Source organism: Thioalkalivibrio versutus, from assembly GCF_001020955.1.
Lineage (GTDB): Bacteria > Pseudomonadota > Gammaproteobacteria > Ectothiorhodospirales > Ectothiorhodospiraceae > Thioalkalivibrio > Thioalkalivibrio versutus.
The window spans coordinates 341,646-398,798 of record NZ_CP011367.1 but is presented as its reverse complement, the minus strand read 5'-3'; the positions used below and the strand labels follow the sequence as shown (position 1 = coordinate 398,798).

General features: G+C 66.2%; 53 protein-coding genes, 1 tRNA gene and 1 pseudogene (2 of these 55 running past the window's edge). 36 read left to right on the top strand and 19 right to left on the bottom strand.

The genetic code is table 11. The annotated features are described in order from the left end of the window. The 5 genes in view from TVD_RS01870 to TVD_RS01850 are tightly spaced (at most 51 nt apart) and all read left to right on the top strand, a layout consistent with a single transcriptional unit that may run on beyond the window. Positions 1–126 carry the 3' portion of a PTS sugar transporter subunit IIA gene (locus TVD_RS01870; RefSeq protein ID WP_018168278.1) on the top strand. Its footprint begins 342 nt before the window's first position, so only the last 126 of its 468 coding nucleotides appear in the window; its start codon lies beyond the left edge, outside the window; the stop codon is at positions 124–126. Between the two features lie 48 nt (positions 127–174). Continuing rightward, positions 175–1,206, top strand: a complete 1,032-nt coding sequence (gene hprK, locus TVD_RS01865; protein ID WP_018144532.1) for an HPr(Ser) kinase/phosphatase — start codon at positions 175–177, stop codon at positions 1,204–1,206. A gap of 7 nt (positions 1,207–1,213) precedes the next feature. Beyond that, entirely contained in the window at positions 1,214–2,086 is an 873-nt protein-coding gene (gene rapZ, locus TVD_RS01860; protein WP_047250669.1) for an RNase adapter RapZ, read from the top strand. A gap of 51 nt (positions 2,087–2,137) precedes the next feature. Continuing rightward, positions 2,138–2,563: a PTS sugar transporter subunit IIA gene (locus TVD_RS01855; protein WP_018168280.1), complete on the top strand. Its 426-nt coding sequence runs from the start codon at positions 2,138–2,140 to the stop codon at positions 2,561–2,563. Then, positions 2,535–2,804 (top strand): HPr family phosphocarrier protein, encoded by a 270-nt coding sequence (locus TVD_RS01850; RefSeq protein ID WP_047250668.1) that lies wholly within the window; start codon positions 2,535–2,537, stop codon positions 2,802–2,804. Before TVD_RS01855 ends, TVD_RS01850 begins: the two co-directional genes overlap by 29 nt. 51 nt (positions 2,805–2,855) lie before the next feature. On the opposite strand, the gene TVD_RS01845 is transcribed toward TVD_RS01850, so the two are convergent. Then, positions 2,856–3,746: a PfkB family carbohydrate kinase gene (locus tag TVD_RS01845; RefSeq protein WP_047250667.1), complete on the bottom strand. Its 891-nt coding sequence runs from the start codon at positions 3,744–3,746 to the stop codon at positions 2,856–2,858. 124 nt (positions 3,747–3,870) lie between these two features. Between TVD_RS01845 and TVD_RS01840 the strand changes: the two genes are divergently transcribed. Both TVD_RS01840 and TVD_RS01835 read left to right on the top strand, forming a co-directional pair. Then, entirely contained in the window at positions 3,871–4,281 is a 411-nt protein-coding gene (locus TVD_RS01840; RefSeq protein WP_019571647.1) for a YybH family protein, read from the top strand. Further along, positions 4,257–4,718, top strand: a complete 462-nt coding sequence (locus TVD_RS01835; protein ID WP_018168283.1) for a nuclear transport factor 2 family protein — start codon at positions 4,257–4,259, stop codon at positions 4,716–4,718. Before TVD_RS01840 ends, TVD_RS01835 begins: the two co-directional genes overlap by 25 nt. A gap of 364 nt (positions 4,719–5,082) precedes the next feature. Here TVD_RS01835 and TVD_RS01830 read toward each other — a convergent pair whose 3' ends face one another. The 6 genes from TVD_RS01830 to TVD_RS01805 form a co-directional block, all read right to left on the bottom strand. Then, positions 5,083–5,625, bottom strand: coding sequence for a shikimate kinase (locus TVD_RS01830; RefSeq protein WP_047250666.1), 543 nt, complete (start codon positions 5,623–5,625; stop codon positions 5,083–5,085). Positions 5,626–5,729: 104 nt separating this feature from the next. After that, positions 5,730–7,862 (bottom strand): type IV pilus secretin PilQ, encoded by a 2,133-nt coding sequence (locus TVD_RS01825; RefSeq protein WP_082119058.1) that lies wholly within the window; start codon positions 7,860–7,862, stop codon positions 5,730–5,732. A gap of 18 nt (positions 7,863–7,880) precedes the next feature. Next, complete coding sequence (locus tag TVD_RS01820) at positions 7,881–8,408, bottom strand: pilus assembly protein PilP (protein ID WP_018650534.1); 528 nt, start codon at positions 8,406–8,408, stop codon at positions 7,881–7,883. Between the two features lie 14 nt (positions 8,409–8,422). Continuing rightward, positions 8,423–9,004: a type IV pilus inner membrane component PilO gene (locus TVD_RS01815; RefSeq protein ID WP_018650535.1), complete on the bottom strand. Its 582-nt coding sequence runs from the start codon at positions 9,002–9,004 to the stop codon at positions 8,423–8,425. Further along, positions 9,004–9,567, bottom strand: coding sequence for a PilN domain-containing protein (locus tag TVD_RS01810; RefSeq protein WP_018650536.1), 564 nt, complete (start codon positions 9,565–9,567; stop codon positions 9,004–9,006). The genes TVD_RS01815 and TVD_RS01810 overlap by 1 nt, the downstream gene beginning before the upstream one ends. Next, the gene (locus tag TVD_RS01805; RefSeq protein WP_026313095.1) at positions 9,564–10,631 is read right to left on the bottom strand and encodes a pilus assembly protein PilM; all 1,068 of its coding nucleotides are present in this window, start codon (positions 10,629–10,631) and stop codon (positions 9,564–9,566) included. The genes TVD_RS01810 and TVD_RS01805 overlap by 4 nt, the downstream gene beginning before the upstream one ends. Before the next feature lie 143 nt (positions 10,632–10,774). Between TVD_RS01805 and TVD_RS01800 the strand changes: the two genes are divergently transcribed. Both TVD_RS01800 and TVD_RS01795 read left to right on the top strand, forming a co-directional pair. Further along, positions 10,775–13,153 (top strand): penicillin-binding protein 1A, encoded by a 2,379-nt coding sequence (locus TVD_RS01800; protein ID WP_047250665.1) that lies wholly within the window; start codon positions 10,775–10,777, stop codon positions 13,151–13,153. Further along, positions 13,154–13,783 (top strand): hypothetical protein, encoded by a 630-nt coding sequence (locus TVD_RS01795; RefSeq protein ID WP_047250664.1) that lies wholly within the window; start codon positions 13,154–13,156, stop codon positions 13,781–13,783. Positions 13,784–13,814: 31 nt separating this feature from the next. Here TVD_RS01795 and hemE read toward each other — a convergent pair whose 3' ends face one another. From hemE to rpsU, 4 genes are all read right to left on the bottom strand, one after another. Beyond that, complete coding sequence (gene hemE, locus TVD_RS01790) at positions 13,815–14,870, bottom strand: uroporphyrinogen decarboxylase (protein ID WP_018144547.1); 1,056 nt, start codon at positions 14,868–14,870, stop codon at positions 13,815–13,817. Positions 14,871–14,878: 8 nt separating this feature from the next. After that, entirely contained in the window at positions 14,879–16,285 is a 1,407-nt protein-coding gene (locus tag TVD_RS01785) for an FAD-dependent oxidoreductase (protein ID WP_018176190.1), read from the bottom strand. A gap of 75 nt (positions 16,286–16,360) precedes the next feature. Continuing rightward, positions 16,361–16,807 carry a GatB/YqeY domain-containing protein gene (locus tag TVD_RS01780; RefSeq protein ID WP_018176191.1) on the bottom strand — a complete coding sequence of 149 codons (447 nt, stop codon included), beginning with the start codon at positions 16,805–16,807 and terminating at the stop codon, positions 16,361–16,363. A gap of 39 nt (positions 16,808–16,846) precedes the next feature. Then, complete coding sequence (gene rpsU / locus TVD_RS01775) at positions 16,847–17,062, bottom strand: 30S ribosomal protein S21 (protein ID WP_018144550.1); 216 nt, start codon at positions 17,060–17,062, stop codon at positions 16,847–16,849. A 180-nt stretch (positions 17,063–17,242) separates the two neighbouring features. Here rpsU and aroB point away from each other — a divergent pair, with 180 nt between their 5' ends. From aroB to TVD_RS01740, 7 genes are all read left to right on the top strand, one after another. Beyond that, entirely contained in the window at positions 17,243–18,352 is a 1,110-nt protein-coding gene (gene aroB, locus TVD_RS01770; RefSeq protein ID WP_047250663.1) for a 3-dehydroquinate synthase, read from the top strand. 4 nt (positions 18,353–18,356) lie between these two features. Beyond that, positions 18,357–19,526, top strand: coding sequence for a deoxyguanosinetriphosphate triphosphohydrolase (locus tag TVD_RS01765; RefSeq protein WP_047250662.1), 1,170 nt, complete (start codon positions 18,357–18,359; stop codon positions 19,524–19,526). Between the two features lie 11 nt (positions 19,527–19,537). Beyond that, positions 19,538–21,418, top strand: coding sequence for an SPOR domain-containing protein (locus TVD_RS01760; protein WP_047250661.1), 1,881 nt, complete (start codon positions 19,538–19,540; stop codon positions 21,416–21,418). 191 nt (positions 21,419–21,609) lie between these two features. Further along, positions 21,610–26,073: a glutamate synthase large subunit gene (gene gltB / locus TVD_RS01755; protein ID WP_047250660.1), complete on the top strand. Its 4,464-nt coding sequence runs from the start codon at positions 21,610–21,612 to the stop codon at positions 26,071–26,073. Positions 26,074–26,464: 391 nt separating this feature from the next. Beyond that, a complete protein-coding gene (dnaG, locus tag TVD_RS01750) occupies positions 26,465–28,246 on the top strand; it encodes a DNA primase (RefSeq protein WP_047250659.1) in 1,782 nt (593 codons plus the stop codon). Positions 28,247–28,461: 215 nt separating this feature from the next. Then, positions 28,462–30,372 (top strand): RNA polymerase sigma factor RpoD, encoded by a 1,911-nt coding sequence (gene rpoD / locus TVD_RS01745; protein WP_018144555.1) that lies wholly within the window; start codon positions 28,462–28,464, stop codon positions 30,370–30,372. A 103-nt stretch (positions 30,373–30,475) separates the two neighbouring features. Next, positions 30,476–30,552, top strand: a tRNA-Ile gene (locus tag TVD_RS01740). A gap of 117 nt (positions 30,553–30,669) precedes the next feature. Here the strand turns inward: TVD_RS01740 and TVD_RS01735 are convergent. Further along, positions 30,670–31,842 carry an endonuclease/exonuclease/phosphatase family protein gene (locus tag TVD_RS01735; RefSeq protein WP_047250658.1) on the bottom strand — a complete coding sequence of 391 codons (1,173 nt, stop codon included), beginning with the start codon at positions 31,840–31,842 and terminating at the stop codon, positions 30,670–30,672. Positions 31,843–32,090: 248 nt separating this feature from the next. Between TVD_RS01735 and TVD_RS13900 the strand changes: the two genes are divergently transcribed. Both TVD_RS13900 and TVD_RS01725 read left to right on the top strand, forming a co-directional pair. Beyond that, positions 32,091–32,264 (top strand): YqaE/Pmp3 family membrane protein, encoded by a 174-nt coding sequence (locus tag TVD_RS13900; RefSeq protein WP_047250657.1) that lies wholly within the window; start codon positions 32,091–32,093, stop codon positions 32,262–32,264. Between the two features lie 31 nt (positions 32,265–32,295). Further along, positions 32,296–32,781, top strand: coding sequence for a DUF4112 domain-containing protein (locus TVD_RS01725; protein WP_047250656.1), 486 nt, complete (start codon positions 32,296–32,298; stop codon positions 32,779–32,781). Positions 32,782–32,850: 69 nt separating this feature from the next. On the opposite strand, the gene TVD_RS14505 is transcribed toward TVD_RS01725, so the two are convergent. Both TVD_RS14505 and TVD_RS01715 read right to left on the bottom strand, forming a co-directional pair. After that, positions 32,851–33,243 (bottom strand): hypothetical protein, encoded by a 393-nt coding sequence (locus TVD_RS14505; RefSeq protein ID WP_156167486.1) that lies wholly within the window; start codon positions 33,241–33,243, stop codon positions 32,851–32,853. Positions 33,244–33,633: 390 nt separating this feature from the next. Further along, positions 33,634–34,062 carry a hypothetical protein gene (locus TVD_RS01715; RefSeq protein WP_047250654.1) on the bottom strand — a complete coding sequence of 143 codons (429 nt, stop codon included), beginning with the start codon at positions 34,060–34,062 and terminating at the stop codon, positions 33,634–33,636. A gap of 886 nt (positions 34,063–34,948) precedes the next feature. Between TVD_RS01715 and TVD_RS01710 the strand changes: the two genes are divergently transcribed. The 14 genes from TVD_RS01710 (at position 34,949) to TVD_RS01640 (ending at position 48,717) form a co-directional block, all read left to right on the top strand. Then, on the top strand, positions 34,949–36,304 hold the full coding sequence (locus tag TVD_RS01710; protein WP_047250653.1) for a VWA domain-containing protein: 1,356 nt from the start codon (positions 34,949–34,951) through the stop codon (positions 36,302–36,304). A 564-nt stretch (positions 36,305–36,868) separates the two neighbouring features. Next, positions 36,869–37,753, top strand: coding sequence for a type II secretion system protein GspC (gene gspC, locus TVD_RS01700; RefSeq protein ID WP_047250651.1), 885 nt, complete (start codon positions 36,869–36,871; stop codon positions 37,751–37,753). Continuing rightward, entirely contained in the window at positions 37,750–39,669 is a 1,920-nt protein-coding gene (gene gspD / locus TVD_RS01695) for a type II secretion system secretin GspD (protein ID WP_047250650.1), read from the top strand. The genes gspC and gspD overlap by 4 nt, the downstream gene beginning before the upstream one ends. Next, complete coding sequence (gene gspE, locus TVD_RS01690) at positions 39,670–41,226, top strand: type II secretion system ATPase GspE (protein ID WP_047250649.1); 1,557 nt, start codon at positions 39,670–39,672, stop codon at positions 41,224–41,226. A 4-nt stretch (positions 41,227–41,230) separates the two neighbouring features. Further along, a complete protein-coding gene (gspF, locus tag TVD_RS01685) occupies positions 41,231–42,460 on the top strand; it encodes a type II secretion system inner membrane protein GspF (protein WP_047250648.1) in 1,230 nt (409 codons plus the stop codon). Between the two features lie 2 nt (positions 42,461–42,462). Continuing rightward, positions 42,463–42,933 (top strand): type II secretion system major pseudopilin GspG, encoded by a 471-nt coding sequence (gspG, locus tag TVD_RS01680; RefSeq protein WP_047250647.1) that lies wholly within the window; start codon positions 42,463–42,465, stop codon positions 42,931–42,933. Positions 42,934–42,941: 8 nt separating this feature from the next. Further along, positions 42,942–43,514 (top strand): pilus assembly FimT family protein, encoded by a 573-nt coding sequence (locus TVD_RS01675; protein WP_047250646.1) that lies wholly within the window; start codon positions 42,942–42,944, stop codon positions 43,512–43,514. A 2-nt stretch (positions 43,515–43,516) separates the two neighbouring features. Further along, positions 43,517–43,909, top strand: a complete 393-nt coding sequence (gspI, locus tag TVD_RS01670) for a type II secretion system minor pseudopilin GspI (RefSeq protein WP_047250645.1) — start codon at positions 43,517–43,519, stop codon at positions 43,907–43,909. After that, positions 43,896–44,582, top strand: a complete 687-nt coding sequence (gene gspJ / locus TVD_RS01665) for a type II secretion system minor pseudopilin GspJ (RefSeq protein WP_082119056.1) — start codon at positions 43,896–43,898, stop codon at positions 44,580–44,582. The genes gspI and gspJ overlap by 14 nt, the downstream gene beginning before the upstream one ends. Further along, positions 44,579–45,379 carry a type II secretion system minor pseudopilin gene (locus tag TVD_RS01660; protein ID WP_047250644.1) on the top strand — a complete coding sequence of 267 codons (801 nt, stop codon included), beginning with the start codon at positions 44,579–44,581 and terminating at the stop codon, positions 45,377–45,379. The genes gspJ and TVD_RS01660 overlap by 4 nt, the downstream gene beginning before the upstream one ends. Before the next feature lie 48 nt (positions 45,380–45,427). After that, positions 45,428–46,726 carry a type II secretion system protein GspL gene (gene gspL, locus TVD_RS01655; protein ID WP_047250643.1) on the top strand — a complete coding sequence of 433 codons (1,299 nt, stop codon included), beginning with the start codon at positions 45,428–45,430 and terminating at the stop codon, positions 46,724–46,726. After that, on the top strand, positions 46,723–47,217 hold the full coding sequence (gspM, locus tag TVD_RS01650) for a type II secretion system protein GspM (protein ID WP_047250642.1): 495 nt from the start codon (positions 46,723–46,725) through the stop codon (positions 47,215–47,217). Before gspL ends, gspM begins: the two co-directional genes overlap by 4 nt. Before the next feature lies 1 nt (position 47,218). Continuing rightward, complete coding sequence (gspN, locus tag TVD_RS01645; RefSeq protein WP_047250641.1) at positions 47,219–48,037, top strand: type II secretion system protein N; 819 nt, start codon at positions 47,219–47,221, stop codon at positions 48,035–48,037. Next, positions 48,034–48,717 carry an outer membrane protein assembly factor BamD gene (locus TVD_RS01640; protein ID WP_156167484.1) on the top strand — a complete coding sequence of 228 codons (684 nt, stop codon included), beginning with the start codon at positions 48,034–48,036 and terminating at the stop codon, positions 48,715–48,717. The genes gspN and TVD_RS01640 overlap by 4 nt, the downstream gene beginning before the upstream one ends. A 186-nt stretch (positions 48,718–48,903) precedes the next feature. Here the strand turns inward: TVD_RS01640 and TVD_RS15025 are convergent. From TVD_RS15025 to TVD_RS01620, 5 genes and pseudogenes are all read right to left on the bottom strand, one after another. Next, positions 48,904–49,103: pseudogene (locus tag TVD_RS15025) on the bottom strand (DUF4382 domain-containing protein); the annotation flags it as partial. A 143-nt stretch (positions 49,104–49,246) separates the two neighbouring features. After that, positions 49,247–49,966, bottom strand: coding sequence for a 2OG-Fe(II) oxygenase (locus TVD_RS01635; RefSeq protein ID WP_019627507.1), 720 nt, complete (start codon positions 49,964–49,966; stop codon positions 49,247–49,249). Between the two features lie 156 nt (positions 49,967–50,122). Continuing rightward, positions 50,123–50,881 carry a competence/damage-inducible protein A gene (locus TVD_RS01630; RefSeq protein WP_047250639.1) on the bottom strand — a complete coding sequence of 253 codons (759 nt, stop codon included), beginning with the start codon at positions 50,879–50,881 and terminating at the stop codon, positions 50,123–50,125. A 22-nt stretch (positions 50,882–50,903) separates the two neighbouring features. After that, on the bottom strand, positions 50,904–51,998 hold the full coding sequence (hemH, locus tag TVD_RS01625) for a ferrochelatase (RefSeq protein WP_018144579.1): 1,095 nt from the start codon (positions 51,996–51,998) through the stop codon (positions 50,904–50,906). 114 nt (positions 51,999–52,112) lie between these two features. Further along, positions 52,113–52,694, bottom strand: a complete 582-nt coding sequence (locus TVD_RS01620; RefSeq protein ID WP_018168316.1) for an HNH endonuclease — start codon at positions 52,692–52,694, stop codon at positions 52,113–52,115. A gap of 334 nt (positions 52,695–53,028) precedes the next feature. Between TVD_RS01620 and TVD_RS01615 the strand changes: the two genes are divergently transcribed. The 4 genes from TVD_RS01615 to TVD_RS01600 form a co-directional block, all read left to right on the top strand. Then, positions 53,029–54,162, top strand: a complete 1,134-nt coding sequence (locus tag TVD_RS01615; RefSeq protein WP_038037866.1) for an NAD(P) transhydrogenase subunit alpha — start codon at positions 53,029–53,031, stop codon at positions 54,160–54,162. Beyond that, a complete protein-coding gene (locus tag TVD_RS01610; protein ID WP_017942675.1) occupies positions 54,159–54,470 on the top strand; it encodes an NAD(P) transhydrogenase subunit alpha part 2 in 312 nt (103 codons plus the stop codon). The genes TVD_RS01615 and TVD_RS01610 overlap by 4 nt, the downstream gene beginning before the upstream one ends. After that, positions 54,467–55,855, top strand: a complete 1,389-nt coding sequence (locus TVD_RS01605) for an NAD(P)(+) transhydrogenase (Re/Si-specific) subunit beta (protein WP_018938248.1) — start codon at positions 54,467–54,469, stop codon at positions 55,853–55,855. The genes TVD_RS01610 and TVD_RS01605 overlap by 4 nt, the downstream gene beginning before the upstream one ends. Positions 55,856–56,026: 171 nt before the next feature. Continuing rightward, positions 56,027–57,153: the 5' portion of an ISL3 family transposase gene (locus TVD_RS01600; RefSeq protein WP_047250638.1), read on the top strand. It continues 94 nt past the right edge of the window; 1,127 of the gene's 1,221 nt are visible here — the first part of the coding sequence; it begins with the start codon at positions 56,027–56,029; its stop codon lies off the right edge, out of view.

Genomic DNA, 57,153 nt, shown 5'->3' with positions numbered 1-57,153 from the left:
CACCTCGACCTGCTGGCCCAGCTCGCCCGCGGCCTGTCGCAGCCAGACACCATCGGGGCGCTGCGCCGGGCCGGGGACGCGGCGGCCCTGGAACAGGAACTCGTGCGCCGCTTCAGCGAGGACTAAGCCCGTGGAACCCGCCTCCAGCCGCGATTCCGACGCGCAGCGTCTGCCATGAACGAGGCGCTGGGAGAAGGCGGGATCGCCCGCGACATCAACGTGGAGAGCCTGATCCAGGCCATGGGAAACCGCCTGGATCTTCGCTTCGTACACGGCGAACATGCAGCACCCGACCGCAAGCTGGTCGGCGACGACGGGGACGACCTGCCGCTGGCCGGCCATCTCAACCTGATCCGGCCCAACCGCATCCAGATCATCGGCGACTTCGAGGCCCGCTACATCTCCAGCCTCAGCGCCACCCAGTGCAACGACCTGATCCTGGAGATGGCCCGCACCGGGACCACCGCGGTGATCTTCGCCGAGGACACCTGTCCGTTCTCGGAGATGCCCGACGCCCCGCAGGAGGCGCTGCCGCTGATCCTGTGCTCCAGCACCAGCAGCCACGAGATTATCTCGCTGCTGCGCTATTTCCTGCAGCAGCGCCTGGCCCATTTCGAGGTACGCCACGGCGTGTTCATGGAGATCCTCGGGATCGGGGTGCTGATCAGCGGCGCCTCCAGCGTCGGCAAGAGCGAGGTCGCACTGGAACTGATCTCGCGCGGGCATCGCCTGATCGCCGACGATGCGCCCGAATTCGCGCGCATTGCGCCCGACATCGTGCGCGGCCACTGTCCGGCTCTGCTCCAGGACCTGCTCGAGGTGCGCGGTCTTGGGGTGCTTAACATCCGCGCCATGTACGGCGATTCCGCGATCAAGGGCGGCAAGTACCTGCGCCTGATCATCGACCTGCGTGATCATGGCGAACCCTCGCCGGTCCCCGATGACCGGCTGAACGGGCGCCGCGGCGAGATCGATATCCTCGGCCTGCGCGTCCCCTTGATCAGCCTGCCGATCGCGCCGGGGCGCAACATCGCAGTGATGATCGAGGCGGCCGTGCGCAACCACATGCTGCACATGCAGGGCTATATCGCTGGCGACGACCTGCGCGCACGCCAGCGCCGCCAGATGAGCGGCGAGACGGAGGAGCCGCCCTACCATCGCGCGGTGCCCGCCACTACGGTCCCCAACCCGGACCCGGAGGGCTGAATCGGCCATGCGCCTGCTAATCGTCAGTGGCCTGTCCGGGTCCGGCAAGACCGTGGCCCTGCACACCCTGGAGGATGCCGGCTACTTCTGCGTCGACAACCTCCCGCTGCCGCTGCTGCCGGACCTGATCGATCAGGTCCGGCAGGGCCACTACGACACCGAGACCGACCGCCATCTGGCCGTGGGCGTGGATGTGCGCAGCGGCCTGGAGGCCCTGGAAGGGTTCTCCGTTCTCCTGGCGCAACTACGGGCGGACGGGGTGCAGGTGGAGGTCCTGTTTCTGCAGGCGGCCAGCGAGGTGCTGCTGCGGCGCTACCATCTGACCCGCCGACGCCACCCGCTGGCGCGCGACGGCGTGCCACTGGTCGAGGCCATCGACCGCGAACGCGAGTGGCTGGGCCATGTAGCGGCGGAGGCCGATCTGACGGTCGACACCTCGCGCCTGTCGATGCACGATCTGGCCCGCACCCTGCGCGACCGCATCGGCGAGCGCGGAGAACACGAGCTATCCCTGCAGTTCCAGTCCTTCGGCTTCAAACACGGCGCACCGCTGGATTCCGACTTCGTGTTCGACGTGCGCTGCTTGCCCAATCCGCACTACGAAAGCGATCTGGCCGCCCTGACCGGTCGCGACCCGCCCGTGTGCGAGTTCCTTGAGCGGCACGCGGAGGTCGCGGCCATGTTCGACAGCATCCAGGGCTTCCTGTCGCAGTGGCTGCCGCGCCTGCTGGACGATCACCGCAGCTACGTAACCGTCTCCATCGGTTGTACCGGCGGGCAACATCGCTCGGTGTATCTGGTGGAGCGGCTTGCGGAGGCGTGGCGGGATCGGGAACATGTTACTGTTAGCACCCGTCACCGCGAGCTGGGGAAACAGTAACCACTGGACGCGGGACGAGGGCCTTCTGGAACCCGCAATCGGAGCAGATCCATGGGCGTTGGTCTCATTCTGATCACGCATCAAAACCTGGGCGATACCCTGCTGCAGACCGCGCAGAGCATGCTCGGGGGCCTGCCCGAGGACTGCGAGTCCATGGCGATGTCCCAGAACGACGACCCCGACGAGGTCCTGGCCCGCGCCCGCGAGCGCCTGGCGACCCTCGACAGCGGCTCGGGGGTGCTCGTTCTAACCGACATGTTTGGCTCCACGCCTTCCAACGTGGCGATTCGTGTCGCCCGGGGTGCAAATGCCCGCGTGATCGCCGGCGCCAACCTGCCGATGCTCATCCGCGTGCTCAACTATCAACACCTCCCCCTGACCGAACTGGTCAACAAGGCCCTTTCGGGCGGCCATGACGGGATTCTCCTCTGCGATCAGGAGTGCAGCGATGCCGCAGCGCGTAGTCCCCATCGTTAATCGCCTGGGGATGCACGCGCGCGCCGCGGCCAAGTTCGTCAGCCTGGCCAGCAAGTTCGCCGCGGACGTCTCCGTCTCCCGCAACCAGCAGGAGGTGAATGGCAAGAGCATCATGGGCGTGATGATGCTGGCCGCCGCCCAGGGCAGCAAGATCACCATCGAGGCCGAAGGCAAGGATGCGCCGGAGGCGCTGGATGCACTCGCAGAGTTGGTGGCCGATCGTTTCGGCGAAGAGGCCTGAACCTCCGAGTCCCGCCCGCACCGGTCAACAACCACCACCCCCCTGCGGGGGCTATCCGGGCCACGCTCCCGGGTCGGAGGCCGCGTTACCCAGCCCGTCCAGGCCGACCTGCTCGAGCTTGCGCTCCGCCAGGCGCACAGCGGCCGTCAAAGCCTGCTCCGGGGGCTCCCCGGAGACCAGCGCGTGGATCAACCCGGCATTGAAGGTATCCCCTGCCCCCACGCTGTCGACCACCCGCAGTCCGGGCGTCGCTTCACAATGGTGGATCGCGCCCCGCACGGCCATCCAGGCCCCTTCGCCCCCGGCGGTCACGGTCAGGATGCGATCAGGAAAGCGCTCGGAAAGCTGCTGCAGCGCAGCCTCGGGAGTGCCCGCCACGCTCGCGGCCCAGTCGCGCGAGAGCATCAGGACATCGGCATAGTCCAGGCATGCGTCGAGCCCTGGCCGGGGCTTCTCCAGCTCCAGCGACACCGGCTGGTCAAAGATGCTCTCGCGCACCGCGCGCAGGATGGACGCAAGGGCCTCCGGGTTACGCCCCTCGAAGTGCAGCCAGTCATATTCCGGCCAGGGTACGCCCGCGAGATCCTCCACCCCGAGTTCGGGCAGGTCGCGGTGATGAACGATGGTGCGACTGCCCGTCTCCCTGGAACGAAGAATATGGGAGGTCGGCGTCGCTCCGGGCCGGCGTACGCAGTGACGAACATCCAGTCCGTGGCCCTCCAGGGACGCGCTCAGGGCATCCCCGGCCGCACCCTCGGCGATGACCGCGGCCAGGCCCGGGCGGTGGCCGAACTGCGCCAGGATCGTTGCGGTGTTGGTCGCGTTGCCTCCGGGCTGGGTGGTGCTGGCGAGCGCCCGGACCTCGTCGTCCTCGGCCGGGAAGGCTGCAACATCGAGGGTGTGGTCGAGCGTGACAATGCCAGTCGCGAGGATACGTGCCATACGGGCTCCCGTGATGAATGAGCGCCATTCTGGCGGGTCGCGCCCATTACGTCATCTCGCATATTCGTCATCCGCGGATGCTCCTGCGACAATAACTCCTCTGTCTCAGGAGGCCCCGACCGGTATGGCCACGTTCCCTTCTCCCGAATCCGCCGAAGCCGCCTTTTACGCGGCCTTTCAGGCAGGCGATGCACAAGGCATGCGCGAAATCTGGCACGACAGTGCCGAGTGTGTCTGCATCCACCCAGGCGGCGAGCGCCTGCAGGGAACGGACATCATCCTGGAAAGCTGGGACGACATCCTGCCGGGGATGCGCGGGGTGATCGTACACCGAACCCAGGTGACCGCCATCCCGGGCGAAGACCTCGTCCTCCACGTATTGCGCGAAAACCTGTATGTCCAGGGTGAACGGCGCGGCGTCATGCTGGCGACCAATGGCTACCGCCATGATGGGGAAAGCTGGCGCATGGTGCTCCACCACGCCAGCCCGGACCCGGAACCCACGCCGGAATGGCCCACCGGGGGCGTGCACTGATGGCGACGGATGCCGATCGCTGCGTCGAGGCGTATTACGCCGCCTTTCGTGCCGCCGATATCGAACAGATGATGCGCCTGTGGGGCGAGCGTCCCGACATCGTCTGCATCCACCCGGGCAGCCCGCGCGCCCACCGGGGCGTGGCAGAGGTGATGGAGAGCTGGCTACTGGTCTTCGCGCGTGAACTGAATATCGGGATCGAACCGAAGATCGTGGGGCGCCACGAGACCGGGGAGATCATCAGCCTGGTCATCGAGGAGGCGATCACGCGACCGGGCGACGTCGCGCCCACCGGGACGATCCTGATCAGCCAGACCTGGCGCTGGCTGGACACGGGCTGGCGCCTGTTGTTTCACCATGCGTCGCACGGGCGCCGCTCACCGCCATCGCAGGACGGCATGTTTGTCCCCGATGGCGGCGGCAACACCCGCCACTGACGAGCAGTGGGATCGACCACGAAGCGCATGAACGCACGAAGAAGGTCCAAAGCGAGTTCACCACGGAGCACCTAGAGAAGGGCGTTCGGGGCAGGTGTGTTCCGAGGCAAAAGGATCCGCGAACGGTATGGATGCGGGTCGTGAAGCGCCTGAACAACCGGAAACTGCCTCGCTGTGCTCCGCCGTCCTCGGGGGGTTCAAAAAATCACGTGACCACCGCCACCAGGCGTCCGGCAGATCGATGGAGCCCAGGGCCTTCCACTGCCCGTTGACCCCATTAGAATCACGCATGGGGCCGCAACCAGCCACTGTGGATGACTCGCGCCCTTGCTTGGTGTCTTTTCGTGCGCTTAATGGTTACCAACTAGCCTTCGGAGCGCGGCTGGCAAAGATCCGGGCGCTGCACCTGCAGCGCCGCGCATACCCCCTTGACCGCATCGCGCACCCGCCGCCCCTTGCCCTCCAGCGTAAGGTCCGCGACCTCCTGATAAAGCGGATCGCGGACCGCGAACAACTCCTGAAGGCGGGCCTTCGGGTCCGCCGCCTCCGCGATCAGCGGGCGCTTGCGGTTGCGGCGGGTACGCCGGAACTGCTCCTCCACCGGCACTCGCAGGTAGATCACGAACTGGTTCCGCAGGAGCTCGCGGTTTTCCGGGCGTTCGACGATCCCGCCCCCGGTGGCAATCACCGCCCCCTCCTGTTCAAGAAGCGACTCCAGCATCGCCGTCTCGCGCTTGCGAAATCCGCCCTCGCCCTCGAACTCGAAGATGGTCGGGATATCCACACCCGTACGCCGCTGGATCTCCTGATCGGTATCGAAGAACGGCCGACGTAGCAGCCCCGCGAGGCCGCGCCCGATTGTGCTCTTGCCGGCCCCCATCGGGCCTACCAGTACGATGTTCTGCATGGGCGCCAAGGCTACTGGCTGGGCCCCCCAAAGAAAAGCCGGGGACAAGCCCCGGCTTTCGAGATCGAACCCATCGGGGCAATCCGCGACGCTACACCTTGCGCTCAGTCGAGTACGCGCGGCGTCACAAAGATCAACAATTCCGCTTTCGTATTCTCCGTGGAGCGATTGCGGAACAGGTTTCCGAGGAACGGAATATCCCCGAAGAACGGCACCTTCTCGAGGTTAGTGCGGCTGTCGATCTCGTACACACCGCCCAGGACCACGGTCTCGCCGTTGCCCACGAAGACCTGGGTCTCCACCTCGCGCTTGTTGATCCCCGGCACCCCAAGGATCACACGCTGGCTGGGCTCGTCCTTTGTCACCTTGATGTCGAGGATCACGTTGCCGTTCGGCGTGATCTGCGGCGTCACTTCCGTCGACAGTACGGCCTCGATGAACTGGGTCGAAGTCGCGCCGGATGCAGTGGCTTCCTGGAACGGGATCTCTTCACCCTGCTTGATCGTCGCCGTCTGGCCATTGGCGGTGATCACACGCGGGCTGGAGATGATCTCGCCGCGACCTTCCACCTGCAGCGCGGACAGTTCCAGGTCGAGCAACACGCCACTGCGCAGGATGCTCAGCCCTGCCTGCCCGGCATTGCCACCGGCCGGCAGCGAGCTGTTCAGCCGATCGCCAATGGCAAGGCCACCCATATCTCCGGGGCTGGTACCCAGTGCACTGTCGGAGCCCTCCAGCGATCCGGACAGGCCCGCTGAGGTACGTCGATCGCTCCCCCGGGTCGCACTAATGCCAAAACGCGCACCCAGCTCACGGTTGAAGGTATCTTCAGCGATCACAATGCGGGTCTCGATCAGGACCTGCTGCACCGGGACATCCAGTGTGGAGACCAGGCGACGGACGTCCTCGATCCGGCTCTGGGTATCCTGCACCAGGAGGGTGTTGGTGCGCGTGTCGATGGTGATGCTGCCACGCTCCGAGAGGAATTCCCCTCCATCACCGCCCCGAATCAGGGACGCGATCTGCTCGGCCTGGGCGAAATTGATCTGCACGAACTCCGTGCGCAGGGGCTCCAGCTCCTGGCGGTCACGCTCGGCTTCCATCTCCAGGCGTTCACGCGCCGCGATCTCCTCGCTGGGGGCGACGTACAGGACATTGCCGTCCATTCGCTTGTCGAGCCCGCGGGCACGCAGGATGATATCCAGCGCCTGGTCCCAGGGGACGTTGTTCAGGCGCAGGGTGATGTTGCCACCCACCGTGTCACTCACCACGATGTTCAGATCGGTGAAATCCGCCAGCAACTGCAGAACGGAGCGCACCTCGATGTCCTGGAAATTCAGGGACAGGCGCTCGCCGGCGTACTCCTCTTCCTCCCGTGCGCGGGCCTGGCGTTCGGCCTCGGAAATCGGGGCGACCTCGAGGACGAACTGGCGATCACTCTGGTAGGAAATGATCTCGTACTCGCCGCGCGCCTCGATCTCCATGCGGACTCGATTGCGCTCGGCGATGGTGTCAATCGTGTGCACCGGGGTGGCGAAATCGACCACGTCGAGGCGACGTTCCAGCGACTCGTCGACCATCGCGCGCGGGAAGGTCATCTCGATGCGGCCGGCCTGCTCGCGAACGTTGATCTCGGCGCCAGAGCGGGAGAGATCCACCTCGACGCGACCTTCGCCCTCGCTGCCTCGCCGGAAATCGATACCCGTGATCTCCATGGGTCGGGCGCTGCGGGTCGTGGCAGCGGGTTCACCCGCACGATCCACGACCTGCTGGGTGCGTGCATCCGCCTCGGAAACCCCGCGGCCCAGCGTAAGGATGAGATTATTGCCCTCGACTCGAGTCTGGTACTCGGAGGCCTGAGTCAGGTTCAGCACCACGCGGGTGCGGTTGCCCGCCTCGACCGTGCTCGCCCGGAGCACCGGGCCCACATTCAGGTCCGTCTCGCGCCGCGGCAATGCATTGCCGACATTGGGCAGATCCAACGCGATGCGCGGCGGTGAATCAATCGCAAAGGCGCGAATATCGGAGGGCGGCGTCTCCGAGAAGCGCAGGTTCACCTGCACCCGGTCACCGCTCAGACTGCCGGCCCGGATCTCTTCCAGTTCGGTGGCAGCCACCCCCTGGGACACCATGAACAGCAGGCCCGCAACGACCGTGCCTGCGAAAGCGCGCATGGAAGAACCCATGTTGAATCCCCTGTTGGTTGTGCCGACCTTGCGGCGAATGCTCGTCATCATCTTCTTCCCCCCCAACCGCTAGTCGGTCAGCGCCACCGAGTTTTCACGTTCCACGTGACCGCCGAAGGCATCCGGCACGATCTCGACCAGCCGGATCTGGGTCGGCGTGATCTCGATGATCTCCCCGTGGTTCTGGCCCATATAGTTGCCCGCAGTGACGCGCTGAACCCCTCGATCCGGGGTCCGGACCAGGGCGTAGCGCACGCCATGCTGCTCCAGCGACCCGACCATCCGCAGCGAATCCAGCGGAAAGCCCTCGAGGAACTCGCGCGGGCGGTCAGGATCAATCTCGGCGTCTCCTGGCTGCCCCTCGGCCGCGGCGAGCTCCGGCTGGGCGATCACCGACGAGTCGAAAGGCGACCGGGTATGCCCCGGATAGAGATAGGGCTCGTGCGGCTCCAGGGTGGGGATCGGCTCGATCCCGCTCCCCGGGCGCTCCTTGACCTCGGCGATGTACTGCTCGAGGTCACGGTTGTCCTGAGTACAGCCCGACAGCAGGATCCCGCCCGTCAGGACCATGGCCAGTCCCGGCCATACCGCTCGCATGGAAGAATGCCTCATCAGTTCTCCTCCAGGTAGCGATAGGTTCGGGCGACCGCATCCATCAGCAGGTCGTTGTCGGAAGCGCCCGGACGGATATGCATGTTGTGCATGGTGACCACGCGCGGCAGGGCCGAGACACCGCTGACGAACTCCGCGAGATCCTCGTAATCGCCCCGGACGCGCAGACGGATCGGGACCTCGGCGTAGAAGTCGCGGCGGTTCTCGCCGCGCGGCTCGAACAGCTCGATCTCGAGACCCGCCTGCAACCCTGTCTGCGAGACATCGACCAGCAGGCTGGGGATCTCGGCGCTGCTGGGCAACAACTCGAGCAGCGAGGCGAACATGCGCTCCATCTCCTCCAGCTGGTCCTCATAGGCCTGGAGGTTGGCAGCCCGCTGCTGCTTGTCCTCGAACTCGTCGCGCAGCTGCAGTTCGCGGCTCTCCGCGCGCTCCAGCTCTGTCCGCTGATCGCCGATGAAGAGGTAATAGGACAGGCCGAGGATGGCCAGGACAATCACGACCAGGATCAAGCCCTTGACGCCCCAGGAGGCTTCCCCGATGTTGTTGAAGTCGACCTGCTTGAGTTCATTGAGATCCATCAGGAATCCCCCTCTTCGGCATCCGGCCGGGTCTGCGTGGCATCCAGACGGAAGTCACGCACCTGGAGGCGCCCCTCCTCGCGGGTCTCGATAATCTGCAGGTTGGAGCTACCCAGCCAGGGCGACCCATCGATCCGGCGCATCAGCGCGGAGATCCGGGTGTTGGACTCGGAGCGCCCGACCAGGCGCACATTCTCGCCTTCCTGGCGGACCTCGTTGAGGTAGGTACCATCGGGCAGGGTCTCGACCAGCTGATCGAAGAGATGCACGGCCTCGGGCCGCTGCGCCTGCAGAGTCTGGATGACTTCCATTCGGGCGATCAGGGCCTCGCGCTGTTCGTCGAGATCGCGAATCCGGGCGATCTGACGATCCAGTTCGCGGATCTCGCTTTCCAGCATCTGGTTGCGCGACTGCTGGTGGTCGATCAACGCGCCGATAAAACTGTAGCCAACGAAGGCAAGCAGGACGCCGACCACCGCGGCGCCACCAACCGCGGCGAAGAACTGCTTGCGCCGCTGTTCGCGTGCCTTCTCGCGCCAGGGAAGGAGGTTGATATAAATCATGACGCATACCCCCGCACGGCCAGGCCACAGGCCGTCATCAGCGCCGGGGCATCATTGGCAAAACGTTCCTGGTTGACCCTTTTGGCCAACGCCATCCCGCGGAACGGGTTCGCGATCGATACCGGCGTGCCGGCGGCCTCCTCGAGCAGTTCGTCCACGCCCGGGATGGCCGCACAGCCGCCCCCCAGGAGGATGTGATCGATGGTGTCCTGCGGGCGGGTCACGTAGAAGTACTGCAGCAGCCGCTGGATCTGGTCGACCATGGTCTGCTTGAAGGGCTCGAGGATGGAGCTTGCGTAGTCGGTCGGCAGGTCGCCACTCATCTTGGCGGAGCCGGCCTCCTGATAGTTCATGCTGTAGCGCCGCATGATCTCCTCGGTGAGCATGCGGCCGCCGAAATTCTGCTCGCGGGTGTACACCACGCCCTCGTCCTGACTGACGACATACACGGCGGTCACCGAAGAGCCGACATCCACGACCGCCACGATCGGCTTGCTCTCGCGGTCGGGGACCTGCTCCATCAGGCGCTCGGCGGTATGCTCGATCGCGTATGCCTCGACGTCGATCAGCTCGGGGGTCAACTTGGCCGCCTCGGCAATGGCCACGCGCGAGTCCACGTTCTCGCGGCGCGAAGCGACCACGAGCACATCGACCATCTCGGGGTTCTTCTCGTTCTTGCCGAGGACCTGGAAATCCAGGTTGACCTCTTCAAGCGTGTAGGGGATGTACTGATCCGCCTCCACGAAGACCTGGCCCTCGAGCTCCGCATCGCCCAGCGCGGCCGACATCTGGATGGTCTTGGTGATCACGGCGGAGGACGGCACAGCCATCGCGCAGTGCTTGAGGCGGGTGCCGGAGCGCTTGACCGCCCGGGCGAGGGCATTACCCACGGCCTCGGTGTCCTGACAGACCTTGTCGACCATCACCCCATCGGGCAGCGGTTCGACCGCGAAGGCCTCGACCCGAAAGCCCTTACCCTGTCGCGTCAGCTCCAGCACCTTGACGGCTGCCGAGCTGATATCCACGCCCAGGACCCCTTGTTTGGATTTTCCGAGACTCAGCACACATCCCCCTGTATACCCCGACGAAAGTAACTGGTAGCGTTACAATCACGTATGCTAGCTGGTTCACAATATACACCGCGACTTCAGGGTTGCAAGTCGCTTTGAAAGCGACTTCTCATCTTGGCCTCACTTTTCTTGCTGTCATGAATCCGCTCCTTAAGATTATTACGGCGCTGTTGGCCTTGATGCTGGCAGCCGGAATCGGCCTGTCCATCGCGGCGGCCGCTCTCTATGTTTACTACGCGCCGAGCCTCCCGGAGGCCGACGCCGTGCGCGATGTGCGTCTGCAGACTCCACTGCAGGTCCGCAGTGCGGATGGCCGCCTTATGGGTGAGTTCGCGGAAGAACGGCGCATTCCCGTGCCAATTGACGCGATCCCGCAGCAAGTCCGCGATGCCTTTATTGCAGCGGAAGACGAGCGCTTCTATGACCATCCGGGTGTGGATGTCATGGGCCTTGCCCGCGCCGGACTGAATGTGATCTCCACCGGCGGCGAGCGCAGCCAGGGCGGCAGCACCATCACCATGCAGCTCGCGCGCAATATCTTCCTGACGCGCGAGCGGACCTACGAACGCAAGCTGCGCGAGATCTTCCTGGCCATCCGCCTGGAACAGGAACTCGAGAAGGACGAAATCCTCGAGCTATATTTGAACAAGATCTATCTGGGACAGCGCGCCTACGGGATCGAGGCGGCCTCGCGGGTATATTTCGGCCGCTCGCTGGATGCGCTGGAACTGGACGAGATTGCCACGCTCGCCGCCCTGCCCAAGGCGCCATCGACCACCAACCCGGTAAGCAACCCGCAACGGGCCGAGATCCGCCGCAACTACGTACTGCGGCGGATGCTGGAGACCGGGGTGATCGACGAGGATGCCTATGCCTCCGCCATCGAGCGCCCGGTGCTGTCCGAACGCCACACCACAGCCACCGAGATTGATGCCCACTGGGTCGCCGAAATGGCGCGCCAGATGGTCGTGAACCTGTGGGGTGACGACGCCTACCGTCGCGGCCTGCAGGTGCACACGACGATCGACTCCCGCCAGCAGGAAGCGGCCAACCAGGCGCTGCGCGAAGGATTGCTGGAATATGACGAGCGTCACGGTTTTCGCGGTCCCGAAATGCGGCTTCCCGACAATACCCTGGAGGACGCCGAGGCACGCGAGCGCGCGCTGATGGCCATTGGGGTGCACGGAAGGCTGCTGTTCCCGGCCGTCGTCCTGGGGCAGGGCGAAGCCGGGGTACTGCGCGTCGACGGCGGCCGCATTGGCGAACTGGAAGTCCTGCCGGAAGACCGCGAATGGGCCGGATCCCCGGCGCTCGAACGCGGCGACGTGATCCGTATACGTCCCTATACCGACGGCCGCTGGCGCCTGGCGCAAAAGCCGGAAGTCACCGGCGCCGTGATCGCCCAGGCCCCTGAGGACGGCGCCATCCTGGCACTGGCGGGCGGGTTCGACTTCTTTGAAAACCGCTACGACCGCACGACCCAGGCACAACGCCAGCCCGGATCGGCGTTCAAGCCGCTGGTCTATGCCCTGGCCCTGCGCGAGGGCCACCGGCCCGAAGGGACCGTGATCGACGCGCCGATGGTCTTCAACGACCCCGCCCTGGGGGCCGAATGGCGCCCGCAGAACTACTCGCGGCGCTTCCACGGCGAGACCACCCTGCGCGAGGCACTCGCGAATTCCCGCAACCTGGCCTCCATTCGCCTGCTCGACCGCCTGGGCACCGGAAACGTGCACCAGGAACTGACGCGCTTCGGGCTGGACCTCGAAAGGCAGCCGAACAATCTGTCCATGGTCCTGGGTACCGGCTCCCTCACCCCGCTGCAGCTGAACAATGCCTATGGCGTGTTCGCCAGCGGCGGCCGCCTGAACAGCCCCTGGATCATCGCGCGCATCGAGACGGCGGATGGCGAGACCCTGTACGAGGCACCGACCGAACGAGCCTGCCCGGCGCCCTGCACAAACCCGAAGGGCCAGGATCTGCCGCTGGTCGCCAGCAGTGGCCCGTTGCAGTACACCGATCCGGTACCGGTCCTGGATCCCGGTGTCGCCTGGCAGACGAGCGACATGCTGCGCAGCGTCATTACATCCGGCACCGGCCGGCGGGCCATGGAACTGGGCCGGTCCGACCTGGCCGGCAAGACCGGGACCACCAATGACTACCGCGATGCCTGGTTCGCCGGGTTCAACGCGGAGCTGGTCGCAACCGCCTGGATCGGCTTCGACGACAACCGCGAGCTGGGCCGACGCGAAAGTGGCGGTCGCGCGGCCCTGCCAATCTGGACCCGCTTCATGGGCAGCGTGCTGGCCGACCAGCCGGAACGGCCGGTGGAGCGCCCCAACGACCTGGTGCGGGTCGCCATCCTGCCGAACGGCCAGCGCGCCCCCAGCGACGACGCCCCGGGCGCGCGCAACCAGTGGCTGCTACCCCACCAGGTCCCGGAACGCGGACACGTCATTCCGGGGAACGGCGAGAACGGCAGCAGCGGAAACCAGCAACCCGAACTGGTCTTTTAAATGGCCAGCCCCTCGCGCGCGCGCCAGGAGCTGGCCCAGGAAGCCGCTCGCATCATGCTCGACGACGGCATCCGGGACTTCGGCCTGGCCAAGCGGAAAGCCGCGGAACACCTGGGCGTGGACGCCCGACACAACATGCCCGGTAACCTGGAGATCCAGGACGCCGCCGTCGAACGCAGCCGGCTGTTTGCCAGCCCCGCCAGCCGCGCCGCCTACCGCGGCCGCCTGGAAGCGGCGCTGGTCGTGATGGAACGCCTGGAGCACCTGGAACCGCGGCTGGTCGGCCCGCTCCTTCAAGGGCTAGTGGAATCGCAACCGCTGATCAATCTGCATGCCTTCGCCGAGACAGTGGAAGAGGTCATCCTGGAGATGGGGGATCGGGGGATTCACTGCGAGACCGGCGAGCGCCGTTACCGCAGCCGACAGGGGCGCGAACAGCGCATCCCCTTCCTCGCCTTCCGCGGACCGGACGACACCGATGTTGAGCTCACGGTCTTCCCGCTGGACGGCCTGCGCCAGGCGCCACCGTCGCCGGTGGACGGGCGCCCGATGCAACGCGCAACCCGCGCGGACGTGGAGAGGATGCTGGCGGAGGCCGGCGCCGAAGAGGCGGCGGCCACGGCGGAATAGTAACCGGGCCGTACGCTCGCGCCGGGCGCGACTAGCGTCGGTAGTTGGTGACGGTGTCCACCATCGCGGCCACCCGCTCCGGATCGATCCCCGGATGAATGCCGTGGCCAAGATTGAAGACATGACCGGTTTCGCGGTCGAAACCATCCAGCACCCGCTGGGTCTCTTCGCGGACTACCGCCTCGGGTGCGTAGAGCACCGACGGATCGAGGTTGCCCTGCAGCGCAACGCGATCGCCGACCCGCCGGCTGGCCTCGGCGATCTCGATGGTCCAGTCCAGCCCCAGGGCATCCGCCCCGGTATCCGCCATCATTTCCAGCCAGGCCCCGCCACCCTTGGTGAACAGCGTCACCGGGACGCGGCGGCCATCGTTTTCACGGATCAGCCCGTCGACGATGCGCTGCATGTAGGCCAGCGAGAACTCGCGATAGGCGCGCGGAGTAAGCGAACCACCCCAGGTGTCGAAGATCATCACCGACTGGGCGCCGGCGCGGATCTGCGCGTTCAGATAATCGGTCACCGCGGTGGCGACCTTTTGCAGCAGGGCATGCATCGCCTGCGGCTCGCCGTACATCAGACGCTTGGTCTCGGCGAAGTCGCGCGAGCCCTGGCCCTCAACCATGTAGGTCGCCAGGGTCCATGGGCTGCCGGCAAAACCAATCAGCGGGACCTGGCCGTCCAGCTCGCGGCGGATCAGGCGCACCGCGTCCATCACGTAGCGTAGCTCCTGCTCCGGGTCCGGCACCGGCAGGTTCTCGATCGCCTCCAGCGTACGCACCGGCTCGCGGAAACGTGGGCCCTCGCCCGTCTCAAAATACAGACCCAGCCCCATCGCGTCGGGGATGGTGAGGATGTCGGAGAACAGGATCGCCGCATCGAGAGGAAACCGGCGCAGTGGCTGCATGGTGACTTCGCAGGCCAGCTCCGGGTTCTGGCACAGGCTCATGAAGCTGCCGGCCTGGGCGCGGGTCTCGCGATACTCCGGCAGGTAGCGCCCGGCCTGGCGCATGATCCAGATCGGCGGACGCTCCACCGGTTCGCGCAGCTGGGCTCGCAGCAGGAGGTCGTTCTTCAGGTTCTGGGACATCGAAAGGCTCAAACGCCGAGGTATTCAAGGATGCCTTCGGCGGCCTCGCGGCCCTCGAAGACGGCGGTGACCACCAGATCGGAGCCGCGCACCATGTCGCCGCCCGCAAAGACCTTCGGGTTGCCGGTCTGGAAGGCATGCTCGCCCGCGGTCTGCACGCGGCCGCCCTCGTCGATGCCGATCTTGTAGTCGGCAAACCAGTCGGAGGGAGACGGACGGAAGCCAAAGGCGATCAGCACCCGGTCGGCCGGGATTACGTGTTCGGAGCCGGGGACCGGCTCGGGACGGCGGCGGCCCCGTTCGTCCGGGGCGCCCATCTGGGTACGCACGACCTTCACGCCCTCGACCTTGCCGTCGCCGACGATCTCCACCGGCTGCACGTTGAACTCGAAATGCACGCCCTCTTCGCGCGCATGCACCACTTCCTTGCGCGATCCGGGCATGTTGTCTTCGTCGCGGCGGTAGGCGCAGGTCACCGATGCCGCGCCCTGGCGGATCGAGGTGCGGTTGCAGTCCATCGCGGTGTCGCCGCCACCCAGCACGACCACCCGCTGGTCGGCCATGTCGATGAACTCGTGGCCTTCTTCCTGCGGCCAGTTCATCACCTGGCGGATATTGGAGATCAAAAACGGCAGGGCGGGATAAACGCCCGGCAGGTCCTCGCCGGGGAAGCCGCCCTGCATCGCGGTGTAGGTGCCCATGCCGAGGAACACGGCGTCGTATTCTTCCAGCAGCGCATCCATCGCGATGTCGCGGCCGATCTCGATATTCAGACGGAATTCGACGCCCATGCCCTCGAGGATCTCGCGGCGAGTGCGGATCACGTGCTTTTCCAGCTTGAACGGCGGGATGCCGAAGGTCAGCAGGCCGCCGATCTCCGGATAGCGGTCATACACCACCGCCTGCACGCCATTGCGCGCCAGGATGTCCGCGCAGCCCAATCCCGCGGGCCCGGCGCCGATCACTGCGACACGCTTGCCGGTCGGGGTGACATCCGACAGATCCGGGCGCCAGCCGGCCTTCAGGGCCTCGTCGGTGATGTACTTCTCGACCGAGCCGATGGTGACCGCGCCGAAGCCGTCGTTCAGGGTGCAGGCCCCCTCGCACAGACGATCCTGCGGACATACGCGGCCACACACTTCGGGCAACGAGTTGGTCTTGTGCGAGAGCTCGGCGGCCGCGAACAGATTGCCTTCCTCCACCAGCTTCAACCAGTTGGGGATGAAGTTGTGGACCGGGCACTTCCATTCGCAATAGGGATTGCCACAGGCAAGGCAACGGCCGGCCTGCTGACCGGCGGTCGCCGGATCGAACTGACCAATGATCTCGCCGAATTCGTGGATCCGGATCTCGGCGGGAGTCTTCTGGGGGTCCTGGCGCGGGAGGTCCAGGAACTGCATCGGATTGGAAGCCATGGAACACTCGCTCCGACGAAATCGGGATAGGGGCCGCGATGGGCCCGGGGAGTTCGGCCGGGATCCGGCCCGTAGTCAGCCCTGCAGGGCGGCGCGGACCTTCTGGCTCACCTGGCCCATGTCCGCACGCCCGAAGACCCGGGGTTTCAGCACCCCCATGACGCGGCCCATGTCACCCGGGGCACTGGCTCCGGTCTCGGCAATCGCCTCGCTCACCAACTGGTCCAGCGCGGCGGCGTCCAGCGGCTCGGGCATGTATTCCTCGATGATGACGACCTCGGCGGCCTCGCGCTCGGCGAGGTCTTCGCGACCGCCCTTCTGATACTGATCGATGGAATCACGCCGCTGCTTGAGCATGCGATTGAGGATCGCCAGCACGGTGTCGTCGTCGGCCTCGCGCCGCTCGTCCACCTCGAACTGCGATACCTCGGCCTGAATCATGCGCAATGCAGCCAGGCGGTCCTTGGCCCGGGCCCGCATGGCCTGCTTGACGTCATCCTGCAACCGGGCCTTGAGCGACATCTTTGGGTCCTCGGGTCCGGGCAGCCACCCGGACGGGGTTCAGTACAAACGCACCCGACGAGTCATGTCGCGGGAATTCTTCTTCAGCTGACGCTTCACCGCGGCAGCGGCCTTGCGCTTGCGCTCGGTGGTCGGCTTCTCGTAGTACTCACGGCGGCGGACTTCCGCGACCACGCCGGCTTTCTCGCAGGTGCGCTTGAAACGGCGCAGGGCGACCTCGAAGGGCTCGTTCTCACGAATTCGTACGTGCGGCATACAATCTCCGAAACGGATGCAGGATCATCTCGATCAAAAATAACAAAACCGGCCGCCAAACACTCCGGGCGACCATGCAGAACTCCCTATGGTAATCCAACCGGCGCCAATTGCAAAAGTCCGTGAAGCGATCCGCACCATGCGGAATGCCCGGCTTACGCCGCCGTCGGCCCGCACGCTATGATGACGGGCATGGAAAGTCTCAACGTAGAACTGGGCGAACGCGGCTACCCGATCCACATCGGGCCGGGCATGCTGGGCGAACCGGAGCGGCTCCGGCCGGCGCTGCACGGCCGGCGCGTCGCCGTGGTGACCAACACCACGGTCGGGCCGCTGTATGGCGACGCCCTGCGCCGGAACCTCGCCGCCTGCGACATCAGCAGCGACCCGCTATGGATCGAACTGCCCGACGGCGAACAGCACAAGACCCTCGCGACGGTAGAGACCATCCTATCCCGGCTGCTGGAGGCGCGCCTGGATCGCGGCAGCCGCATCGTCGCCCTGGGCGGCGGGGTGGTCGGTGATATCGCCGGGTTTGCCGCCGCGATCTACCAGCGCGGTATCGACTTCGTTCAGGTCCCAACCACCCTGCTCGCCCAGGTCGACTCCTCGGTTGGCGGCAAGACCGGTGTCAATCACCCGCTGGGCAAGAACATGATCGGCGCCTTTCATCAACCCCGCGCCGTCGTCATCGACACCGACACGCTGAAGACCCTGCCCCAGCGCGAGCTCCAGGCGGGCCTGGCCGAGGTGATCAAGTACGGCCTGATCCGCGACGCCGAATTCTTCGCCTGGCTGGAGGAACACATCGAAGCCCTGCGCGCACTGGAACCCGAACCGCTGGCCTACGCCATCCGTCGCTCCTGCGCCTGCAAGGCCGAGATCGTCGCCGCCGACGAGCGCGAGGGCGGCATTCGCGCCCTGCTCAACCTGGGCCACACCTTCGGCCACGCGATCGAGGCCGGCATGGGCTACGGCGCCTGGCTGCACGGCGAGGCCGTGGGCACCGGGATGGCCATGGCCGCACGCATGTCCGAACGCATGGGCTGGCTGGATACCGCTGGTCGCGAACGCGCCGAGGCCCTGATCCAGCGCGCCGGCCTGGCCCTGGAACCGCCGGGGGCGGTGACCCCGGACCGCTTCCGCGAGCTGATGGCGATCGACAAGAAGGTGGCCAGCGGCCGCCTGCGCCTGGTACTGCTGCGCGGCATTGGCGAAGCCGTCCTCACCGACGCGTTCGAGCAGGACGCCCTGGACGACACCCTGCACGAGCATGCCCGTGTCGCCTGAAACCATGGCCACCCCCAGCGCGGCCGCACCGGGCCTGGCGCCCTACGCCTGCGACCCCGCACGTTCGCGCGGCCGCGCCCAGGCCGAGGCCGCGCCGCGTCACCGCAGCGATTTCCAGCGCGACCGCGATCGCATCGTGCATTCCAGCGCCTTTCGCCGGCTGGAGTACAAGACCCAGGTCTTCATCAGCCACGAGGGCGATCTGTTCCGCAACCGCCTGACCCATTCGCTGGAGGTCGCGCAGATCGGGCGCTCCATCGCGCGCGCCCTGCAACTGAACGAGGACCTGACCGAGGCCGTCGCGCTGGCGCACGATCTCGGCCACACCCCCTTCGGGCATGCCGGACAGCACGCGCTGAATGCCTGCATGCGCGAGCACGGCGGCTTCGAGCACAATCTGCAGTCGCTGCGCATCGTCGACCTGCTGGAGCGCCACTACGCCGACTTCGACGGCCTCAACCTCACCTACGAGACCCGCGAGGGCATCCTCAAGCACTGCGCACCCGAGAAGGCCCGCCAGCTGGGCGAGATCGGGGTGCGCTTCCTGCAGAAGGAACAGCCGAGCCTCGAGGCTCAGCTCGCGAACGTCGCCGACGAGATCGCCTACAACAATCACGACGTCGATGACGGCCTGCGCTCCGGGCTGCTCACCATGGACCGCCTCGCCGAGGTCACCCTGTTCCGCGACTGCCGCGAGACGGTCCAGGCCCGGTACCCGAACCTGGACCCGCGTCGCATCCAGCACGAGACCGTCCGGCGCATGATCGACGCCCTGGTCGGCGACCTGATCGAGACCAGCCAGTACGCGATCGACCACCAGCGCCCGCAAACCCCCGACGACGTACGCCGCGCCGGCGAGGCACTGATCCGCTTCAGCCCGCAGATGGCGGAACAGGCGCGCGAGCTCAAGGGCTTCCTGCGCGAGAACCTCTACCATCACCACCAGGTCCACGGGGTAATGCACAAGGCCCGCCAGCTGATCCACGATCTGTTTGCCGCGTTCGAGTCGGAGCCACGCCTGATGCCCGAGCACTACCAGCGGCATGCCGACGAGATGGCCACCCACGACGCGCACGGGCCGCAACGCGCCATCGCCGACTACATCGCCGGCATGACCGACCGCCACGCCATCCGTGAACACCACCGCCTGTTCGACCTGGGCACGCTGACCTGAAAAGGAATTCGATGGCGCTTTCCGAACAATGCCTGGAACACCTCGGCCTGCACGCGCCGCCGTTTGACGACGCGCCCGACGAGACCTTCATCTACAGCGACCCGCTGCTGGATGGCCTGCTCGAGTCCGCGCGGGCTGCCCTGAACGGCCCCGGCGCAGTCGTGCTGATGACCGGCGAGAACGGTTCCGGCCGCAGCCTCCAGCTGATGCGACTGCTGGCGATGCTGCCCGACCCGTTCGAGCTGATCGCCTTCCGTGCGCGCATCAACACCCAGTTCGAGTCGGTGGACAACACCATCCGCAATTACCTGCGCTCGCAGAACGCGGACGATCCCGACCGCCCACTGACCGAACTCCTCGGCGACCGCGTCGCCGAAGGCGTCGACCCGGTTATCGCGATGGATGACGCGCACCTGGTCGGCACCGACATCGTCAACAACCTGATGCGCATGCGCAGCGAGATCCTTGCCAGGCAGGGCCGCGCCCCGCGCATCATCCTGGTCGGTTCCAGTGGGCTACTGCGCCGCCGCCTTTACCTGCCCGACCCCTCCGACGAGGACCAGGTCACTCGCGTCAGCCTGCGCGCGTTCAACCTGGAGCAGACCGCGGCCTACCTGCGCCACCGCCTGCAGGCCGCGGGCCTGGCCGACCCCGATCGCCTGCTGGATGCAGACGCCATCCATCACCTGCAGACCACCAGTCAGGGCCTGCCCGGCAATCTCAACCGCGAAGCCAACAGCTTCCTCGAACGCCAGTGCCGCAGCGAGCGCCGGACCGGCGCCGCAGCCACAGCCGCCGGCAGCACTGCCCCGGGGGTGGCCGCGGGCGAGGCGGCCGAGACAGACACCGACATCGAACCGCAAGACGGGGAGCCCGCGCTCACCCCCTCCACCCGCGAGGCCGAGCCGGCGAGCGAAACGCCCCCGGAGACGACCATCCGCGCCAGCCGCGACCCGGACGACGACCGCTTCACCCCGGCGGCCGAGGCTCTTGCCGCGTCCACTCCGCGACCCGACCCGCCCCGCGAGACAGCCCCCGAGGCGCCGCCGGGCGAACCGGGCGGCATCGACGCCGATCACCGCATCCCGGAGCCGCCGGCGGCGGAGAACGTCGCCTTCTGGAACCAGCGCTGGTTCGTCCCGGCGGTAGCCATCACCGTGGCCCTGGGCATCGCCGCCCCGGTCGCCTGGCAACTGCTGGAGACGGAATCCGCGCCGACCGATAGCGAGATCATCGAACTACCCCTGCCCGAGCCGCGCATCACCGAGGCCGAGCCGGAACCCGCGCCCGAGGGGCCGGCAGCCACCACCGACGACGAGGTCGTCGTGGCCGACCCACTGGACCTGCCCCCTCCGGCCGAAGCCGAACCGACCGAGCGGGAGACCGCCACCCAGGACCCGGCCGCGGACGAGCCCGAACCCGAGACGGCGGCGGAACCCACGGAGACGGCGCCCGCATCCGAACCGCCGGCCGAGCCAGAAAGCACTCCGGAACCGGAGCCTGAACCGGCACCCGAACCCACGCCCACGCCCGAGCCCACGCCCGAGCCGGAACCCGCCACCGAAGAGCCGGCCGCAGAGGATGCCGACGCCGAGCGCCTGCGCAACGACCGCGCCTGGCTGAACGACCAGGACGGAGGCGCCACGACCATCCAGCTGCTGGCCGCGCCGAACATGGGGGCCGCACGGGCCTATGCCGATCAGCACGACCTGGGCGGGATCCGCTATATCCCAACGCGCGTCAACAACCGCGAATTCGTGGTCATCCTGGCCGGGGTCTTCCCCGACCGGGCCGCCGCCCAGCGCGCCGCGGAGGACCTGCCCGCCGCCGTGCACCGCGACGAACCCTGGATCCGCTCCATCGGCTCGGTCCAGAACGCCGTGCGCGACTGATCCCCGCGCTGCTTGGTCACCACGACTTAACCTGCGTCGATGTCGTGTCTTCTTGACCGGCCCCGGTTTGCCGGGAGAATGACGGTTCGGCTATATTCCTGCGCCTTTTTCCGTGTTCTTTTTCCAGGGACGGCCCTGACCAACGTACCGCGCCCGCGTACGGCCCCGCGCGCTGCGACCGGAGTTGACCAATGCGACAGAACCAACTGAACGGCACCCTCTACCGCCCCGAATTCGAGCGCGACAACTGCGGCTTCGGCCTCATTGCGCACATGGACGGCGTAGCCAGCCACTGGGTGGTCGACACCGCGATCAAGGCCCTGGAACGCATGACCCACCGCGGCGCGATCGCCGCCGACGGCAAGACCGGCGACGGCTGCGGGCTCCTGATGAAGACCCCCGAGGCCTTCCTGCGCACCCTCGCCTCCGAGTCGAAGATTGAACTGGCCGAGCGCTTCGCCGCCGGCATCGTGTTCATCAACCCGGCCAAGATCGCCGAAACCCGCGCCGCCGTGGAGAGCGCCATCGAGCGCGGCCCGCTCCGGCTTGCCGGCTGGCGCGAGGTGCCGGTCAACCCGGAAGACGCCTGCGGCGCCGAGGCAATGAAGACCCAGCCGCACATCCTGCAGGTGTTTATCAATGCCCCGGCGGACATGGACGCGGCCGACTTCGAGCGCGCACTGTTCGTGGTGCGCCGCCGCGCCGAGATCGCGATGGGCGACGACCCGGTGTTCTACGTGCCCAGCCTGTCGGCGCACGTGCTCTCCTACAAGGGTCTGGTGATGCCGGCCAACCTGCCGGTGTTCTACCCGGACCTGAAGCGCCCGGAACTGGAGACGGCAATCTGCGTGTTCCACCAACGCTTCTCCACCAACACCTTCCCGCAGTGGGGCCTGGCGCAGCCGTTCCGCTTCCTCGCCCACAACGGCGAGATCAACACCGTGCAGGGCAACCGCAACTGGGCGGTCGCGCGCCAGCACAAGTTCGCCACCGAGAAACTGCCGGAGCTGGCCGAGCTGGAGCCGCTGGTCAACCTCGAAGGCTCCGACTCGCAGAGCCTGGACAACATGCTGGAAGTGCTGCTGGCCGGCGGCATGGACCTGTTCCGCGCGATGCGCCTGCTGGTCCCGCCGGCGTGGCAGAACGTCGCGCACATGGACTCGGACCTGCGCGCGTTTTACGAATACAACTCCATGCACATGGAGCCCTGGGATGGTCCGGCCGGCATCGTGCTGACCGACGGCCGCTACGCCGCCTGCACCCTGGACCGCAACGGCCTGCGCCCGGCGCGCTACGTGATTACCAAGGACCGCCACATCACCCTGGCCTCGGAGATCGGCGTGTATGACTACGCCCCCGAGGACGTAGTCGCCAAGGGGCGCCTGAAGCCCGGCCAGATGCTGGCCGTGGATACCGAGTCCGGCGAGCTGCTGCAGCCCGAGGACGTCGACCGTATCAACCGCACCCGCCAGCCCTACCGCCAGTGGCTGCGCGCGCACGTGAAGCACCTGAAGAGCCAGCTGGACGACAACCAGCTGTTCTCCGGCGAGCCGATGCCGCCCGAGCGCCTGGAGACCTACGAGAAGCTGTTCGACGTGACCTTCGAGGAACGCGACCAGATCCTGCGCGTGCTGGCCGAGGCCGGGCAGGAGGCCGTGGGCTCCATGGGCGACGACACCCCGTTCGCAGTACTCTCCAGCCACACCCGTTCGCTGTTCGACTACTTCCGCCAGCAGTTCGCCCAGGTGACCAACCCGGCGATCGATCCGCTGCGCGAAAGCATCGTGATGTCGCTGGAGACCTGCTTCGGCCGCGAACAGAACCTGTTCGAGGAGACCCCGGACCACGCCCACCGCCTGGTGTCCGACTCCCCCGTGCTGTCCGAGGCCAAGTTCCGCGAGTTGTGCAACCAGACCGAGGACGCCTTCCGCGTCGAGCGCATGGACCTCAACTACGACGTCCATTCCGGCTCGCTGGAGGACGCCGTGAAGGCCCTGACCGAGCACGCGGTCGAGGCCGTGCGCGACGGTGCCGTGGTGCTGGTCCTGTCGGATCGCGGCATCGACCCGGAACGCCGCCCGATCCCGGCCGCGCTGGCCGTGGGCGCGGTTCACCATGCCCTGATCGGCGCCAAGCTGCGCACCGACGCCAACATCGTCGCCGAAACCGCCACCGTGCGCGACCCGCACCACTTTGCGGTGCTGCTGGGCTACGGCGCCACCGCGATCTATCCGTACCTGGCCTACTCCGCGCTGCACGGCATGTGCCAGTCCGGCGAGATCCCGAACGCGGACCCGCTGACCCTGGCGCAGAACTATCGCCGCGGCATCAACAAGGGCCTGTTCAAGATCCTGTCCAAGATGGGCATCTCCACCATTGCCAGCTACCGCGGCGCGCAGCTGTTCGAGATCGTCGGCCTGTCCGACGAAATCGTGGAGACCTGCTTCAAGGGCACCACCAGCCGCATCCAGGGCACCCGCTTCGCCGACATTCAGGCGGATCTGGAGACGCTGTCGAAGCGTGCCTGGAACCCGCGCAAGAGCGCCGGCCAGGGCGGTCTGCTGAAATACGTCCACGGGGGCGAGTACCACGCCTACAACCCGGACGTGATCCAGACCCTGCACCGCGCGGTGCAGTCCGGCGACTACGGGATCTACAAGGAATACGCGGACCTGGTGAACGAACGCCCGGTGACCGTGCTGCGCGACCTGCTCAAGGTGCGCGACGACATCGAGCCGATCGAGCTTGACGCGGTCGAGCCCGAGGCCGATATCCTGCCGCGCTTCGATTCCGCCGGCATGAGCCTGGGCGCGCTGTCGCCCGAGGCCCACGAGGCCCTGGCCACCGCGATGAACCGCCTCGGTGGACGCTCCAACTCCGGCGAGGGCGGCGAGGCCGTCTCCCGCTACGGCACCGAGCGCATGTCCAAGATCAAGCAGGTGGCCTCCGGCCGCTTCGGCGTGACCCCGCACTACCTGGTCAACGCCGAAGTCCTGCAGATCAAGGTCGCCCAGGGCGCCAAGCCCGGCGAGGGTGGCCAGCTGCCGGGGCACAAGGTCAACAAGATGATCGCGGAGCTGCGCTTCTCGAATGCCGGCGTGGCCCTGATCTCGCCGCCGCCGCACCACGACATCTACTCCATCGAGGACCTAGCGCAGCTGATCTTCGACCTCAAGCAGGTCAACCCGGATGCGCTGGTCTCGGTGAAGCTGGTCTCCGAGGCCGGGGTCGGCACCATCGCCGCCGGCGTGGCCAAGGCCTACGCCGACTTGATCACGATCTCTGGCTATGACGGCGGCACTGGCGCCAGCCCGCTAACCTCGGTGAAGTACGCCGGCACCCCGTGGGAGCTGGGCCTGTCCGAGACCCACGCGACCCTGCGCGGCAACGACCTGCGGGACAAGGTACGCCTGCAGACCGACGGTGGCCTGAAGACCGGCCTGGACGTCATCAAGGCGGCCATCCTGGGCGCCGAGAGCTTCGGCTTCGGCACCGGCCCGATGGTCGCGCTGGGCTGCAAGTACCTGCGCATCTGCCACCTGAACAACTGCGCAACGGGTGTGGCCACGCAGGACAAGGTGCTGCGCATGAACCACTTCATCGGGCTGCCCGAGATGGTCATGCACTACTTCCAGTTCGTCGCCCGCGAGACCCGCGAATGGATGGCGAAGCTGGGCGTGCGCAGCTTGACCGACCTGATCGGCCGTACCGATCTGCTGGAGGTCCTGCCGGGCGAAACCCCGAAGCAGCAGCACCTGGACCTGAACGGCCTGCTGGCCAGCGGCGACCTGGCCGACAAGCCGCGTTTCTGCAAGGCGCCGAAGAACGAACCGTTCGACAAGGGCGAGCTGGCCGAGAAGATGGTCGCGGAGATGCTCGAGGCCATCGAGAGCAAGGCGGGTGGCGAATACCACTTCGACGTGGCCAACACCGACCGCTCGATCGGCGCGCGGCTGTCCGGAGAGATCGCCAAGCGTCACGGCAATCAGGGCATGGCAGACGCCGCGATCACCGTGCGCATGAAGGGCACGGCCGGGCAGAGCTTCGGCGTGTGGAACGCCGGCGGTCTGCACCTGTACCTGGAAGGCGATGCCAATGACTACGTCGGCAAGGGCATGACCGGCGGCAAGCTGGTGATCCGGCCGCCGGAGGGCTCCAGCTTCGCCAGCCACGACACCACCATCATGGGCAACACCTGCCTGTATGGGGCGACCGGCGGCAAGCTGTTCGCGGCCGGCCAGTGTGGTGAGCGCTTCGGCGTGCGCAACTCCGGCGCGATCGCCGTGGTGGAAGGCATCGGCGACCACGGCTGCGAGTACATGACCGGCGGCGTGATGGTGGTGCTGGGCAATACCGGCATCAACTTCGGCGCGGGCATGACCGGCGGCTTCGCGTTCGTGCTGGACCGGGAGAACGACTTCCCGGACCGCATCAACAACGAGCTAATCGACCTGCACCGCCTCGACACCGAGGAGATGGAGGCGCACCGGAACTACCTGGAGGAACTCGTCACGGAATTCGTGCACGAGACCGACAGCGCCTGGGGCCGTGAAATCCTGGAGCGCTTCGACGACTACCAGGGCTCGTTCTGGCTGGTGAAGCCCAAGGCCTCGGAACTCCGGGGCCTGCTGGCCAACCTGCGCCAGGCCGCCTGACCCGCCATCCGGCAGCACTACGATTCGGGCCCCTCACGGGGCCCGTTTTGTTTGCGCGCGTAAAAGTCCGTCATTACAGGACCCAACAGGGACCGTGGCAAAGGAGCAGCGCGTAATATCCAGTCCCGCGTCCCGCACCGGAATCGGGGGCCATAGATAACGATTGCTTCGTCGCCTCCGGCTCCTCGCAATGACGCGAGAGCGAAACACCGTCATCGCGAGGAGCGAAGCGACGTGGCGATCTCCACGGGCAACCCCGGCGTCCGCCTTGGAAACCGCCGGGTCTTGCCCCGTCGGCCAAGGCGTGCCGCAATGACGTGTTGCGGCCCGACGCTGGGCTATCATGCGAACCCAACCACCGGCACGACTCCGAGGAACACGCAGCGACCCCATGGCAGGCCTCATTCCCCAGGCGTTCATCGACGATCTGCTCGAACGCAGTGACATCGTCGAGATCATTCAGCGCCGCGTCAGCCTGAAGAAGGCCGGGCGCGAGTTCGCGGCCTGCTGCCCGTTCCACGGCGAGAAGACGCCATCGTTCTACGTCTCCCCGCAAAAGCAGTTCTATCACTGCTTCGGCTGCGGGGCGCACGGCACGGCCATCAGCTTCCTGATGGAGTACGAGAACCTGAGCTTTCCCGAGGCGATCGAGCAGCTGGCCGAACAAGCCGGGCTCGAGGTTCCGCGCGAGGCCGGGGACGATGACCGCCGCGAGGCCCATGCCCCGCTGTATGACGCGCTGGACGCGGCCGCCGAATGGTACGTGCAGCAACTGCGCCAGACGCCGAAGGCGGTCGATTACCTGAAGAACCGCGGCATCGACGGCGCCACCGCGCGCAACTACCAGATCGGGTGGGCCCCGCCCGCGGGGCTGATCGAGGCACTCAAGCCACGTTTCACTCCGCAGCAACTGGTCGATGCCGGCCTGGCCGCGCGGCGCGACGACGGCGGTATCCGCGAGCGCTTCCGCTCCCGCATCATGTTCCCGATCCGCGACCGGCGCGGGCGCATCACCGGCTTCGGCGGGCGCCTGATCGAGGACGGCGAACCGAAATACCTGAACAGTCCGGAGAGCGAGGTTTTCCACAAGGGCCAGGTCATCTACGGCCTGTTCGAGGCGCGCAAGGCCGGCACCCGGCTGGACGACATCGTGGTGGTCGAGGGCTACATGGACGTGGTCGGCCTGGCCCGCGCCGGGTTCCACCGCGCGGTGGCCTGCATGGGTACCGCACTCACCCGTGCCCACCTGGACAGCCTGTTCCGTCAGGTCTCGCGCATCACATTGTGCTTCGATGGCGATGCCGCCGGCCGCCGCGCCGCCTGGCGCTCCCTGGGCGAGGCGCTGCCCGCGATCCAGGGCCTGCGCGAGGTGCGCGTGCTGTTCCTGCCGGAGGGCGACGACCCGGACAGCCTGGTCCTGCGCGACGGCCTGGCCGGCTGGGAGGAGCGCCTCGCCGGCGCCCTGCCCTTGTCCGAGACCCTGATGCGCCTGCAACGCGAGGAGCACCCCACCGACACCGCCGAAGGCCGCACCCGCTTCGCCCACGCGGCGATGAAGCTGGTCGCCACCGCCCGCGATCCGCTGTTTCGTGACCAGCTGGTCGAACGCATCGGACAGGAGACGGGGCTCAGCCAGGAGCGACTGGAACAGGTCCTGTCGGAACAGCCTCCCCAGCCTGCCCGCAACCCTGAACCGAGCCCGGGTCACGAGCTCCCCGACACCCCCGGCGGCCGTGCGCCCGCGCGCGGCGAGAGCGCCCCGGCCTTGTGGGGTGCCCTGCTCGCCCGCGTCCTGCAACACCCCGAACTGGACTGGTCACAGCCCGAGTTCCGCCAGGTCGTCGAGCTGCCCGGAGCGGCCGCCGAGACCCTGCGTAATGTCCTCGCGGCCCTGGACCAGAGCCCTGGACGCCACACGGCCGGCCTGCTGGAGCGCTTTCGCGACCAGCGCCACTTTCAGCGACTCATGGCCCTGGCCCACCAGGAGCTCAACGACGGCGAGCCAGCGGTCACCCGCCAGACGGCGCTGGACTGCGCCCGCCAGCTCCTGCGTCAGCACTATCGATTGCGAATTCGTGAACTGACTCGCCCCGGTTCCGAACTCGGAACGGAACAACGCGCCGAGCTCGCCCGTCTTACCCAGCAGTTGCAGCGGTTCGACCTGCCCAAATAGCGCGCCGGGGCTTGAAGCGCCCGGATTCGCCCTCAACATAGCGGTCAAGGAGGTCGCCCCAGAGCCGGGTCGCGACCCAGCCTTGACCCGAGAATCCATCAGGCCACCGGCAATATAAGAATCTTCTGCTACAATGTAGGATTGATTTTTCTGCGTCCCACTTTCCTTGAGCCGTCTTGCCACGGCTCAAACAAGCACCTCGGAGTACGACCGCAATGAATCGTGAAGAGCAGCAATCCCAGCTCAAGGAACTGATTGCCAAGGGCAAGGAGCAGGGATACCTCACGTATACCGAGGTAAACGACCACCTGCCCGACTCGATCATCGACTCCGACCAAGTCGAGGACATCATTGCGATGATCAACGACATGGGCATCGCGGTGCATGAGCAGGCCCCGGACGCCGACAGCCTTCTGTTGTCCGACGGTTCGGTCTCTGCCGACGACGACGCCGAGGACGCCGTGGCGGCGCTCGCCTCCGCCGACAGCGACTTCGGCCGCACCACCGACCCCGTGCGCATGTACATGCGCGAGATGGGCACGGTCGAGCTGTTGACCCGCGAAGGCGAGATCCGCATCGCCAAGCGCATCGAAGAGGGCCTGATGCAGGTCCTGTTCGCGCTCGCCCACCATCCGGGCGCGATCGAACGGCTGATCCGTGAATACGACCGGATCGTCGAGAACAATGGCCGCCTGACCGACCTGGTGGTCTCCTTCATCGACCCGAATGATCACGCCAACGGTGAGGCCGTGGCCCGTGGCCTGGTGACGCCGGAACAGGCCCAGAAGGCCCAGGACGAGCAGAAGGCGGCTGCGGCGGCCGCCGCCGAGCAGCAGGCCAGCGCCGAACTGGATGCCATCGTCGACGAGGTGGAAGACGCCGAGGAAGACGAAGAAGCCGCCGAGCCGGTGGACACCGGCCCGGATCCGGAAGAGGCGCGCGAGCGCTTCGAAAAGCTGCGCAAGCTGCACGCCAAGGCGCACAAGGCCTTCGAGAAGGGCAACCGCGAGGCCTACGCTGTAGCGCGCGAGGCCACCGCCAAGTATTTCATGGAGTTCAAGCTGATCCCGCGCATGGTCGACCAGCTGACCACCCAGCTGCACGGCAGCATCGACCACGTCCGCCGCCACGAGCGCCGCATCATGGCGCTCGCCGTCGAGCAGGCCCAGATGCCGCGCAAGGCCTTCATCGACAGCTTCCCCAAGAACGAGACCAATCTCGACTGGATCAAGGAAGCCTGCAAGGCCAAGGGCAAGTACACCAACGCCCTGGCCCAGCACGAAGAAGAGATCGTGCGCCTGCAGAAGAAGCTGGCCGAGATCGAGCGCGAGGCCAGCCTGAACATCGCCGAGATCAAGGAGATCAACCGCCGCATGTCCATCGGCGAGGCCAAGGCCCGCCGCGCGAAGAAGGAGATGGTCGAGGCCAACCTGCGCCTGGTGATCTCCATCGCCAAGAAGTACACCAACCGCGGCCTGCAATTCCTCGACCTGATCCAGGAAGGCAACATCGGCCTGATGAAGGCCGTGGACAAGTTCGAATACCGCCGCGGCTACAAGTTCTCGACCTACGCCACCTGGTGGATTCGCCAGGCGATCACCCGCTCCATCGCGGACCAGGCGCGCACCATTCGCATCCCGGTGCACATGATCGAGACGATCAACAAGCTCAACCGCGTCTCCCGCCAGATGCTGCAGGAGATGGGCCGCGAGGCCACCCCGGAAGAGCTGGCCGAGCGCATGGAGATGCCCGAGGACAAGATCCGCAAGGTGCTCAAGATCTCCAAGGAGCCGATCTCCATGGAGACCCCGATCGGCGACGACGAAGACTCGCATCTGGGCGACTTCATCGAGGACGAGAAGGTCGCCTCGCCGTCCGACTCCGCCGCACAGGAGAGCCTCACCGAGGCCACCCGCGAGATCCTGTCCACGCTGACCCCGCGCGAGGCCAAGGTCCTGCGCATGCGCTTCGGCATCGACATGAACACCGACCACACCCTCGAGGAGGTCGGCAAGCAGTTCGACGTCACCCGCGAGCGTATCCGCCAGATCGAGGCCAAGGCCCTGCGCAAGCTGCGTCACCCGACCCGCGCCGAACTGCTGCGCACCTACACCGACGCCGAGTAACCGGCGTCCCGGCCCGGCGGCCGGAACCCGACCTAGCGATGCGGCGCCATCTTCCCCTTGCGGGTAGAATGGCGCCGCAGTCGTTTGTACGCTCCCCCCATACGGGCCTGTAGCTCAGTTGGTTAGAGCAGGGGACTCATAATCCCTTGGTCGTCGGTTCGAGTCCGACCGGGCCCACCATTAAAATCCGCTACTTACAAGTCAGTCGGTAGGATGCGATGAGCACAGCGAATCGCATCGGGCACCTTGGCGCACCATCTGCGGCAGGCTGCAGGCCAGGGTCTGCAACCCTGAAACCTACTCCTGCTTTCCAGACTCCACGGCCTCCTGTGCGTCGTCGATGATTGCTTCGGCCTCCTCCCCATCGCCCGCCTTTTCCATGGGCCCTTCCTGGGTGGCGCGGGCCGAGGGCTGGAGCGCAAGGGCCACGAGGACGGCGTGGTGGTCCGAGCCAAGGGGTGGAAGCACTTCCAGGCTGACGAGGCGGAAGTGATCCGACGTGAAGACGTGGTCGAGTGGGAAGCGAAGACTACGGCTTTGCGCGTGGTAGGTGTTGAACAGGCCGCGGCCCACACGCGGGTCGAGCAAGCCACTGATGCGCTGGAACAGGCGGGTGGTGTGCGACCATGCCACGTCGTTGAAGTCCCCGGCGACGATGAACGGTTCATCGCCCCCTTGCTTCACGCGTTCAGCGACCTCTTTGGCGACAATCAGCAGCTCCGCGTCGCGCTGGTCGCTGTCCTCCCGGTCCGTATCGGCCTCCCGCTTCAGGCCCGGCGGCTTGGGATGAAGGCCATACAGCGTCATGATCCCGCCGGCTGGCGCGCGGACACCCGTGTGAATGGAGGGAACCTCGTCATCCACCAGAAAGCGCACCCGCGGGTTAACCAATTCAAGTCTGGAATACAGCAGGATTCCGTAGTGGTTCTCCTGCAGCTGGAACACCGTGTGGGAATAATCGGATAGGCGCGGACTGAGTTGCTCCTCCCACCATTGCGTTGGCTCCACAAGCAGGATCAAATCCGGGTCGGTCTGCTCGATGCTCTCCAGCAGCTCATCGGTCTGACGATTGTCGTAGCGGACATTATGGATCAGCAAGCGGACGGTATCGGCTCGCTCCGCTCCCTTGGCGTTTTCAACCTGAACGTTGGCCAAGGGGGGGGTGTAAGGAAAGATACGGGAGCCCTGCCAACCCAGCACCACCGGGAGCGGGACCGGTACGACAGCGGCCATCGGGCGCCATCCCTTATCAGGACCGGAAGCCCCCGCCTCGGACTGCTTGCGGCGGCGATCCATCATGTACACGACGGCCCATGCCAGCAGCGCCGCCACCATCACGACGGTGATTTGCACTCGAGGAAAATCAAAGACCCGCACCCACCACGCGCTAGTACGCAAGACCGGCATCAACGTGAACACGCACAAGGCCAAGCCAATCAGAATCAGCGTGATCCGGAGCAACGCATTCATTTGTCATTTCTCACAAAGAACCGGGCATCGAGGGGTGTCGGACGGGCCCTACGCGCCCAGTCCCTTGCACGGCGACGGATCGGCCGACACCTCGAACAGCGGGCGAGGTGGAAGGGTGGCTCCGGGACCCGTTTCTCTTGGTACTGTAAACGTTTCTGCCTGATCCTTTTGTGTGCCTTCGCACAGACCCCTACAGCCCGTTTCTCCCAGAGTTGAGGGAGCATTCCACTCGGCACTAGAGAGCGATCATGGCATTTACAGCAACTGACCCCATCAAGATTATATTTGCCATTCTCTTGCCGCCACTGGGTGTGTTTCTGGAGGTGGGTCTCAAGGGACACTTCTGGCTGAATATCGTGCTAACGCTGCTGGGCTTTATCCCGGGCATCATTCACGCTCTTTACGTCATACTCAAACATTAAAGCGAAACGGGGAGCCCACCCTTCGTCAGCAATGAGCACCCGATCGGGAGATCCCAGAGAGTCAACCGCAAAGCAGCAAGCCTCGCTGCGACGTCTCGCACATATCCTCGACACCGCAATTCCTTTGCCGGGTGGTTATCGCATAGGCTTGGATGGACTGATCGGTCTGATCCCGGGAATCGGGGACTTGATCGGGGCGGTGTTCTCGTCCTACATCATCGGACAGGCCTACCAGTTGGGCGCTCCACGTATGGTGTTACTGCGTATGGGCGGAAACGTCGCCGTGGATACCATCGTCGGAGTGATCCCGATGTTTGGGGATCTGTTCGATTTCGCGTGGAAATCCAACCGCCGAAACGTCGCCCTGCTTGACCAATACCTCGCCAATCCCCGGAAGATCAAACGGCGTAGTACAGCGTTGATGATCGGACTGACGATCGGGTTGGTAGCCGTTGCGATCGCGATCGTCTATGCAGTGATCCACTTGTTGGTTTGGGTAGGGACCAGCCTTGCCTAGGTAAACGCGGATGGCCGGGAAGGCGCAAACGGGCTCGGTCCGCCTTCCCGGACCGTCCACCTGAGTGACTTACTTGGTCGGCTTCGAATGGTTCCGATTAACCTTCGGATCCTCTTCCTTCGCACGATCCTTGCCGGCCTTCTCGGCGCGCTCCATTTCTTCCTTGTCGCCTTTTCCCGCTTTCCGGGCCGCGTCGTCAACCTTGCCCGACTCAACAAAATCCTGCGTGTCTTCGTTGTAACGCTTCGCGGATTTTCGGTCGCCTTCGCCCTGCATTTTCGACTTGTCTGTCATGAAACACCTCCTGTCCGACTGGATTTTCGATGGAAGCCGCGTGCTTGTGGATCCCATTGCGCTGCCCTGGGCAAGACCGCATAAGGTCATCGCCATCGGCTCCGCAGTGTGTTCATCGCCGCACCTGCGGCGATCGCCGGGAAAGGCTCGTCGGGCGGCAATGCTCATGGTGGTGAACCCGGCCTTTGGCAGGCCCCGAGGCGCCGTTCCGTCTCGCTACGAACTACTTCCCCTGCGGTGGCCACTATCCGCATCCTGCCCACGCCTTTCTGTGCGGTGGATAACAGAAGGGCACGGCGCGCCAGGAGGCGGCCTCTGGGAGCGGCGCCGCAGGCCTGGCTTGACTGATCCCAAGTCCAGTGGAGTGGGCGTCCTCCCCGGGATATCCAGGGCGGAGATCCTTCGGTGACACCCCGTGGACGCCAATTGAGAGCATACGTCAGCCCCTGCTGCGGACGGCCTCAGCACCCTTGAAAATCCGAGAGGGCTGTTCAGACCTTGCCTTTTGCCTCTCTGGTGAAGGCGGGTCAACAGGCAAAGCCTGACCCCGACCTACGTTCAGGCGGCGTCGGCGGTGATGAGCCCGCGCTGGAGGTCGACGGTGATCCGCTGACCCTCGATGACCGTGGCGCAGGCCAGCAGGAAGATCTCCACGAACTCGTTTCGCTCCTCCTCCGGCATCTCCGAGGAGGCACTGGAGGCACTAAAGGTGCCGAACATGGTGTCGTGGGCGCCGGCCGAGTACAGGATCAGTCGCTGCATGGCGGTCTGGTCTTCCGGCGATGGTGCAGCAGTATCCAGGACCGGTTCGCCCATCTTCTGTTTGATGGTGGAATAGAGATGAAACAGGTATTCCGCCGCGCTTTCGCGGCCGCGCCGATCCTGCAGGGTGAAATTGGCGGAGACCGCCTGGCCACTGCGGGCGCGTAGCACGATGTGCTTCGACTCGGGCTGCTCGTCGGCGTACAGATTCAGGATGGTGGCCACGATGTCTCCAGAGCGGAATGGATGAGCCGGGGAGACTACGAGACCCCCTTTGAGATTGCCACGGCGGCCCCGTCAGTCGAGGGGTTATCCATGCGGGCGGATACGCGATTAGGGCCAAGTCGCCCTCCGGTCAATGATGCACCGGATCAGCCACGAAGTTCAGCCAGATCCAGGGGCCGTGCGGGCCCGGGTGCGCACAACACCCGACGGTCGAAACGCGCCCCAGGGCTCCACGCGTCTCCTGCTTCGCCATCCCGGAAACCGCGTAGCAGTTATCCGGAATCTCGGCGGCTGGGGTTGCCCCGACGGGGGGAGATCCCGGCTCTTCGCTTCGCTCCGGCCGGGATGACAGTGCAGGGGGTTGTATGCGTCGAGTTGGGCAGAATTGGGGCGGCCATGTTCGGTTGGTCTCGGGCTCAGACGGCCTCGGCAGGCAGGCCGGAACGATCTCGGTGATGAGTAGCTACTCGGGCTGCGGGAAAGGCAGATTCACGTGCAGGGGGGGGGGCGCCCATCGGGCCGCCGCGGAGGCACACAACAAGTGCCTGCCGAAGCGATATATCGCGCAAGTATCTGCTTAAACGGCATAGACCCCCGATTCACGGGACCCCGGCGCGTTAACGAGGGGGTAACGGGGTGCCTTCCACGGCGTTCATTCATCACTATTCTTGGGCAGAAGGGAGCCCTCCGGACGACAGGGGTTCTGGCACGGGCGGGTCGCCTATGTTCGGCACCGCACGGACCCAGTTCTCGTTGTTCCACTAGATTTTCTCCGTGATCAGGTTCCCGGCGGACAACCCCACTTGCCGCCTGACCGTTCCCGGCGCCCGCAACCCTTGCAGGGCACCGACCCGGTCACCCCGCCCATCGATGGAGAAACAAACCCATGACGCTTCAATACGGAAAGTCCCGACTCCTGGTACCAGCCCTGCTGGCGGCGTCAATCGGCCTGATTGGCTGCGGTGGTGGTGGCGATGGCGGGGGCGGGGGCGGCAACGCGCCTGCCACCGGGATCACAGTGGTGCCGGAGCGTTTCGACTTCGGGGTCATTACGGAAGGCAACCTGGACCAAGTACTCCCTCGGAAGTTCATTATCCGCAACGAGGGAACAACATCCTCCAACATTGGGTACATAATGTTGGATCAGTTTGAGGCCGACCAGTTTTCCCTGCTGGACCACTTGGGTGACAATAACGCCTGCGCACCAACCCCATTTTCCCTCGCCCCCGGTGAAAGCTGCACCGTTGAGGTCGAATTCAATCCAGATGAAATCGGCGAGTTCAAGACCGCTTTGTTCGTGCAGAACGATGCCCCCAACGTCGCCACGGTCGGGGGCACCCTGGCCAGGGTGGAAGGCACCTACGCAGAAGTGGATGAGATCCACGTCACCGTCAACCAGGTCCATGCCTGCGCCGTTAATGGCCCTCAAGCCTTTGTGTCCGTCACCGACCAAGAGAGATTCCCGATTCGGAACCTGCGCAAGGAGAATTTCATTCTTGAAGGGCTTGACCCAATATACGTCCGACAGGTCGGCGAGAATGACGCCTACATCCCGCTATCTCTAAGCATTGCGATGGACTACAGCGGCAGCATCACCGACTTCCCCGAAGTTGTAGACAACATGGAGGCGGGCGCGACGTTGCTGGTGAACGAGATGAAAGCCAACGATAACGCGGATATCATCAAGTACGCCGACGACGTCGAGTTCATGACGACCGAATTCACTTCCGAAAAGGACATACTGAAGGCCGCAATCGAAGCGTCACCCGGCCTCGACAGAGATACCGCGTTCTACGCCGCGACCGAGGAAGCCATCGAGCGATTCGGAACGGAAGGCGGCACCAACGACAGGAAGGCCGTCATCGCCTTGACCGACGGCGAAGATACTTTTGTTGACGATACGGAGGCTGCGCTGGGGGACGCTATTGATCAGGCGCTAGGGGTAGATATCCCTGTCTTCACCATCGGGTTTGGCCCATTCATTCAGGAAAGTGAACTAAAAAGACTCGCGGATGGCACGGGCGGCTTGTTCTACCAGCCGGCGAGCGATGCCAACCTCCAACAGGCCCTTCTGAAAGTAGCCCTCCTGCTCTTCGAATATCAATATGTGATCGACTTCAACCTCCCCGTTAGTTACGACAGAGATTCACTTGATGTCACGTTAACGCTTGAGGATTCCGAGCCCAGATTCAAGGATGTCGAACTCTACAGTGGGACCAAGGCCATCCCAGCTTGCCCGTAAAGGTCCTTGCGGCATTCCCCCCGAAGCCATTTTCGGCGGCGGTGGCGGTACTCCTTACGGAAGAAGCTGATGTCGTCGGTGATGTCCGCCAACCAGGCCGCGTTCGAACGTGATGGCTGGAGCTGCCGGTCCGGGTAGCTCCCCTCCACCGGCGGGACCTCATCCCGCTGGGTCGTCACGACGGACGTCCACTTCCAGACCAGGCGTAGCCTCTGTTCCTGGACGCGATGGCGGGTCCGATAGCACGGGCGACATCAACCACGTCGGCTCCACCAGGAGAAATCGGCTTGGTAATAGCGAGACACGACACCTTCGCGCCTCCGCGCGCGGGAAATCTCCGGAAAGCGTACGCCGCATGGCTCAGCACTCGACCCTGCTCGGCGAACGCGTCATGCTGAGCCACGCAGGATCGAGGAACCTGGGGCACCCAACGCGAGCGTGTCGATTAATCCGGGTTTCCCAGGGCACCGTTTTCCCTGGGGCCCCTTGCGAGGCTCGATCCGACTCGACCCAGCGAGACTCGCCGGGGCCAGACACGCAGACAACCCGCGAACGCCATTGACGATGCCACCTTCGCCCCGACTTTTACCGTTGCCCCTGCCCTGGATCCTCAGTGCCGGGCTACTGGCGGTAACGGCATGGCTGATCGCGGGTCTGGTCTGGTCGATCGCCGTTCCGGGGTATACATACCCCTCCGGCACCACGGTCCACGCGGAACGGGCACCCGCCAGTCGCCCCGACCCGTCTGCCGAAGCCGATGCCCCTCCGCGGTCCGGCTATACGCGAAGTGCCGCATTCTCCCCCTTCGGCACCTCTCGGGAAGCCGCCCCACAGGCCGTCGAGAACGCGCCGGAGACCCGCCTGAGTCTGGAGCTCCTCGGCGTTCTGGCGACCGGCCAGGGCAACGGCAGCGCGATCATTTCTGCAGGGGGGGCCAATGTCGAGCTCTACCATGTAGGCGACACCATCGGGAACCAGCTGGCGACGCTGCACCAGGTACGCGCGGACCGGGTCATCCTGGAGCGCGAAGGTCGACTGGAGACACTGCGACTCCCGCGGGGCGACGAACTGCGAGTCGATGGCAGCCGCTCCGATACCGATCAGCGACCATCGCAGGCCGCTGCCTCCCCGGCGCCGATCACGGCCAACATCAGTCGATCCCGCTGGCTCGACGACCCGCAGCGCGCCATGAATTCGCTGCGCGCCCAGCCCGTGCTGCGGGATGGTGCCCTGTTGGGGATTCGAGTCACCCCGACGCGCAACCAGCGCGAATTCGAACGCGCCGGTCTTCAGGAAGGCGACATCATCACCTCGGTCCAGGGGCAGCAGGTCCGCGACATCGAAGACCCCGAACAGATCCTCGCTGGACTCGGCGACTCCGACCGGGTGAACATCACCATAGAACGTGACGGGCAGACCCTGCCGCTGACCATCGAGTTAACCGAATGAGCCTTCGACTCCGCCTTGGCGCCCTCGCACTGTCCCTGATCTGCGCAGCGGGGGCCGTCGCAGCGGACGAGCTGACGCTCAATCTTCGCGACACCAACATCAGCAACCTGATCGATCTTGTGTCGGAGGAAACCGGGACCAATTTCATCGTGGACCCCCGGGTGCGCGGCAACATCACGGTCATTTCCAGCCGCCCCGTGCCCCGGGACGAGCTGATGGATCTGTTCCACGACATCCTCAAGATCCACGGATTCGCGGCCATTCCGGGCGAATCATCCACGCGCATCGTGCCCGACGCCCAGGCCAAGATGGATGCTCCCGCGATCCTCGATCTCGAGCCAGAAATGGACGCCGATGTGCGTGGCGGCAGCGTGGTCACCCATGTGATCGCGTTGCGGCATGTCGCCGCCGCCCAGCTCGTTCCGGTCCTTCGCCCGCTGATCCCGGCAGGGGGACATCTCGCCGCGGCCACCGAGCCCAATACGCTGCTGATCTCGGATACGCGCAGCAACGTGCATCGCATCCGCGCCCTCGTCGAACGCATGGACCTGCCATTCGCGGACGATTTCGAAGTCATCGAGCTCCGGCACGCCCGCGCCGGGGAACTCGCCGAGCAACTGCAGATCCTGGCACGGGAGGGCACGGGAGAGCTCGCCACACCCCAGGTCCTGGCGGATCGTCGCAGCAACGCCATCATCCTCTCCGGGCGCGAGGAGTCTCGCCTGCGCCTGCGCGGGCTCATTGCCCAGCTCGACCGAGAGATGGAAGAAGGGAACGCGCGCGTGCACTACCTGAAGTATGCGCGTGCCGAGGAGGTTGCCGAACTGCTGCGCAACATCGCCGAGAAAAGTCCGGATGTCGACCCCGACGCGCGGAGCGGAAGCGGGATCCATATCGAGGCACACGAGGCCACAAACGCCGTGGTGACCTTCGGCCCCTCCGACTTCATCCGCGACTTCGACATCATCGTCGAGCAGCTCGATATCCGACGCGCGCAAGTCCTGGTGGAAGCCGTCATCGCGGAAGTCTCGTCGGATCGCGTGCGGGATCTCGGCGTGCAGTGGGGCGCGATCGGGAACAGCGGGGTCGGGGTCCTCAACTTTTCCGGCCCTGGGTCACGCGGGATTCTCGAACTCGCCGCGGGCGTGGAAGGGTTCCTGGACGGGACTGTGTCCTCTCCCCCGGACATCGGGGACGGCCTGACCGCCGGGGGCGTGGGGTCGACCGGAAGCACACGGATCGCAGCCCTGGTCAACATGCTGCAACGCGACACCTCCAGCAACATCCTGTCCACCCCCAGTCTTCTGACGCTGGACAACGAGGAGGCCGAGATCGTGGTGGGCCAGAACGTGCCGTTCATCGTCGGGCGCTCGATCGAGGATTCGGGCCAGGCCTTCGACACGATTCGTCGCGAGGATGTCGGGGTGAAGCTCCGCGTGCGGCCTCAGATCAACCAGGGCAATGCCGTACGCCTGGAGATCGAACAGGAGGTCTCGCAGCTGGCGCCGGGTACTTCCGACGCCGCCGACCTCATTACCAATACCCGGACACTCAAGACCCACGTCCTGATCGATGACGGCGACATGCTGGTGCTCGGCGGGCTGATTCAAGAACAGCAAACCGACAGCGAGGCGCGCGTCCCCGGCCTGGGAAGCATCCCCGGGATTGGACGGCTCTTCCGGGCGGATCGCAACCAGACCGAGAAGCGAAACCTGATGGTGTTCCTGCATCCACGCATCGTCCGGGACAGCGCCCGTGGTGCCGAGCTGACCAGCGAGAAGTACAGCTTTATTCGCGGCGAGCAACTGCGCGAGCAGGCGCGCACCCAGCAGCGCGCCAGCCCGGTCCTGCCGGAATGGGAGCGCCTCACCCAGCTCCCGCCCAGCTTCGAAGATGTCCATGGCCATCGCGACTGAATGGCCGAGGGACCCCAGACCATGAGCGCGGGGGCGACCCGGGAACACGTGCCGGACGTCCCGAACACGCCCGGGACGCCGGTGGCGGGTACGTTCGCGGTGAGCTACACCTTCGCCCGCCGGGTCGGCGCCGTGCCCGGGGATCTGGTCGAGGGCCAACGCCAGATCTTCCTGCGCCACGACGCCGATCCGCAAGGGCTCCTGGAACTGCGCCGGCGCAGCCCCGAGCCGCTGAACCTGCAAACCGTCGATGACAAGACCTTCGAGCAGCGCCTGCGCGAGCGCTACGAATCCTCCAGCTCGCGGGCCATGCAATCGATGGAGGAACTCGATGGCAACCTCGACCTGTCGAGCGTGGCGGAATCCCTCGCCGAGCCGCAGGACCTCCTGGAGGCCGAAGACGATGCCCCGATTATCCGGCTCATCAATGCGCTGCTGACGGAGGCGGTACGGGAAAACGCGTCGGACATCCACATCGAGCCCTTCGAGAGCCGCCTGGCCGTCCGGCTGCGCGTGGATGGCGTCCTGCGCGAAATTCTGACCCCGCCCGCGGGGCTCGCTTCGATCATCGTCTCGCGCATCAAGGTGATGGCACGGCTGGACATCGCGGAGAAGCGTCTGCCGCAGGATGGACGCATCTCCCTCAGGGTCGCCGGTCGCGCGGTGGACGTGCGCGTCTCCACCCTGCCCTCGGGCCACGGAGAACGCGTGGTGATGCGACTGCTGGACAAGCAGGCCGGTCGCCTCGACCTCACCCACCTGGGCATGGATCCGGATACCCGTGACACCCTGGAACGGATTGTCACGCGGCCGCACGGGATCGTGCTGGTCACCGGCCCGACCGGGTCGGGCAAGACGACGACGTTGTACGCGGCGCTGACCCGGCTCAATGACCGCAGCCGCAATATCCTGACCGTCGAGGACCCGATCGAGTACTACCTCGACGGGATCGGACAGACCCAGATCAACAGCCGTATCGACATGACCTTTGCCCGCGGGCTGCGGGCCATCCTCCGCCAGGACCCGGATGTCGTGATGGTCGGCGAGATCCGCGATGTCGATACCGTCCAGATCGCGGTGCAGGCGAGCCTGACCGGTCACCTGGTGTTTTCCACCCTGCACACCAACTCCGCGATCGGGGCCATCACGCGCCTGCGCGATATGGGTGTGGAGCCCTTCCTGCTCTCCTCCACCCTGAACGGGATTCTCGCCCAGCGGCTGGTACGAGTCCTTTGCAAGGACTGCCGCGAACCCCACCCGGCATCGCCAAGGGAATGCGAGCTGCTGGGCGTCGCTTCAACGGAACCTCCCACCCTCTACCGTGCGAATGGCTGTCCGAGCTGCAACGACCTCGGCTATCGGGGCCGTACCGGTATCTATGAACTGGTGGAGGTGGACGAACGCCTGCGCACACTTATTCATGACAACGCCAGTGAACAGGCCATGGTCCGGGCCGCGCGCGAGAACAGCGTGAGTCTCCGTGCCGATGCCTGCCGGCGGGTTCTCGACGGCACGACCAGCCTTGAGGAAATGCTGCGCGTCACCGAGGCGGGTTAGGGCCATGCCGGCCTTCGAATACCAGGCGCTGGACGCAGCCGGCCGAACCCGCAAGGGCGTAACCGAGGGGGATACTGCCCGCAGCGTCCGGTCCCAGCTGCGCAGCGAAGGCCTGACCCCACTGGATCTGCTCGAGATCGGCGAATCCTCGGCCGCCACCCGGGGTACCCGGACCCACTCGGGACGCGGCGGGGCCGGCAGCATCGGTGCCCTCGATCTCGCGCTTGCGACACGCCAGATGGCCACCCTTGCGCGCGCCGGCTTGCCGGTGGAGGAATGGCTGGCGACCGTCGCACGCCAGTCCGAAAAGCAGAAGGTGCGCAACATCCTGAGTGCCGTGCGCACCCGGGTCATGGAGGGGCACTCGCTGGCCCAGGCGCTGGGCGCGTTCCCGCGCGCGTTCCCCGAGATCTACCGCAGCACCGTCTCGGCCGGCGAGGCCTCCGGGCATCTGCACCTGGTACTGGAGCGCCTGGCCGAATACCTCGAGAATCGTCACGCGTTGCGGCAAAAGGTCATGCTCGCCCTGATCTACCCGGTCATCTTGACCCTGGTGGCCCTGGGCGTGACCGTGGGCCTGGTTGTCTATGTCGTGCCCGAAGTGGTCCAGGTCTTCGAGGGCCTGGACCAGCAGCTGCCGACACTGACCCGCATGCTGATCAGCACCAGTGATCTGTTGCGAACCTATGGCCTGTACGCGCTGATCGCCCTGGGCGTGCTCGTGGCACTGCTGGCCCACTGGCTGCGCAAACCCGGGCCGCGCATGCGCTTCGACCGGCTGGTCCTGCGCCTCCCGCTCGTGGGGCGCCTGGTCCGGGGGCTCAACACGGCCCGGTTTGCGCGCACCCTCAGCATCCTGTCCGCCAGCGGGGTGTCGCTCCTGGATGCGCTGCGCACCGGCGCCGAGGTCATCGACAACCGCCCCATGCGCGCCGCGGTGGAGGATGCCTCGCTGCGAATCCGCGAGGGCCGCAGCATCGGTCAGGCCTTGGAAGAGACGGGATACTTCCCGCCGATCACCGTACACTTGATCCGTAGCGGCGAGTCCAGCGGGCGGCTCACCGAGATGCTGGAACGGGCCGCCGAGACCCAGGAACAGGAGGTCGAATCCCGCATCAGTATCAGCATGGGGCTGTTCGAACCCTTGCTGATCCTGACCATGGGCGGCATCGTCCTGGTCATCGTCCTCGCCATCCTGCTCCCGATCTTCGAACTCAACCAGCTGGTGAATTGAACATGCAAGAACCGCGCTCTGCCTGCCTTGCGCGTACCGGATTCCGCGGTACCCGGGGCTTCACCCTGATCGAGATCATGGTGGTGGTGGTCATCCTCGGCATCCTTGCGGCCATCGTGGTCCCTCGCGTGATGGATCGCCCGGACGACGCCCGGATCACCAAGGTCAAGCAGGATATCCGCACCCTGGAAAGCGCCCTGAATCTCTACCGGCTGGATAATTTCCGGTACCCGACCACCGACCAGGGACTGGATGCCCTGGTGGAACGCCCGCGCAGCGGCCCGGAAGCCCCCCAGTACCGCCAGGGCGGCTACATGGACCGCCTGCCAAGCGACCCCTGGGGCAACCCGTACCAGTACCTGCACCCCGGGCGACATGGCGACTTTGACGTCTTCAGCTATGGCGCCAACGGCCGCCGCGGTGGCGAGGGCATCGAGGGCGAGATCGGCAACTGGAACATGGACGAGTTCTGAGGACGCCAATGGCGACCCGCCGCGCATGCCCCACCGGCTTCACCCTGCTCGAACTGCTGGTCGTGATGTTCATCATCGGCGTGGTGGCCAGCATCGGCGTACTGTCCATGAGCCAGCTGGGCAGCCGAAGCCTCGAACAGACCGCTCGCCAGCTGGCGGGCCAGATCGAACTCGCCCGGGAACACACCCTGTTGACCGGCCAGGCGCTGTCCATCGGCATTGGCACGGAGGGGCTGGTCATCCTGGAGCGCCAGTGGATCGACGATGCCCAGGTCACCTGGACACCGATCGAGCGGGGGCCGCTGGGCCCGCGGGACTTCCGGCAACACGGGCTGCAGCCACGGCTTTACGTGGACGGGCGGCGCAGCAGCCTCCGCGAAGGGCCGGAACATAACCGCATCGCCATCAGCAGCAGCGGCGACATCGAACCCTTTGAACTGGTGCTGGAACACCCCGACGGGCAAAGCGGTCTCGTGCTCCGGGCCGAACGGGGTCAACCCATCCAGGCCTTCGAACACCCGCCACCGGTACGCGGCGAGCCCCGCCACTTGCTGATGGCCCGTCCGGCACAGCCCAACTAGCCATGCTGGCACGCGGCGCCCGGCGCGGATTCACGCTACTCGAGGTCCTGATTGCCCTGGTGGTGCTCGGCGTCGCCCTCGGGGCCCTCATCAAGGCGGGCAGCGAACACGCGCGCAATACCGCCTACCTGCAGGAACGCACGCTGGCCGGATGGGTGGCCAGCAACCTGCTCGCCGACTACGAGGCCGGGTTGCGGCGCGTCGATGTCGGCACCCAGCGCATCCAGTCCACACTCGCGGACCGCGAATGGGAGGCCCGCATCGAGATCACCGATACGGTCATCGACGCCCCAATCGAGCTGCCGGCGGTGCGCCGCATCGAGGTCCGAGTGTGGCCGCTGGATGGCCACCCCGACCATCCCCTCGCCCAGGCGACCAGCTATGCGTTGCCCTGACGTGCCAGCACGGCGGTCATGCGCATCGAGCGCCGCGCGCGGTTTTACCCTGCTGGAGTTGCTCGTGGCCGTGGCCGTGTTCGCCACCGTTGGCGTGCTGGCCATCGGCGGACTGCGTGCCGTGCTGATGGCGGACCATGCCACGCAGGCCCAGAGCCAGCGCCTGGCGGAGCTTCAGGTCACACTGGCTGTGCTGGAACGCGACCTGCGCCACAGCATCGAGCTGCACCCCCGCGACGGCTACGGCGACCGCCTCCCCGCCCTGCGCTACAGCCCGGTCACGGACCCGCGGCAACTGGAGCTGGTACGGGCGGGAAGCGGGGAACACGGCCGTCTGGCGCGGGTCGCCTGGAGAGTCAGTGAACGGGGGCTGGAACGGGTTACCTGGCCGGTGTTGGACGGTGCCCTGCCGGAATCCGAGCAGGTGCGCCTGTTTCTGGGCCGGGATGCACACGCCGGGCGAGCGTCCACGGCGAACGGCCAGATGGCGCGGGACACGGGCGATGAACTGGAGATCCGCTTCGACTTTGTCGATGGCGACACCCTGGAGGTCACGGACAGCTGGCCGCCGCTGGATGGCGGCGACCGCCGACCGGCGCAGGTGATCGTCCGCCTGGTCGTTCCGGGACTCGGACCCGTCGAGCGCCGCATTGCCCTGCCGGGGGCCCAGTGAAGGACAGGAATTCAGGTGCCGCGCTGATCACGGCCCTGCTGGTGGTCGCGATCGCCAGCGTGACGGCGGTCACCATGACCATGCGCGACAGTCAGCAGGTGTTCCGCGCGGCCACCATCCAGGACCAGGATCGGGCGCGGCACCTGACCCAGGGGGCCGAAACCGTCGCCCTGCACATGCTGGAAAGGCTGCCAAACTACGACGACCTGCCGTGGGACGGCTGCGCGTCTCCGACATTGCCTCTGGAGTTAGAGGGTGTCGGCGTGCGCGCCCGCCTGGAGAACCTTCACTGCCGCTTCAACCTCAATAGCGTCGGGCGCGCCGATGACCCACCCCTTGAGGCCTTCGCCGGCCTGATCGAGCACGCCCTCGCGGCAACCGAGGGTCAGTCGGGTAACGCCCAACGCCTGGCGGTCGCCGTACATGACTGGATGAACCCGGAAACGGACGACCCGGTATACCGCGGCCTGGAACCGCCCCGACTCAGCGGCAACCGCCCGATGCGCCTCGCGTCGGAGTTGCTTCAGGTACACGGGTTCGATCCGGACCTCTGGCAGGCACTGGCGCCCTGGGTCGTGGCCCGGCCGGGCACGGACAACGCCATCGACATGGAACGCGCCCCGGACCCCGTCACCACCGCGGCGCTGGGTCAGGCGACCGAACAGAGCCGCGACATTCGCTATTTCCGTCTACAACTGGTTGTCCGCATCGCCGGACGGGATTATTTTCACTGCGCGATCCTCGATGGCCCCAACGGGCGTACCATTATTCGCGAACACGCCCCCTGCGAACCCTGAACAAGAAAGCCGGATGCCTGCAGACGCCTTTCACTCACCGGACCCCGCATGAACTGGTTCCTCTTCCAGCTGCCAGAGCCCGAGATGCTGGGCGCGGACACGCCGCTTCGGCTGCGCTGGCTGCGGCTGCGCAGGAACGGCGCGCTCGCGGATCAGGGCGAGGCGGCACCGGACGAGCTGCGCGCCCTGCTCGCCGCGGACGACCATGCGGTTGCGCTGCTCCCCGGGGAACGCGCGCCTCTCCATCGGGTGTTCGTGCCCGGGAAGTCGGGCCGCGTCCGTCGCCGCGCGCTTCCGTTCGCGCTGGAAGACCGCCTCAGCGAGGATCTGGAACAGCTCCGGATTGTTGCCGGCCCTCGCCACGGTACCGAGACCCTGGCCGGCGTGGTCGCGCATCGGGATCTGGACCGCTGGCAAGACTGGCTTCGCGAGCATGGAATCCACGTGTCGCACATGATCCCGGACCTTGCGCTCCTGCGAAGCCTGGACCCGGGCGATCAGGTCTTCCTGTTCTCGGGAACGCACCGCAGCATCGTGCTTTCGCCCGAGGCCGAACCCCTCGCGATGCCCCGCGAAGTTGCCAGCTGGTGGTTGCAACAACGCTCCGCCGCCACCACGGCCTCCGATGACACCAGCGCCGACGAAACGCAGTCTCCCCAGGCTGCGGTTCATGTGGTGGATCCGGCCGCCGAACCCGACCCACGCGCACCCCTCCAGCCCCCACCCGAATGGTCCGGCGACGTCCTCGAGCTCCTGCTGGCCGGGGTGCAATCGGGGAGCCTGCCGCCATCCGATCTACAGCGCGCCGTACGGACTGCACTAGCCTTCGACTTCGCATCCTCCGCCGAAAGCCCGACCTCACTCGGCGCCCTTCCCGCACCATGGCGCGCACCGGCGGCACTGGCGCTCGTGCTGGTGGCAGTCTGGCTTGGGTCCGTGTGGCTGGAGGCCTGGCAACTCGAGCGAGAATACCGGGCGACCGAACGGGACATCGCGGCCCTGTTCGAGGAAACCCTGCCGCAGGCCCGCATGGTCGACCCCGTGGGTCAGTTCGAAAGCCTGCTGGGGCAGGCCGCGCCAGGCGCGTCGACCCCGACCGTACACAACCCCCTCGGCGAAGCCCTTGCCAGCATCATGGAGGGCCTCGCCCCGCGCGACCTCACCCTGCAGCGTCTGCGGGGCGACCCGGATCGCCTCGAGCTCGAACTGGAGGGCAGCGGAATCGCGGAACTGGAACAGTTGCGCGAGGCCCTGCGCGAGGCCATGTCCGCGCGTGTGCGGATCGTCTCGGCCGAAACCGGTGAGCAGGGTGTCCGGGCGCGCATGACCATCGAGCAGCAACCATGAAGGCCTACTGGGACGACTTGCGGACCCGCGAGCAACGGATCCTGCTGGCAGGTGGCTTGGTCCTGCTGATCGCGGCGGTGTTTCTGGGCGTCGTCGAGCCCCTGCTGGAAAGCCGCGAACAGTCCCGCGACCGACTCGCCGAGGCGCGCGCGGAGCTGGCCTGGATGCAGGCCAACGCCCCCGAGGTCGCGGCCGCCCGCAGCCGCGAACCGACACAGGACAATCAACGACCGCACCTTGAAGGCCGCTCGCTGATCGCCCACGTGGATGCCTCCGCGCGGGCCTTCGGTCTCGGCGAGTACCTGGCACGCGCGCGCCCTGGCGATACCGGCGTGACCCTGCACCTCGAGGGGGCGCCCTACAGCGACCTGATGCGCTGGCTCGGCGAACTGGAACAAGAAGACGGCGTCGTGCCCGGACGCATCTTGCTGGAACGCGTCGTCGCACCGGGGCACATCAATGCCGAACTCTTTCTGACCCGCGAGTCGTAGCGTGACCGTCGCCCCCGACAACCGCGTCGATGAACGCCACCGGGATCGCCCTGCATGGTTCTCGCTGGGGGCGCTTTTTGTTCTCGTCCTGCTGCTTGCGCTGGTCGTACGCGCACCCGCTTCCGTCGCGCTGGCGGGTGCCGAGCGGTGGGCCGGTTTGCCGGACACAATCACCTGGGAACGGGTGCACGGTTCGCTCTGGCAGGGTAGCGTCGAGGGGGTTCAATCACCGGTGGGGCCGCTGGGCCAGCTGCGCTGGGATGTGCGCCCCGGCGAGCTTCTGCGCGGGGGGCTGGGCGCCGACATCCTCTGGACCCCACCCGGCGGCGGCGAACTCCGGGGAGCGCTCCGGCTTGGCCTCGACAGCGTGCAACTCTCCGGGCTCGAAGGGGCTCTGCCCGCGGCTGCCTTGCATCAGTGGGACACGGGCATCCCCCTGGTTCTGGACGGCCGGCTGCAGACCAGCGGACTGCACCTCCGGATCCATCGGGACGGAACGGTGGAACAGGCCGCGGGGCGGGTCAACTGGCAGGAAGCGGCCGCGGGACTCCCCCGTCCCTTGCCCCTGGGCGAGCAACGCGCCACCCTGCGCGAAGAGGACCAGCGCTTGGGGATCGACCTGGATGCCGCCCCGGATGCCGAACTGGGAATCACCGGCACGATTCGCCTGGACCTGCGTACGGATCCCCCGGGCATGGATGCGCGGGTTGTGCTGGACCCGCGCGCCCACGCGGATGCCGCCATTCAGCGTTTGCTCGAAAACAATCTTCGCCGTGACGATCAGGGACGGTATCTATGGACCGCAGGATCAGCCCCGTGAAATCCGAACAAAACCCGATAACCCCCCGCCGGTTCCGGCCTGCCGCGCTAACCGCCAGCGCGCTGTTCGGCCTGATTCTGGCGGGGTGCGCCACCACCCCGCCAACCGGGTCCGAACCCCCGCCAGAGGATGTCCGCTATGCCCTGGAACGCGGAGACTGCCGTGCGGCTTACAGTGCGCTGGACACTGCCGACGCACCCGCCTCGGTCGACGTCCGCCTGTCGGTCGCCCGGGTATGCCTGCAGCGCGGGGAATTCGCGCGCACCCGCAACCTCACCGATACCATCCGCCAGGAGAACCCGGATCATCCGGATATCGACTACGCCGCGTATCTCGGTGCCCTCGCGCATCTGGGAACATGGAACCGGGCCGCGTCCGCGCCGCCGAAGCAGCGTAGCGAACAGGGCCGCCAGGTCTTCCTCCAGCTTGCCGCCTTCCTCAACGACTACCCCATGTCGGAGTACGCGGAGTCGATTGCCCCACGCCTGGCCCGTATGCGCGAGAACCTGGCCAGCATCGAACTGGAGATCGCCGACCGATCCGCCGCGGCCGGGCACGCAGACGAGGCCCGCGCACGAATCGAGTACGTGCGCGACTATTACCCGGGTACCACGGCCGCCCAAACCGCCGCCGAGAGACTGAAGGCTCGCCACGCCGACGAAGACGATACCGGGAACTAACCGACCAAGGCACCCAGCAACATTCGATCTCCACAAACGACAAGGGGCGCCGGGTTTTCACGGCGCCCCTTGTCGTTTGGCTGGCACAGGGAAGTGCCCCAATCGGACGGCCGACACTAGACTGTCCGGGGGATTCAATTCCGTCGTCTCGCCGGCCTTGAAGGTCAGGGCCACCGTGCACCCGGCTGCCAAGACTTCTGCGTCCCCGAACGGGGGGGCGGAGTCTTTGCCTTGCAACGCGAGAAAATCGATCTCGCGAACGAATCGCCTGCACCGAGATCGATGCGAATGCGTTCGCCGTCGGAAGGCTATAGCTCGATATGGACAAAGCGGGCCACCACCCGGCTGGCCGAATCGACCGGGGCATCCGTCACGGCAAGGCTCATCGGTCCGGTCCCACCGCCGCTGCTCCCGCCAAAACAAGCGACCCGACCCGCGTCGCGAATGGGCGGGGTCGCCTTGCGATTTCGGCGAGAACTCGGCAGGCGTCGGTCCGCCGCGCAGGTGCCCCCTCAGGCAACCAGGACCGTCAGAAGCGGTCGAGGCTGGCGAGGGGGCCCGACAGATCGCGGATGCGCATCCAGGAGGCGATGCTGGCGCGCCAGCGGCGGGTAGGCAGGACGGCATGGGGTACGGTCTGACTGAGGAACATCACCAGCGTCCCCGCGCGTGGCTGGATGCGGCGGATCTCGCGCCCTTCGCTGTCGTAGATTGCGAGCTGGCCGCCGTCGCGTTCGCGCCAGTGACGGTTCAGGTAGAACACCAGCGACAGGCGGCGGCAGTTGCCGGCCTGGAAGGCGTCCACGTGCCGGGCGTAGTGCGTGCCAGGCGGATAGAGGGCGAAGTGGGACTCGGTCTCGAACAAACCCGGAATCAGCGCCCGGCTCGCCTGCAAACGAATCTCGTCGAGGCGCGCCATGAACGCCTGCTGCGCGGGACTCGCGCCATCCAGCCAGTGAATCCAGTCGCCGCGGGTCGCCCGGTCCCGATGGCGCTCGCCGGCGCGGCCGATCCGCGCCTGCGCCAGTTGCGCCGCATCACGCAGCGCATAGACCTCCTCTCGCAGGGCGTCGACGATCTCCGGCGGCTGGAAATCGGGCCAGACGAGCAGATGCTCGCGCGCCAGCGCATCCAGCCAGCCGTCGGGCGCGCAAAATTCGGAGGAGGAGTCGGCCACGACCGGCGCCAGGGTCGGCGCGGCGGTCTCGGCGGCTTCCAGCCATTCGGGGCCAAGGGCAGGCAGGTTCACGTACTCGGGTCTTCCATTCGGGCCGCGATCGCGGCGCGCAGGCGGGCGCCTGTCAGGCAGACGCCCAGATCAGCGTCTTCCCCACAGGATATATACCGGGAACGCCGGGGTGCGCAAGGGCTTTATAGCACCGTTGCCCTGCCAGGAGGCTGCAGACTAGTACGCCAGAAAACCGCCGGCGATCAGGTGCTGGCGCAAGGCGGCCTGGGCCTCGGTGACGCGGGCGCGGGGGCCGCGCAGGCCCAGCTCGACCTGCGGCGCCTGGCGGTCCATGCGCGGGAGACAGGAGATGCGCAGGTCGGGGAACGCGGCCTCCATGGCCTCGAGCACTGGGACCAGGCGGCTCTCGGTGACATTCTCCAGGCGCAGGACCTCTTCCACGGCGCCCGCCGCCGCATCGCGGTCGGGGAAGCGCTGCTCCAGGACCCAGCGGGCCATGGGCTCGGCCATGGCCGGGAAACCGGGTACGCAGTGATGCTGCGCACAGCTAAAGCCGGGGATGCCGTTGACCGGGTTCGGGATCAGGCTGGCCCCCTCGGGGAGCTCGGCCATGCGTACGCGGTGGGGCCAGGCGTCGGCACCGAAGCGCTCCTCGAGGATGGCCATGAACTCGGGATGAGGCGCCAGCGGCTGGGCCAGTGCCTCGGCCAGGCAGGCGCGGGTGCGATCATCCGGGGTCGCGCCGATGCCGCCGAAGCTGAACACCTCGGCGCCGCTGGCCAGGGTCTCGCGGAAGGTCTGCGTCAGCAGGCAGGCGTTATCACCGACGATACGGATCCACGCAAGTTCCAGCCCCCTTTCCGCCAGCGCCGCGGTCAGGTGCGCCTGATGCCGATCGCGGCGTTTCCCGCTCAGGAGCTCGTCGCCGATGATCACGGCGCCGATCTCGATCGTGTGCGATCCCTGGCCGTCCATCGTGGGTCGATCCATCGCCGATCTACTGCTTGGCACCCATGGCCAGCGCGCGCTCGCGCGCAGCCGCACGCGCCTCGGGGGCGTTGTCCGGATCGTCGAGCCACGGCGCCAGGTGCTGCTGTAGCAGCCCGGCCAGGAAGTCGAGATGATCGGCGCGGTCGTTCAGCGCCGGGATGTAGTGGAAGCGCTCGCCGCCGGCCTCGGTGAAGATCTCGCGGTTTTCGTCGCCGATCTCCTCGATGGTCTCCAGGCAATCCGCCGAGAAACCGGGGCAGATCACGTCCACCGAGCGCACGCCCTGCCCCGGCAAGGCCTCCAGGGTCTTGTCGGTGTAGGGCTGCAGCCATTCCTCGCGACCGAAGCGCGACTGGAAGGTGACCTGCCACTGGTCGTCGTTCAGCCCCAGCGCCTGCGCCAGCTTGTGCCCGGTGGCGTGGCACAGGCAGTGGTAGGGGTCGCCCTGCAGCAGGTAGCGTTTGGGGATGCCGTGGAAGGACATCATCAGGCGATCGGCCTGACCATGCGCCTGCCAGTGCTCGCGCACGCTGTTGGCCAGGGCCTCGATGTAGCCGGGCTGGGCGTCATAGGCGGCGATGAACTGCAGATCGGGCACCCAGCGCCAGCCCTTGAGCACGTCGGCCACGGCATCGAAGGTGGAGCCATTGGTGCTGGCCGAGTACTGCGGGTACAGCGGCAATACGACCACACGACGCACGCCCTGGCGGCGCAATTCGTCCAGGCCGGATTCAATGGACGGGTTGCCGTAGCGCATGCCCAGGGCGACCGGGACATCCTCGCCGACCTGCGCGGCCAGGCGCTCGCGCACACCGGCGGCCTGGCGTTTCGAGATCGCCAGCAGCGGCGAGCCCTCGTCGGTCCACACGGTTGCGTATTTCGCCGCCGAGCGCTTGGGCCGAATGTTCAGGATCACGCCGTTCAGAATCAGCCACCAGATGGGTCGCGGGACCTCGACCACGCGCGGGTCCCAGAGGAACTCCTTCAGGTAACGCCGCAAGGCGGGCGCGGTGGGTTCGTCCGGCGTCCCCAGGTTGGTCAGCAAAACGCCGACGCCGCGCGCCTGGCCATGGCGATAATCCGCTTCTCCGAAATACTTCATGGGGCTCCTTGCAGGCATGGGGGACGGTGACTCCCTGTCGGAGTCACGGAGCGTCGCTTTGGTTCACACGCCAAGGATACCCGCGGGCACGAGTGGGCGCGCGCCCGGGACGGATCAGACGCTACGACCCCGCAACGGGCTGGTACGCGGGAAGTGCGCCTGCAGGAACTCCATCTGGTCGGCCAGCACGCGCTTGCCCTTGAGGAAGATGTATTCCGCGTGGGTGGGCGTGAACGGGATGGCGAGCAACTGCATCCCGGCCTCTTCCGGCGTGAACCCCGCCTTGTGGTTGTTGCAGCGCTTGCAGGCGGTGACCACGTTGGTCCAGGTGTCTTCACCGTCCTGGCTGATCGGGGTCACGTGGTCGCGGGACAAATCGCGTTCGGGGAACGCGTGACCGCAGTAGAGGCAAAGGTGGGCATCGCGGCGGAACAGGGTGGTGTTATTGAGCGGGGGGATGTAGTCGTTGAAGCGGGACTTGCGGGTGCCGTGAGTGGCGATGATCGAGTTGACCTCGACCCGCGACTGCAACCCGGTGCGCGCGTTGATGCCGCCGCGCATGCGATATAGCGGGCTGCCACAGGTGTAGGCCACCTGCTCGGTGTAATAGAGGCGCACGGCCTGCTCCAGGCCGATCCACTCCAGCGGCATGCCCGCGGCATCCGTGCGCAGGACCTGATGCTCATTCGGCAACATGACCCCGTCCCGTCTCAAGGAAACACGGATTTGCTCACGCGGCGTACGGGTGAACAAATCCATGCCGCCTTCGATACCCGAAAAACAATAAACAGCCTTCAGGAACAAAGCAATTACAACGCCATGACCCGCGGTATCGTAAGCTCGCCCAACCTGACGGGCCCGGCAACGAGGGTGGACACGGTTTAAGCACGAGGCCGGATCCGCTACACTCGCGGGTCGTTTTTTGTGCGGCACGCCCGAATCACGCGTGCCGCATCCGATTTCACCACCCGCGAGCGCGGCTGATCGTCCCATAGGGAATACGGGAACGCTTGGCCCGGGGAGAGAGCGCATGGCAATCAAATTATCCGTTCCCAGGGAATCCGCCAGTGGCGAGCGCCGCGTGGCCCTGGATCCGTCGGTAGCGGCCAAGTTCAGCGATATGGGCATCACGGTGCAGCTGGAAAAGGGTGCCGGTTCCGAGGCCCATTTTCCGGATGCGGCCTACGAGAAGGCCTCCGTGGTCGACACCGAGACCGCCTACGGCCAGTCGGATCTGATGGTCCGCGTGGCACCGCCGACAGTCGAGGAGATCAACCAGCTGCCGGAAGGCTCGACCGTGGTCAGCCTGTTCCACGCTCACCGCAACCCGGATGTGGTCAAGGCGATGCAGGAGCGCAAGATCCTGAGCTTCGCGATGGAGCTGATCCCGCGCATCTCGCGCGCCCAGAGCATGGACGTGCTGTCCTCGCAGGCGGCCGTGGTCGGCTACAAGGGCGCGATCATGGGCTCCGATCTGTCCTGCCGCTTCTTCCCGATGCTGACCACCGCGGCCGGCACCATCCGCCCGGCCAAGGTCATCGTGATCGGCGCCGGCGTGGCCGGGCTGCAGGCGATTGCCACGGCCAAGCGCCTGGGCGCGATGGTCGAGGCCTATGACGTGCGCTCCGCCACCAAGGAGCAGGTCGAGTCGCTGGGCGCGAAGTTCCTCGATCTAGGCGTCTCCGCCGAGGGCGAGGGCGGCTACGCCCGCGAACTGACCGCGGAAGAGAAAAAGCAGCAGCAGGATGCCCTGGGCGAGTACATCGCCAAGGCCGACGTGCTGATCACCACCGCCGCGATCCCGGGACGCGATGCACCCAAGCTGATCCCCAAGATCATGGTCGAGGGCATGAAGCCGGGTGCGGTCATCATCGACCTGGCGGCCGAAGGTGGCGGCAACTGCGAGCTGAGCAAGCCCGGCGAGACCCACGACCACAAGGGCGTGATCATCCATGCCCCGTTGAACGTGCCCTCGCAGGTCCCGCTGCATGCCTCCGAGATGTATGCCAAGAACCTGCTGAATTTCCTCACGCCGATGATCGCCGAAGGCGGCGAATTCCAGCCCGACTGGGATGACGAGGTCATCGCCAAGAGCGTGCTGACCCGCGATGGCGAGATCGTGCACGAGGCCACCCGCGAGGCCCTGAAGGGAGCTCAATCATGATCATCGAAGGCTTTATCGCGCTGTACATCTTCATGCTCGCGGCCTTCACCGGCTACGAGATCATCTCCAAGGTCCCGGTCATCCTGCATACCCCGCTGATGTCCGGTTCCAATTTCGTCCACGGCATCGTGCTGGTCGGGACCATGGTCGCACTCGGCCACGCCACGACCCCGCTGGAACAGGCCATCGGCTTTGTCGCCGTGATCCTGGCCGCGGGCAACGCCGTGGGTGGCTATGTCGTCACCGAACGCATGCTGGAGATGTTCAAGACCAGCAAGAAGGACGACAAGAAGGGAGATAACGCATGAGTCTGATTATCAACCTCGCCTACTTTGCGGCGGCGGTCCTGTTCATCGTCGGCCTCAAGCAGATGTCTTCGCCGACCACCGCGCGGCCGGGCATCATGTGGGCCGGCGTGGGGATGGTGCTCGCCACGCTCGTGACCTTCGTGCATCCGGAGGTCTCCGGGGGCGTGAACTACACCCTGATCGTCCTGGGTATCGTCATCGGTGGCGGTCTCGCCTGGTGGAGCGGCAAGAAGGTCGCCATGACCGACATGCCGCAGATGATCGCGCTGTACAACGGCATGGGCGGCGGCGCCGCGGCCGGCATCGGCGCGATCTACCTGCTGCAGGCCACCCCGGAAAGCGTCACCAATACCGGCCTCGCGATCGCCACCACCGGCTCGCTGATCGGTGCGGTGGCCTTCTCTGGCTCGCTGGTGGCCTACGCCAAGCTGCAGGGCCTGATGAAAAAGACCTTCCACTTCCCGGGCCAGCAGGTGGTGAACATCGCCATCTTTGCTATCACCGTGATCCTCGGCTTCATGCTGGCGACCGGCGGCGGCGAGATCGGCTCGGCCACACTGCTGCTGTTCTTCGTCCTGTCGCTCGCCTTCGGCATCCTGATGACCCTGCCGATCGGCGGCGCCGACATGCCGGTGGTCATCTCGCTGTACAACGCCCTCACCGGCCTGGCAGTCGGCCTCAAGGGCATCGTGCTCGACAACCCGGCCCTGATGATCGCCGGTATCGTCGTCGGCGCGGCCGGTACGCTGCTCACGCAGCTGATGGCCAAGGCGATGAACCGCCCGATCAAGAACATCCTGTTCAGCCAGTTCGGTGGCAGCAGCGGGGGTGCCGAGGAAGCGATCGAGGGCACCATGAAGGAGATCCAGGCCAACGACGCCGGGATCATGATGGCCTTTGCCGAGAAGGTGATCATCGTGCCGGGCTACGGCATGGCCGTGGCACAGGCACAGCACAAGATCTGGGAATTCACCCAGCTGCTGCAGAAGCGCGGCGTGGACGTGAAGTTCGCGATCCACCCGGTCGCGGGCCGCATGCCCGGGCACATGAACGTGCTGCTGGCCGAGGCCGGCGTGCCCTACGACATCATCTTCGACCTCGACGAGATCAACGAGGAGTTCAAGACCGCGGATGTCGCCATGGTCATCGGCGCGAACGACGTCGTGAACCCGGTGGCCCGGACCAATCCGGACTCGCCGATCTACGGCATGCCGATCCTCAACGCGGACCAGGCGCACAACGTCATCTGCGTGAAGCGCGGCAAGGGCTCCGGTTTCTCGGGCATCGAGAACCACCTGTTCTATGCCGACAACAACCAGATGTTGTACGGCGACGGCCAGAAGGTGGCCGCCGAGCTGGTGGCATCGGTCAAGGCCCTCGGCTAGTCGACCCGCCCCACTCGCGGGGCCCGGACACCGGGCCCCGTAACCGAAACCCGGCCACCGTTTTGCGGTGCCGGGTTTTTTTTTGGTTCATCGAAGGATACCGGGGAGGTGTTCGACCGCTGAAGGGCATCGTAGTCTCGCGTGGAGCCAGGAAGGACACGGGAGGGAGCGATGCTGGACAAGAAGACGTTGCAGAAGCTGGGCGGCTGGGAAGGCTATCGGCTGGAGCGTGCGGTTTGGCCGGAGGAGGCCGGCGGCACGCTGGAGTTGCACCTGAAGCCGACGCGGCAGTGGATGCACTGCGAACGCTGCGGTCATCGGACCCGGCAGGTGCACGAGACGACGCTGCGGCGGGTCCGGGATCTTCCCCTGTTCGAGTACCGGGTGGTGCTGGTGGTGCCGCGTCGCCGCGTGTGGTGCGAGCACTGCGGCGGTCCCCAGTTGGAGCGGCTGAGCTGGCTGGGGCGCTATCAGCGGCTGACCAACCGGTTGGCGGATGCCTGCAGTCAGTTGTTGCGTTCGGCCAGTATCCAGGCCGTGGCCGTGTTCTATGGCCTGGGCTGGCACACGGTGAAGACGGTGGACCGGCATCGACTGGCGGCTGCGCTGCCGGAGCCGGACTGGGCGTCGATCCGCTATCTGGCGATGGACGAGTTCGCCCTGCACAAGGGGCACCGCTACGCGACCGTGGTGATCGAGCCGATCCGGCGCCAGGTGTTGTGGGTCGGTGAAGGCCGCTCGCGCGAGACCGCGCGGGCCTTCTTCGAGCAGCTCCCCGAAGGCGTGCGCGAGCGCATCGAGGCGGTGGCGATCGACATGACCACGGCCTTTGAGCTCGAGATCCGGGCGCAGTGCCCGCGCGCCGAGATCGTCTATGACCTGTTCCATGTGGTCGCCAAGTACGGCCGCGAGGTGATCGACCGGGTGCGTGTCGACGAGGCGAAGCGCCTGGGCGACGACCGACAGGCTCGACGAGTGATCAAGTCCAGCCGCTGGCTGCTGTTGCGCAACCGGGCATCGTTGAACGCCGGCCAGGCGGTGCACCTGGACGAGCTGCTGCAGGCCAACCAAGCGTTACTGACGGTCTACCTCTTACGCGACGAACTCAAGAGACTGTGGTTCCAGCGCAGCCCCGAGCGGACGCACCAGGCGTGGCGGCAATGGGTGCAGCAAGCGCACGAGAGTGGAATCCAGGCCCTGCAGCGCTTCGCACGCCTGCTGGAGCCCTACCTGCCCGGCATCGTCTCGCGCTGCCGCCACCGGCTGAACACCAGCGTCGTCGAGGGCATTAACAACAC

Bases quoted from the DNA above. Each gene is read 5' to 3' on its own strand.
- TVD_RS01765 (WP_047250662.1), top strand. From the start codon at position 18,357: ATGGCCACCCCCAGCGCGGCCGCACCGGGCCTGGCGCCCTACGCCTGC.
- TVD_RS01835 (WP_018168283.1), top strand. From the start codon at position 4,257: ATGGCCCACCGGGGGCGTGCACTGATGGCGACGGATGCCGATCGCTGC.
- rpsU (WP_018144550.1), bottom strand. From the start codon at position 17,062: ATGCCGCACGTACGAATTCGTGAGAACGAGCCCTTCGAGGTCGCCCTG.
- TVD_RS01800 (WP_047250665.1), top strand. From the start codon at position 10,775: ATGAATCCGCTCCTTAAGATTATTACGGCGCTGTTGGCCTTGATGCTG.
- TVD_RS01710 (WP_047250653.1), top strand. From the start codon at position 34,949: ATGACGCTTCAATACGGAAAGTCCCGACTCCTGGTACCAGCCCTGCTG.
- rpoD (WP_018144555.1), top strand. From the start codon at position 28,462: ATGAATCGTGAAGAGCAGCAATCCCAGCTCAAGGAACTGATTGCCAAG.
- hemE (WP_018144547.1), bottom strand. From the start codon at position 14,870: ATGTCCCAGAACCTGAAGAACGACCTCCTGCTGCGAGCCCAGCTGCGC.
- TVD_RS01850 (WP_047250668.1), top strand. From the start codon at position 2,535: ATGCCGCAGCGCGTAGTCCCCATCGTTAATCGCCTGGGGATGCACGCG.
- TVD_RS01815 (WP_018650535.1), bottom strand. From the start codon at position 9,004: ATGGATCTCAATGAACTCAAGCAGGTCGACTTCAACAACATCGGGGAA.
- TVD_RS01615 (WP_038037866.1), top strand. From the start codon at position 53,029: ATGGCAATCAAATTATCCGTTCCCAGGGAATCCGCCAGTGGCGAGCGC.
- gspG (WP_047250647.1), top strand. From the start codon at position 42,463: ATGCAAGAACCGCGCTCTGCCTGCCTTGCGCGTACCGGATTCCGCGGT.
- hprK (WP_018144532.1), top strand. From the start codon at position 175: ATGAACGAGGCGCTGGGAGAAGGCGGGATCGCCCGCGACATCAACGTG.
- gspD (WP_047250650.1), top strand. From the start codon at position 37,750: ATGAGCCTTCGACTCCGCCTTGGCGCCCTCGCACTGTCCCTGATCTGC.
- TVD_RS13900 (WP_047250657.1), top strand. From the start codon at position 32,091: ATGGCATTTACAGCAACTGACCCCATCAAGATTATATTTGCCATTCTC.
- TVD_RS01830 (WP_047250666.1), bottom strand. From the start codon at position 5,625: ATGCAGAACATCGTACTGGTAGGCCCGATGGGGGCCGGCAAGAGCACA.
- TVD_RS01825 (WP_082119058.1), bottom strand. From the start codon at position 7,862: ATGATGACGAGCATTCGCCGCAAGGTCGGCACAACCAACAGGGGATTC.
- TVD_RS01795 (WP_047250664.1), top strand. From the start codon at position 13,154: ATGGCCAGCCCCTCGCGCGCGCGCCAGGAGCTGGCCCAGGAAGCCGCT.
- dnaG (WP_047250659.1), top strand. From the start codon at position 26,465: ATGGCAGGCCTCATTCCCCAGGCGTTCATCGACGATCTGCTCGAACGC.
- TVD_RS01735 (WP_047250658.1), bottom strand. From the start codon at position 31,842: ATGAATGCGTTGCTCCGGATCACGCTGATTCTGATTGGCTTGGCCTTG.
- TVD_RS01675 (WP_047250646.1), top strand. From the start codon at position 42,942: ATGGCGACCCGCCGCGCATGCCCCACCGGCTTCACCCTGCTCGAACTG.
- TVD_RS01810 (WP_018650536.1), bottom strand. From the start codon at position 9,567: ATGATTTATATCAACCTCCTTCCCTGGCGCGAGAAGGCACGCGAACAG.
- TVD_RS01780 (WP_018176191.1), bottom strand. From the start codon at position 16,807: ATGTCGCTCAAGGCCCGGTTGCAGGATGACGTCAAGCAGGCCATGCGG.
- gspI (WP_047250645.1), top strand. From the start codon at position 43,517: ATGCTGGCACGCGGCGCCCGGCGCGGATTCACGCTACTCGAGGTCCTG.
- TVD_RS01620 (WP_018168316.1), bottom strand. From the start codon at position 52,694: ATGTTGCCGAATGAGCATCAGGTCCTGCGCACGGATGCCGCGGGCATG.
- TVD_RS01820 (WP_018650534.1), bottom strand. From the start codon at position 8,408: ATGCGAGCGGTATGGCCGGGACTGGCCATGGTCCTGACGGGCGGGATC.
- TVD_RS01840 (WP_019571647.1), top strand. From the start codon at position 3,871: ATGGCCACGTTCCCTTCTCCCGAATCCGCCGAAGCCGCCTTTTACGCG.
- TVD_RS14505 (WP_156167486.1), bottom strand. From the start codon at position 33,243: ATGAGCATTGCCGCCCGACGAGCCTTTCCCGGCGATCGCCGCAGGTGC.
- gltB (WP_047250660.1), top strand. From the start codon at position 21,610: ATGCGACAGAACCAACTGAACGGCACCCTCTACCGCCCCGAATTCGAG.
- TVD_RS01855 (WP_018168280.1), top strand. From the start codon at position 2,138: ATGGGCGTTGGTCTCATTCTGATCACGCATCAAAACCTGGGCGATACC.
- TVD_RS01605 (WP_018938248.1), top strand. From the start codon at position 54,467: ATGAGTCTGATTATCAACCTCGCCTACTTTGCGGCGGCGGTCCTGTTC.
- gspC (WP_047250651.1), top strand. From the start codon at position 36,869: ATGCCACCTTCGCCCCGACTTTTACCGTTGCCCCTGCCCTGGATCCTC.
- TVD_RS01630 (WP_047250639.1), bottom strand. From the start codon at position 50,881: ATGGACGGCCAGGGATCGCACACGATCGAGATCGGCGCCGTGATCATC.
- TVD_RS01845 (WP_047250667.1), bottom strand. From the start codon at position 3,746: ATGGCACGTATCCTCGCGACTGGCATTGTCACGCTCGACCACACCCTC.
- hemH (WP_018144579.1), bottom strand. From the start codon at position 51,998: ATGAAGTATTTCGGAGAAGCGGATTATCGCCATGGCCAGGCGCGCGGC.
- gspL (WP_047250643.1), top strand. From the start codon at position 45,428: ATGAACTGGTTCCTCTTCCAGCTGCCAGAGCCCGAGATGCTGGGCGCG.
- gspM (WP_047250642.1), top strand. From the start codon at position 46,723: ATGAAGGCCTACTGGGACGACTTGCGGACCCGCGAGCAACGGATCCTG.
- gspJ (WP_082119056.1), top strand. From the start codon at position 43,896: ATGCGTTGCCCTGACGTGCCAGCACGGCGGTCATGCGCATCGAGCGCC.
- aroB (WP_047250663.1), top strand. From the start codon at position 17,243: ATGATGACGGGCATGGAAAGTCTCAACGTAGAACTGGGCGAACGCGGC.
- rapZ (WP_047250669.1), top strand. From the start codon at position 1,214: ATGCGCCTGCTAATCGTCAGTGGCCTGTCCGGGTCCGGCAAGACCGTG.
- TVD_RS01610 (WP_017942675.1), top strand. From the start codon at position 54,159: ATGATCATCGAAGGCTTTATCGCGCTGTACATCTTCATGCTCGCGGCC.
- TVD_RS01760 (WP_047250661.1), top strand. From the start codon at position 19,538: ATGGCGCTTTCCGAACAATGCCTGGAACACCTCGGCCTGCACGCGCCG.
- TVD_RS01725 (WP_047250656.1), top strand. From the start codon at position 32,296: ATGAGCACCCGATCGGGAGATCCCAGAGAGTCAACCGCAAAGCAGCAA.
- gspF (WP_047250648.1), top strand. From the start codon at position 41,231: ATGCCGGCCTTCGAATACCAGGCGCTGGACGCAGCCGGCCGAACCCGC.
- TVD_RS01785 (WP_018176190.1), bottom strand. From the start codon at position 16,285: ATGGCTTCCAATCCGATGCAGTTCCTGGACCTCCCGCGCCAGGACCCC.
- gspE (WP_047250649.1), top strand. From the start codon at position 39,670: ATGGCCGAGGGACCCCAGACCATGAGCGCGGGGGCGACCCGGGAACAC.